Source organism: Janthinobacterium sp. PSPC3-1 (assembly GCF_049896105.1).
Lineage (GTDB): Bacteria > Pseudomonadota > Gammaproteobacteria > Burkholderiales > Burkholderiaceae_D > Janthinobacterium.
Window position 1 is genome coordinate 1 of the sequence record NZ_JAFCTQ010000036.1, and the last position, 53,188, is coordinate 53,188.

A 53,188-nucleotide genomic window follows, 5' to 3' on the forward strand; every position below is an offset into this window, starting at 1 on the left:
GAAACAACTTTGCGCCGATGATAGTGCTGCAACCAGTGTGAAAGTAGGTTATCGTCAGGCTTGTTATACGCAGTAGAAAAAAACCCCGCCAGAAATGGTCGGGGTTTTTTTTCGTCTGGTGGTTTCACGCCACCCAATCAAAAGACGAAAAAAAGCCCTGCGCTGCGCGCAGGGCTTCGTCGTTTCAAGCAGCAGATCAGAAGTGGTAAGCCACTTTGATCACGCCGTAGTTCACGCCGCTGTTCGGTTTCTTGTAGCCGCCATTCGAAAAGTGCTGGATCTTGGCGCTGACTTCCCATTTGTTGTCGAATACATAGCCGATGCCGGCATGGTCGCCAAACTGGAAGTGGGTCGACAGGCGGTCGTCGTCGTTGTCATACAGCTTCGACAGCATGTGCACGCCGATGCCCGCTTCCGCATAGAAGCCCAGTTTATTCGTGTTTTCAAAGCGGAAGACGGGCGTGAAGCCCAGGTCCCACAGCCTTTGATGCTGGCCTGGGACATTGCGATAGCTCTTGCCATCCCAGCCGCCGATGCTCGCATCCCAGTAACCGCTCAGCTGGGTGCCGTTCGATACAAACCAGGCCTTGTCCCAGTTCGAGGTGACGCCGGCGCGCACCATCTGGATTTTCACGCCCTTGGCATATTCGCCATACACGGAGTCGATCAGCTTGTCATCAGCGGCAAAGCTGGAAGTGGCAGCCATCAGCGCGGCAGCGGCCGCGACACAGGTGAGGAGATTCTTCTTGAAGAACATAGAGGCTTTCATCGTAAAATTGGCCGTTAGGCTTGTCTTGTTTGCACAGGCATGCGTCTTGCTGCCGTTTTCGCCACTCGATATTCAGAGGTTCAATTGACATTCTCTACAAAAATCGCATTTCTCGGTACTGGCCTGATGGGGGATCCAATGGTCCGGCGCCTGCTGCAGGCTGGTTATTCTGTCACAGTTTGGAATCGCACGCACAGCAAGGCCCAGCTATTGCGCGCGGCTGGGGCCGATGCACCTGAATCGCTGCTGGATGCCGTCGCTGGCGCGCAGGTCGTGATCTCGATGCTGGAAGCGGGCCCTATCGTCGCGCACGTATTGCGGGACACCTTGCCGGCCTTGGCACCGGCGACGCTATGGGTCGACATGAGTTCCACTAAACAGGCTGAAGCACAGCAATTCCACGCTGCGCTGCAGGCCGCCGGCCACGCATTCATCGATGCGCCGGTCTCGGGTGGCGTGGGTGGCGCGCAGGCCGGCAGCCTGGCCATCATGGCCGGCGGCAGCGCGGAAGATTACGCCAGGGTGGAAGCGATATTAACGGTGATGGGCCGGCCGACCCTGGTGGGCCCTGCCGGCAGCGGCCAGGTCGCCAAGTTGTGCAATCAATTGATCGTCGGCGCCACCCTGAATATCGTGGCGGAAGCGTTGTTGCTGGCCCAGGCCGCTGGCGCCGATGCGGCGGCCGTGCGCATGGCGATACGCGGTGGTTTTGCCGAAAGCCGCATCCTGGAGGTGCATGGGCAGCGCATGCTGGAACGTAATTTCGTTGCCGGCGGCCAGGTGAAAAGCCAGGTCAAGGACATGCACAATATCCTGGCGGCGGCCGAGGCGGCCGATATCACGCTGCCGCTAACCGAGCTGGTGACGCGGCGCTACGAGTCCATCGCCGAGAGCCATGCGACGGCCGACCACGCCGCCGCCCTGCTGGCCCTGGAAGCCATCAATCCTGGCCAGCGGCTGGGGAATGGCCCGGATCAACTCAGCTGACGAAATTCAAGCGAGCGGCAAGCTGGTTTCGGCCAGCTTGACCCAGAAACTGGCGCCGATCGGCAGCAGGTTGTCATTGAAGTCATAACTGCCATTGTGCAGCACGCAAGGGCCCAGGCCGTGGCCGCCATCGCGGTGGTCGCCATCACCATTGCCGATAAAGATGTAGCAGCCGGCTTTTTCCTGCAGGAAGAACGAGAAATCCTCGGCGCCCATGGTGGGCTCGACGTTGTCATTGACCTGGTCGGCGCCCACCACCTGTTTCATCACCTCCACGGCAAACGCGGTTTCCCTGGCGTGGTTGACCAGCGGCGGATAGTTGCGCTTGAAATTGAAGTCGACTTCGGCGCCAAAGGCGGCGGCCGTATGCACGGCGATGTCGCGCATGCGCTCTTCGATCAGGTCGAGCACTGGCGTGGTAAAGGTGCGCACGGTGCCGATCAGGCTGGCGTCGTCGGGGATCACATTGGTGGCGCTGCCGGCATGGATCTGCGTGATCGACAGCACGGCCGTATCGAGCGGGCTCTTGTTGCGGGTAATCACGGTTTGCCAGCTTTGGGCGATCTGCACCGCCACCATCACCGGGTCGATACCCTTGTGGGGCTGGGCCGCGTGCGCGCCCTTGCCTTTCACGGTGACGTGAAATTCATTGCTCGATGCCATCATTGGCCCGGCCACCACGCTCAGCGTGCCCGCCGCCGCGCCTGGCCAGTTGTGCATGCCGTAAATGGCTTCCATCGGGAATTGCGTGAACAGGCCGTCGGCGATCATTTCGCGCGCGCCTGCGCCGCCTTCTTCGGCCGGCTGGAAGATCACATACACGGTGCCGTCGAAATGGCGGTTGTGCGCCAGATGATGGGCGGCGCCCAGCAGCATGGCCGTGTGGCCGTCGTGGCCGCAGGCGTGCATCTTGCCGGGGTGGCGCGATGCATGTTCAAAAGTATTCATTTCCTGCATCGGCAGGGCGTCCATGTCGGCGCGGATGCCGATGGCGCGGTTCGAGGTGCCGTTCCGGATAATGCCGACCACGCCGGTGCGGCCCAGGCCGCGCACGACTGGGATGCCCCATTCAGCCAGCTTGGCGGCGACCACGTCGGAGGTGCGCTGTTCTTCGTAGCATAATTCCGGATGGGCGTGCAGATCGCGGCGGATACGTCGCAGCTCGGATTGAAACGCCAAGATGGGTTCAACTAGTTTCATCGTATTCTCCTGTAGATGCAGGCGCGCATCAGTGTACGGCACGCCGGGACGGGCACGTTTGATCGAAAACATGCGCGGGGTTGGGACCATTGTAGCCCGTGTCCAGCTTGTAAATCCAGCGCACAGCTTGCTACCGGGGCGCCTGCTGGCTTACAGTATCGGCTTTCCCTGACGCTTTCTGGATTGCACCATGACCACCACACAAGTGCGCGCGACCTGCCCGCTCGATTGCCCCGATACCTGCGCCTTGCTGGTGACGGTGACCGACGGGGTAGCCACCGCAGTCAAGGGCGATCCCGACCATCCGACCACGGCCGGCGTGCTGTGCACCAAGGTATCGCGCTTTACGGAACGCACCTATCATGCGGACCGGCTGCTGCATCCGCTGCGCCGGGTGGGCAAAAAGGGTGAAGGCAAGTTCGAACGCATCAGCTGGGACGAGGCGCTGGACAGTATCGCCGCGCGCCTGGCACCGATCGCGGCACGCAATCCACAGGCCATTTTGCCTTACAGCTATTGCGGCACCATGGGCCTGGTGCAGGGCGAATCGATGTCGTCGCGCTTTTTCAACCAGCTGGGCGCCTCCCTGCTGGACCGCACCATCTGCGCCTCGGCCGGCGCCACCGGCTACCGGTATACAGTGGGCGCCAGCATCGGCACCGACATGGAACAGTTTCAGCATGCAAAGCTGATCATTATCTGGGGCGGCAATCCGATTGCGTCGAACCTGCATTTCTGGATGCGGGCCCAGGAAGCCAAGCGCAACGGCGCGACGCTGATCGCGATCGACCCCTATCGTTCGCTGACGGCCGAGAAATGCCACCAGCATATTGCCCTGCTGCCCGGCACCGATGCGGCGCTGGCCCTGGGGCTGATGCATGTGCTGATCGCGGAAGACCTGGTCGACCACGACTATATCGACAACCATACCCTAGGCTACGAGCAACTGAAACAGCGCGCGCTGGAATGGACGCCCGAACGCACGGCCGAGGTATGCGGCATCAGCGTGAGCGAAGTGGTGGACTTGGCGCGCCTGTACGGCCAGACCTGCCGCAGCGGTGACGGCGTGGCGATCCGTGCCAACTACGGCGTGCAGCGGGTGCGCGGTGGCGGCATGGCGGTGCGCAATATCGCCTGCCTGCCGGCGCTGACGGGCGCCTGGCGCCACGCGGCCGGCGGCATGCAGCTGTCGAGTTCGGGTTCTTTCCCGGTCAACCGCAAGGCGCTGCAGCGGCCCGATCTGATGAAGGGCACGCCGCGCACCATCAACATGAGCACCATCGGCGACGATCTGCTGAAAGCAAGCTCGCCCGGGTTCGGCCCGCAGGTGGAAGCCGTGATCGTCTACAACTCGAATCCGCTGGCGGTGGCGCCCGAGTCGTCAAAAGTGGCGCAGGGTTTTGCGCGCGAGGATTTGTTCACGGTGGTGCTGGAACACTTCCAGACCGATACGGTCGACTACGCCGATATCGTGTTGCCGGCCACCACCCAGCTCGAACACGTCGATGCCCATTCGACCTATGGCCACCTGTACATGATGGCGAACAATGCCGCCGTGGCGCCGCTGGGCGAAGCCAAGGCCAATACGGAAATTTTCCGCCTGCTGGCGCAGCGCATGGGTTTTGACGACCCTTGCTTCCAGGACAGCGACGACGCGCTGGCGGCACAGGCGTTTGACGCCACCGATGCGCGCGCCGTGCATTTCGACTGGGAATCGCTGAAGCGGACCGGCTGGCAAAAGCTGGCGGTGCCCGAGGCGCCGTTTGCCCACGGCGGTTTCCCCACGCCGTCAGGAAAATGCGAGTTTTATTCGCAGGCCATGCTGGACGCCGGTCTCGATCCGTTGCCCGCGTATATTGCGCCGTATGAATCGCCGGCCAGCAATCCCGCCCTGGCGGCGCGTTTTCCGCTGGCGATGATCTCGCCGCCGGCGCGCAATTTTCTCAACTCCACGTTTGTGAACGTGAAAAGCCTGCGTGCGGCCGAAGGCGAGCCGCACCTGGACATGCATCCCGAGGACTGTGCCGCGCGCGGTATCGCGGCTGGCGACATGGTGCGCATCTTCAATGACCGCGGCAGTTTCGTGGCGAAGGCGCGCGTGACGGACAAGGCGCGGCGCGGCCTGGTGGTGGGGCTGTCGGTGTGGTGGAAAAAGCTGGCCAGCGACGGCAAGAACGCCAATGAAGTGACCAGCCAGCGCCTGACCGACATGGGCCGCGCGCCGACCTTCTACGATACGCTGGTCGAAGTGGAAAAGGCCGCCTGACATGGCGCGCCTGCCCACCACCGCAGTGCTGGGCATGTGCTTGCTGCTGGGCGGCTGCACGCAGCTGCGCTACTACACGCAAGCGGCGCAGGGGCAATATTCGCTGTGGTCGTCCGCGCGCCCGATCGATGCTTGGCTGAACGACCCGATCACCGAGCCGCGCCTGAAAGCGCGCCTGCAGAAGGCGCGGCAGATACGCCAGTTTGCCGTGACCGAACTGGGCCTGCCCGACAACGGCAGCTATAAAACCTATGCTGCCGTGCAACGCCCCTTCGTGCTGTGGAATGTGGTCGCCACGCCGGAACTGTCCCTGCAACCGCTGCAATGGTGCTTTCCGATCGCCGGCTGCGTCACCTACCGCGGCTATTACGACAAGGACGAGGCGCAAGCCTATGCCGACCAGTTGCGTGCCCAGCACTACGATGTGCAGGTTGGGGGCGTGCCCGCCTATTCCACCCTGGGCTGGTTCGACGATCCGCTGCTGTCGACTTTTATCAACTACAACGACGCCGAACTGGCGCGCATGATCTTTCATGAGCTGGCGCACCAGGTGGTGTATGTGCCCGGTGACTCGGCCTTCAACGAATCGTTTGCCGTCGCCGTGGAAGAGGCCGGCGTGCAGCGCTGGCTGGCGCATGACGGCAATCAGGCGATGCAGGTGGCTTATCTGCAATATACAAACCGGCGCCACGATTTCTTGACCCTGCTGCGCAAATACCGCGCGCAACTCGATCTGCTGTACCGGAGCGGCGCCAGCGATGCGGACAAGCGCGTGCGCAAGGCGCTGGTGTTTGCGGCGCTGCAAGATGAGTACCAGGTATTGAAGCAGCACTGGGGTGGTTATGCCGGTTATGACCGCTGGTTCGAGCAGCCTTTGAGCAATGCCCACCTCGCTTCGGTCGCGACCTACGATCAATTTTTGCCAGCCTTCAAAAAATTGCTGGAAGAAAAAAAGAACTTTCGTGCTTTTTATGCTGCAGTGCACACAATGTCTCTGCTGGACCAGTCCGAGCGTCGCCAGCGTCTGCAGCACAGCCTGCCCCTTGAGCCTTAAAGATTGTCAGGTTTGCCAAGCTGCCAGTTCCTGCAACGCTGTATTTTCTATGCTGCATTGCAGCACAAAATACCCCTGGAGTTCCTGTTCTAATCCTGCTGAAAGCGCTTGCATGGAAGCCGTGCGCCCGATAGCATCGCGTTAGTAGCATGGAGCAATTGCTCTTCAGAATGCTCATCATGACTGCAGGACAACGTATCCGCAGCAGTAATCAGCGCCGGTCCAAGCACCCCGGCTCCCCCGTGATTATTCGAGACAAGAGGCACAGCATGGAAAAAATTTGGCTGAAGTCGTATCCGCCCGGCGTACCCGCCGACATCGATCCCGATAAATATCGTTCGCTGGTGCACTTGCTCGAAGAAGCGTTTACAAAATATGCGGATCGCAATGCCTATGTCTGCATGGACAAATTTTTGACCTATGCCGAACTCGATACCTATTCGCGCCAGCTGGGCGCCTTTCTGCAAAGCCGGGGCCTGAAAAAGGGCGCCAGGGTGGCGCTGATGATGCCCAATGTGCTGCAGTATCCGGTGGCGATCGCAGCCGTGCTGCGTGCCGGCTACACGGTGGTCAATGTCAATCCGCTGTACACGCCGCGCGAGCTGGAACACCAGCTCAACGACTCGGGCAGCGAAGCGATCATCGTGCTGGAAAACTTTGCCCATACGCTGGAGCAAGTGCTGGGCAAGACTGCCGTGAAACATGTCATCGTCGCCAGCATGGGCGAGATGCTCGGTGGCCTGAAGGGCGCCATCGTCAATTTCGTGGTGCGCAATGTCAAGAAGATGGTGCCGGCGTTTTCGCTGCCGAACGCCATGCGCTTCAAGAGCGCGCTGTCGCTCGGCAGCCGCATGAAACTCACGCCGGTCGAACTGCATATCAACGAGCCAGCTTTCCTGCAATATACGGGCGGCACCACCGGCGTGTCGAAAGGCGCCACGCTCAGCCACCGCAATGTGATCGCCAATGTGCTGCAATCGGAAGCGTGGTCGTCGGCCGCGCTGGACCCGGACAACAAGGAGCAGATGACCATCGTGTGCGCCTTGCCGCTGTACCATATCTTTGCGCTGACGGCCTGCGCGTTGTGGGGCACGCGCGTCGGCGGCCTGAATATCCTGGTGCCGAACCCGCGCGATATCCCCGGCCTGATCAAGGAGCTGGGCAAGTACAAATTCAACCTGCTGCCAGCGGTCAACACTTTATACAATGCTCTGGTGAATCACCCGGACTTCGCGCGGCTCGATTTTTCCGGTTTGAAGATCGCCAATGGCGGCGGCATGGCGGTGCAGAAATCGGTCAACGACAAGTGGCAGCAGGTGACGGGCGTGTCGATTATCGAAGGCTATGGCCTGTCGGAAACGTCCCCGGTCGCCACCTGCAACCGCGCCGACAGCACGGTGTTTTCCGGCACCATCGGCCTGCCGATTCCGTCGACCGAGATTGCCATTCTCGACGACGATGGCAAGGAAGTGGCGCTGGGCCAGACCGGCGAAATCGCCATCCGCGGCCCGCAGGTGATGAGCGGCTACTGGAACCGGCCCGACGAGACGGCCAAGGTGATGACGGCCGACGGCTATTTCAAATCGGGCGACGTGGGCATCATGGACGAACGCGGCTTCGTCAGAATCGTCGACCGCAAAAAGGACATGATCCTGGTGTCCGGTTTCAATGTATATCCGAACGAGCTCGAAGGCGTGATCGCGGCCCACCCGGGCGTGCTCGAATGCGCGTGCGTGGGCGTGCCAGACGAGCATTCGGGCGAGGCCGTGAAAGTGTTTGTGGTGCGCAAGGACCCGAACCTGACGGTGGAGACCCTGATGGCGTATTGCAAGGAACAATTCACGGGCTACAAGCGGCCGAAATTCATTGAATTCAGGGATGAACTGCCGAAGACCAACGTCGGCAAGATTTTGCGCCGCGCCCTGCGCGACGAACAAAAAGTATCGGCTTAAAACACCGGGAGGCGCCAGGGCGGCGCGTCCCTTTACAGATAAAGATGAGGCAAGATGGACAAGATTTGGTTGAAGTCGTACCCGGACAGCGTGCCGCACGAGATCGATTGCACGCAATACCGTTCCGTGACGCATTTGCTGGAAGAGTCGTTCCAGAAATATGCGGATCGCAATGCTTTCGTGTGCATGGATAAATTCCTCACCTATCGCGAACTGGACAAATTGTCGCTGCAGATGGGCGCCTGGCTGCAAAGCAAGGGGCTGTCGCCTGGCGCGCGCGTGGCCATCATGCTGCCGAACGTGCTGCAGTATCCGGTGGCAATGGCGGCGATCCTGCGTGCCGGCTATACGGTGGTGAACGTCAACCCGCTGTACACGCCGCGCGAATTGCAGCACCAGCTGGTCGACTCGGGCAGCGAAGCGATCATCGTGCTGGAAAATTTCGCCACCACGGTCGAACAGGTGCTGGCGCATACCCAAGTGAAACACGTGATCGTCGCCACCATGGGCGACTTGCTCGGTGGCCTGAAAGGCACCATCGTCAATTTCGTGGTGCGTAAAATCAAGAAGATGGTGCCGGCCTTTCATCTGCCGGGCGCCATCGGCTTCAACAAGATGCTGGCCGAAGGCGCGCGCCTGAAGCTCAAACCCGTGCAGCAGGGCCATGACGATATCGTTTTCCTGCAATACACGGGCGGCACCACGGGCGTGTCGAAAGGCGCGATGCTGCTGCACCGTAACGTGATCGCCAATGTGCTGCAAAACGAGGCCTGGATTGCGCCGGTGATGACGAAAGAGATGCGCGCCACCTCGATGGGTTTCGTGTGCGCCTTGCCGCTGTACCATATCTATTCGCTGACGGTCAGCGCGCTGATGGGCATGCGCTTGGGCGGGCTGAACGTGCTGGTGCCGAACCCGCGCGACATTCCCGGTTTTGTGAAGGAACTGGCCAAGTACAAGATCGTCGTCTTCCCGGCCGTTAATACCTTGTATAACGCCTTGCTCAACAATGAAGAATTCGCCAAGCTCGATTTCTCCAGCTACAAAGTGTGCAATGGCGGCGGCATGGCCCTACAGCGCAATGTGGCCGAACGCTGGCTGAAAGTGACCGGTTGCCCGCTGATCGAAGGCTATGGCATGTCGGAAACCTCGCCGGTGGTCACCGGCAACCGCGTCGACATCACCGAATTCACGGGCACCATCGGCATGCCGATTCCGTCGACCGATGTCACCATCATCGACGACGATGGCGTGGAAGTGCCGCTGGGCCAGCCTGGCGAGATCGCCGTGAAAGGCCCGCAAGTGATGGCCGGCTACTGGCAGCGCCCCGATGAAACGGCGAAATCGATGACGGCCGACGGCTATTTCAAGACCGGCGACGTCGGCATCATGGATGAGCGCGGCTATGTGCGCATCGTCGACCGCAAGAAGGACATGATCATCGTCTCGGGCTTCAATGTGTATCCGAACGAAGTGGAAGACGTGGTCGCGTCCTGCCCCGGTGTACTGGAGTGTGCCTGCATCGGCGTGCCGGATGGTAACTCGGGCGAAGCCGTGAAAGTGTTTGTGGTGCGCAAGGATCCGAACCTGACGGTGGAGCAGATCCGCGAACACTGCAAGCATGAACTGACGGCGTATAAAAAGCCGAAATACATCGAGTTCCGCGACGAATTGCCGAAGACGAATGTCGGCAAGATCTTGCGCCGTCAGTTGCGTGACGAAAAAAAGGTGGCTTAAGCAGCCGCCGACATGGCCGTGCCCGCCGCCAGATTTGGCCTGGCGGGCAGGCCAAAGCAGGGACGCAGCCAGTGCACCTTGCTGATGACCAGCGAGGTGAGTCCCCAGCAGATCGCCACCGTGCCCGCCAGGATCAAGATGGGTTCGATCACCGGCCCCAGCTTCAAGGGCACCAGCCAGTAGGCCAGCAGCACGATCGCGCTCTGGTGCAGGATATACCAGGGATAGACGGCTTGGCGCGCCCACGGCAACCAGGTAAATGGGCGGTTCAGCAAGGTATGCGACCAGCCCAGGATGGCGCAGATGGCCAGCCACATGTACAGATTGCGCATCGGCCAGGAGCCGCTTGACGCCCAGGTCAGCAGGTCTTCCGAATACACCAGGTCAAAGCCGAGATACACGGCAAACGCGCACGGTGCCATCAGCAGCGCGTGCCAGCGCAGCCGCGCCAGTTCCTGCCACACTCCCTTGTCATTGCCCAGCCACCAGCCATAGACGAACATGGTGAAATAGATGGCGTGCGCGTACCAGTCTTTTACCAATGCATGGGTTTCCGGATAGCGCAATTTCAGGAAGACGGTGGCCGCCAGCGCCGGCAGGGCGGGCAGCACCAGCAGGCGCCAGCCGCGCAAGCCCGTGAACAGCGGCCTCATCTTGATCAGCAGCGGTTGCAACGCCACCAGCACCATGGTGTACAGCAGCAGGTAGACCAGGTACCACAGGTGGTTCCAGGTAAAACTGGTTTTCCAGCCCGTAAAGGCGCCGGCCGGCCAGGCGTGGTGGCCAAAATAATCAAGCAGGAACTGGCCGTAGCCGGGCGTCACCAGGCCATTGCTGACGCCTTCGCAGTAGGGCTGCACGGGAATCACGACCAGCACGCCGAATGCCAATGGCAGCAACAATCGCTGCACCCGGCGCCACAGGAAAGCGCCGCGCGAGGTTTGCGTCATCATGGCGCACGACACGCCGGAAATGATAAACACGATTTCCATGCGCCAGCGGTTGATAAAGACCATCGGAAAGTGCAGGGTCTCCGTCAGGTAGCTGCTCTTCATATGGAAGTCGGCACCCGCCAGGTACAGCATGGCCGTGTGGTAGACAATCAGCAGGCTGAAGACCAGAAAACGCAGGGCGTCGATATCGTGACGGCGGGATGGCAGCGACATGGTTGGTGGCTCATGGTGATGGGATGAGCCAGCATAGGCAGCGTGGCCCGGGCCAACCAGCAAAAAGTGATGAATCGAAGGCTGCTTGTGACCAGTGGCGAACCCGGGACGGCCGGTGGATCGTACAATCAGGCAACTAATTTTATGTCTGCCACCATGAGCGTGTCTTCCACCGAGTTATTGCAACGCTATCAGCGCTGGCGCCGGATCGCCGAGCCGGGTTTCTGGATCGTCCTGTCTCTGCTGCAAACCTCGCTCAACTGCTGGATCAGCTGGCTCGATCGCGTACGCACCGGCGTTGACACGCCGTTCTGGGAAGTGGCTGTATGGGAATGGAGCAGCAACCTGGTCTTGCTGGCGCTGGTGCCCGCCGTTATCTTCGCCAGCCAGATGCGGCCGCTGCAGCTGGTATTCCGGCGTCAGAACCTGCGCTGGCACCTGGCGGCGTCCATCGTCTACAGCCTGGTGCATGTGCTGGCGATGGTGGCCTTGCGCAAACTGGTGTACTGGAGCCAGGGCGGCGACTACGATTTCGGCGCTTGGTGGCAAGAATTCCCGTATGAATATATCAAGGATGTGCGCACTTACTTTTCGATTTTGTTGTTTGTCGCCTTTTACCAGTTGTTGCTGCGGCGCTGGCAGGGCGAGGCCACCTTGCTCGGCGAACCGGACGAAGGGCTGGCGGTGGAGCCGGTGGAGCAACCCGAGCGGTTTTTGGTGCGCAAGCTGGGCAAGGATTTTTTGTTGCCGGCGGCGGAGATCGAATGGATACAGGCCTGGGGCAATTATGTGAACCTGCATGTGCGCGGCCACGACTATCCGCTGCGCTCGACCATGGCCGCCATCGAACGACGGCTGGACGGCAAACGTTTTGTGCGCGTGCACCGCAGTTACATCGTCAATCTGGACTTTGTGCAGAGCATCGTGCCGCTCGAGTCGGGCGATGCGCGCGCCATGCTGACGACGGGCGGCGAGGTGGCCGTCAGCCGGCGCTACCGCGAAGCGCTGAAGCAAGTCTCGATGGCCTGATCAGCTTTCCTGCAAGCCGGCCTTGCCGTCCCTGACGGTAAAACTGGCCAGCGTGGCGATGCGGGACGCGCTGTCGCGCACATTGTCCAGGCTCTGGAAGCAGGTGGTGGTTTTCGTCGGCGTGAGTTCCATCAGCATATAGCCGCGCTTGTCGCTGCGGCCGTAGCGGATATGCGGATTCATCGCCACGTAGTCGTCGGTGCGCGACTGCGGGCGCGAACTGGACGTGATCGAGGTGCCGCAAAACTCGGTGGCCAGCAGCGGATTGGCGCGCGAGACGGGCCGCATGGCGTCACGGCTCAGCTCGGTCGCATAGAAAGTATGCACGTCCCCGGACAGCACCAGCGGATTGCGTGCGCCGCTGGCCTGCAGGGTATCGAGCAACTGCTGGCGCGCCATCGGATAGCCATCCCAGCCGTCGGTCCAGATCCGTTCGTCGCCGGGTCGCGTGATCGGCACCTGGCTCGATTGCGCCATCAGGGTTTGCTGGGCCAGGATATTCCAGCGCGCCGGCGATTTTTCCAGCCCCTCCTGCAGCCACCGTTCCTGCGCGGAACCCAGCATGGTACGGTCCGGCTTCATCAAATCGGGGCAGTTGCGCGTGGTGACGGAATTCGAGCCGCCCCGGTTCGGTTTCGGACAGGCGTGGTTGGCGCGGTACTGGCGATCGTCGAGTACATGAAAGCGCGCCAGGCGGCCCCAGTCGTAACGCTGGTAGATGCGCATGTCGACAAAGCCGCGCCGGCCCAGCGGCAGCAGGCGCAGCGGCATATGTTCATAAAAGGCCTGGTAGGCGGCCGCGCGGCGCTGCAAGAAGGTGGTGGTCAGCAACTCGTCGCGTTCGTTGCCGTAATCGTTGGCCACTTCATGGTCGTCCCAAGTGACGATCCACGGCGCCACCAGGTGGGCGCCCTGCAGGTCCGCATCGCTTTTATATTGTGCATAGCGGGCGCGGTACTGCTCCAGGGTAAAACTTTCGTCGCGCCGCACGGCCCGCTGCGGGTGCTGCAGCTGGTAGGCACCCCACTCATAGATATAGTCGCCCAGAAACGCGATCAGGTCGGGCGCGGCCGCGGCGATATGCCGGTGCGCCGCATAGCTGCCGAATTCCCAGTGCTGGCAGGAGGCCACCGCCAGTTTCAATGAGGCCGGCATGGAAGAGGGCGCAGGTGCGGTGCGGGTGCGTCCGACAGGGCTGATGGCGTCGCCAAAGATAAAGCGGTACCAGTACCAGCGTCCGGGTGCCAGGCCCGTGACATCGACATGCACGCTGTGCGCCAGTTCCGGCGTGGCCACCGCTTGGCCCTTGGCGACGATGCGGCGAAAACCTTCGTCGTCGGCCACTTCCCAGCGCACGCTCAAGGCGATGGCCGGCGTGGCGCCAGCTTGCAGCGGATCGTAGTTGATGCGGGTCCAGAGTACCACCGCGTCGGGCAGCGGCGAGCCGGAGGCGACGCCGAGCGCAAACGGATAGCCGGCGCCATTCAGGCGGGTGGCGGCGCTGGCGCCGGAGCCGGCCAGGGAACCGGCGGTGGCCGTCAGCGCGGCGAGGCGTGCAGCGCTGGCGAGAAAAATGCGGCGCTGGCTATCCATTGAATTGCTTATTGCGACAGCAAGGTTTCAATCGGCGGCACCTGGCGCGGCTTGCGGTCGGAATCGGTGGCCACATAGATCAGGGTCGCTTCCGTGACCTTCACGATGCACGCTTGCAGGCGGTTGCGCTCGGCGTAGACTTCCACGTTGACGGTGATCGAGGTATTGCCGACCTTGACGATCTCGGCATAAAAAGACAGCAGATCGCCGACGAACACGGGATTTTTGAAGACGAAGGAATTGACGGCAATGGTCGCGACACGGCCGTTGGCGCGCCGCGTGGCCGGCAGCGAGCCGGCGATATCGACTTGCGACATGATCCAGCCGCCGAACACGTCGCCGTAGACATTGGCGTCCGAAGGCGCGGGCATCATGCGCAGTTCGGGCATTTTTCCGGCGGGCAGGCCGGAGGCGAGGCAGTTGTCGGGGCGGGCGGGGGAGGTGCTCATCGTTTATTCTCATGAAAGGCTACAATTGTCCCGATTGAACCATAAAAAGCCGACTTTCGCCATGCGCCGCTCCCAGACTACCCCCCCACCTCGCCCGCCAGCCGCCGCCAGCCGCAGCGATTTTGCCACCCTGAAAACGCTGTTGCCCTACCTGTGGGTCTACAAATGGCGCGTGCTGCTGGCGCTGCTGTGCCTGGTGGGCGCCAAGCTGGCCAATGTGGGCGTGCCGCTGATCCTGAAAAAACTGGTCGACGCCATGACCATCACGGCGGCCCATCCGCAGGCGCTGCTGGTGCTGCCGGTCGCCCTGCTGGTGGCCTATGGCTTGCTGCGCGTGTCGACCACCCTGTTTACCGAATTGCGCGAATTTTTATTCGCCCGCGTCACGCAGCGCGCCGTACGCACGATTGCGCTGCAGGTATTTCGCCACCTGCATGCGCTGTCCCTGCGTTTCCATTTGAACCGCCAGACGGGCGGCATGACGCGCGATATCGAACGCGGCACGCGCAGCGTCGGTTCGCTGATTTCCTACACCCTGTTCAATATCCTGCCGACCCTGGTGGAAATTACCCTGGTGCTGGTCTATCTGGTGCTGCATTACGACATCTGGTTTTCCATCATCACGGCGGTGGCGCTGGTGTCGTATATCGCGTTTACGGTGCTGGTGACGAACTGGCGCACGCACTTCCGCCGTACCATGAACGACCTCGATTCGAAGGCCAATACGAAAGCCATCGATTCGCTGATCAACTATGAAACCGTGAAGTATTTCGGCAACGAAGACTACGAGGCGCGCCGCTATGACGAGGGCTTGCAGCGCTATGAATCGGCGGCCGTCAAGTCGCAAACCTCGCTGTCACTGCTGAATACGGGCCAGTCGCTGATCATCGCCACCGCCGTCACCTTGATCCTGTGGCGCGCCACGGTGGGCGTGATCGCCGGCACCATGACCCTGGGCGACCTGGTGCTGGTCAATGCCTTCATGATCCAGCTGTATATTCCGCTTAATTTCCTGGGCGTGATCTACCGCGAAATCAAGCAAAGCCTGGCCGACATGGAGCGGCTGTTTTCGCTGCTCGACGAGAACCGCGAAATCGCCGATACGCCCGACGCAAAACCGCTGGCCACGCAGGGCGCATCCGTGCGCTTTGCCCATGTCGATTTCAGCTACGAGGCCAAGCGCCAGATCCTGTTTGACGTCGACTTCCAGATCGCCGCCGGCACCACCACGGCGGTGGTCGGTCACAGCGGTTCGGGCAAGTCGACCCTCTCGCGTTTGCTGTTCCGTTTCTATGAAGTCAACGGCGGCGCCATCACCATCGATGGCCAGGATTTACGGGCCATCACCCAGGACAGCCTGCGCGCGGCGATCGGCATCGTGCCGCAGGATACGGTGCTGTTCAACGACACCATCGAATACAACATCGCCTACGGCAAGCCGGGCGCCAGCAAGCAGGCCATCGTGGCGGCGGCCAAGGCGGCCTCGATCCACGACTTTATCGAAAGCCTGCCGGACGGCTACGCGTCGATGGTGGGCGAGCGCGGCCTGAAACTGTCGGGCGGCGAAAAGCAGCGCGTGGCGATTGCCCGCACCTTGCTGAAAGACCCGGCGATTCTGATCTTCGACGAGGCCACCTCGGCGCTCGACTCGAAAGCGGAGCAGGCGATCCAGGCGCAGCTGAAAGACATCGCGAAAAACCGTACGACGCTGGTGATCGCGCACCGTTTGTCGACCGTGGCCGATGCGCAGCAGATCCTGGTGCTGGACCATGGCCGCATCGTCGAACGGGGCACGCACCCGCAGCTGCTGGCTGCTGACGGCCTGTATGCGCAGATGTGGCAACGCCAGCAGGCCGGCCAGCTCGAGGAAGAGGACGCCGAGTCGCAAGGCGAGCCCGGTGAATTGAGCCTGGCCAAATAAGTGCGTCGCCGGAAAACAGTAGGATAAATGCTACAGCGACGGCACTTCGCTGGTGCGCGGCATCCCTATTCCGGTGAAACTGACTGTCAATCGAAGAAAAGGGCTGGTATGGCACTGAAAATGAAATAAAATTAATCCATTGGTGGCGTCTGCACCCCAGTTGTTTCGTCCAGGCCTGGCCTGGTTTGTCCGCTCAGGAGAATCCATGAAATTGACCAAAATTATCGCCACACTGCTCAGCGTCGGTGTCATCAGCAGCATGTCGCCAGCCCAGGCCCAGGAATTGACGGGTACCTTGGCCAAAATCAAAAAAGCCGGCTCCGTCACGCTCGGCGTGCGCGACGGCTCGGTGCCCTTTTCCTATCTGGATGACAAGCAGCAATACCAGGGGTATTCCATCGACCTGTGCATGAAGGTCGTCACCGCCCTGCAAAAACACCTGGGCTTGAGCGAACTGAAAGTGGTGATGAGCCCTGTCACTTCGGCCAACCGCATCCCGCTGATGGCCAACGGCACCATCGACCTCGAATGCGGTTCGACCACCAACAACCTGGAACGCCAGCAGCAGGTGGCATTCGCGCCGACCATGTTCGTGATCGCCAACCGCGTGCTGGCCAAGAAATCGTCGAACATCAAGAGCCTGGAAGACTTGCGCGGCAAGACCCTGGTCGCCACCGCCGGCACCTCGACCGTCAAGCAGATGACGATTCTGAACAAGGAAAAAAACTTGGGCATGAATATCGCGATTGCCAAGGACCATCCTGAATCGTTCCTGATGCTGGAAACCGGGCGCGCCGTGGCCGAAGCCAACGACGATATCCTGCTCGCTTCGCAAGTGGCCAATTCGAAGAATCCGAACGACTACGAAATCACCAAGGAAGCGCTGTCGGTCGAACCGTACGGCATCATGATGCGCAAGGGCGACCCGGCCTTCAAGAAAGTGGTCGACGATGCACTGACGCGTTTGTACAAGAGCGACGACATCAACCGCATTTATGCGAAATGGTTTACCTCGAATATTCCGCCTAAAAACATCAACCTGAATTTCCCGATGCCGCCGCAACTGAAGGCGGTCTTCGCGAAGCCGACCGACTCGGGCGACCCGGCGGCCTACGCGGCCGTGCCGGAAGCGCAGAAGACGTCGGACAAAAAGAAAAAATAACAGGACTGCGTGAAAAACCGGGAGGCGCAAGCCTCCCGTTTCATTTGCGTGCGGCGGCCAGCACTGGCCGCCGTTTGATGGCTGCATGGGAAGGATGAACATGAATTACAACTGGAATTGGCGCATCTTCTGGGAGACCTCTCCCGATGGTGTCGGCACGTACATGGACACCTTGTGGTCCGGCCTGACCTGGACCCTGGCGACCGCCGGCGCGGCCTGGATCATGGCCCTGATACTGGGCCTGGTGATCGGCACCATACGCACGCTGCCCAACAAATGGCTGGTCGGCGTGGCCAACGCCTATGTCGAATTGTTCCGCAACGTGCCGCTGCTGGTGCAGATGTTCCTGTGGTATTTCGTGATGCCGGAACTGCTGCCGGCCGACCTGGGCACCTGGGTCAAGTCGCTGCCGAACGCGCCCTTCGTCACGGCCGTGCTGTGCCTGGGATTTTTCACCTCGTCGCGGGTGGCGGTGCAGGTCACGACCGGTATCGAAGCGCTGCCGCGCGGGCAAAAGCTGGCCGGCACGGCGCTGGGATTGACCCTGCCGCAAACCTACCGTTTCATCTTGCTGCCGATGGCCGCGCGCGTGATCATGCCGCCGCTGACCAGTGAATTTTTGAATATCATCAAGAACAGTTCCGTGGCTTTGACCATCGGCCTGGTCGAACTGACGGCCAGCGCGCGCGCCATCCAGGAGTTCTCGTTCCAGGTGTTCGAAGCGTTTTCGGCCGCCACCATCATCTATATCGCCGTCAACCTGCTGGTGGTGATCCTGATGGCGCTGATCGAGAAAAAGATCAGGATACCCGGCTTCATTGTCGCCGGTTCCAAGTCGGGAGGACACTGACATGTTCGGTAATTTCGACTTCGATGTCATCTCGCGTTCTTGGGTCTATCTGTTCCAGGTTGGCATGCTGTTTACCCTGAAACTGACGGCACTGGCGATGGTCGGCGGCATCGTGCTGGGCACCTTGCTGGCGCTGATGCGCTTGTCCAGCAACCGCATTCTGTCGGGCGTGGCGTCGAGCTACGTCAACCTGATCCGCTCGATCCCGCTGGTGCTGGTGATCTTCTGGTTCTACTTCCTGGTGCCGTATATCGCGGCCTGGATCATCGGCGCCGAGGAGCCGGTGAAGGTGGGCGCGTTCTCGTCGGCCCTGATCACCTTCATCATGTTCGAAGCCGCCTATTACTGCGAGATCATGCGCAGCGGCATACAGTCGATTCCGCGCGGCCAGGTCTGGGCCGGCCAGGCGCTGGGCATGAATTATTACCAGACCATGGCCAATATCGTGCTGCCGCAGGCGTTCCGCAACATGATCCCGGTGCTGCTGACGCAAACCATCGTGCTGTTCCAGGACGTGTCGCTGGTGTACGTGCTGTCGATCCCCGATTTCGTCGGCGCCGCCTCGAAGATCGCCCAGCGCGATGGCCGCCTGGTGGAAATGTATGTGTTCGTGGCCGTCGTGTATTTCGTGCTGTGCTATGCCCTGTCGTTCCTGGTCAAGCGCCTGCAAAAGCGCGTCGCCATCATCCGTTAATCCTGGCAGCCCGGCGCTGACGTCTACAGAAAGAAAATGATGATTGAACTGAAAAATGTAAGCAAATGGTATGGCCAGTTCCAGGTCCTGACCGACTGCAGCACCGAAGTGTCGAAGGGCGACGTGATGGTCATCTGCGGCCCGTCCGGTTCCGGCAAATCGACCCTGATCAAGACCGTCAATGGCCTCGAACCGATACAGCAGGGGCAGATCATGGTCGACAATATCGCCGTCAATGATCCGAAAACCAATCTGTCGAAACTGCGCGCGCGCATCGGCATGGTGTTCCAGAACTTCGAGCTGTTTCCGCATCTGAGCATCCGCGAAAACCTGACCATCGGCCAGATCAAGGTGCTGGGACGCAGCGCCGACGAAGCCAATGCCAAGGGCCTGAAATACCTGGACCGCGTGGGCCTGTTGTCGCAGCAGGACAAGTTCCCCGGCCAGCTGTCGGGCGGCCAGCAGCAGCGCGTGGCGATCGCCCGCGCGCTGGCTATGGATCCGATCGCCATGCTGTTCGACGAGCCGACCTCGGCGCTCGACCCGGAAATGATCAACGAAGTGCTCGACGTGATGGTGGGCCTGGCGCAGGAGGGCATGACGATGATGGTCGTCACGCACGAGATGGGCTTTGCCAAGCGCGTGGCCAACCGCATCGTCTTCATGGACCAGGGCAAGATCATCGAAGACTGCAGCAAGGATGAGTTTTTCACCACCACGCGCTCGGACCGCGCGCGCGATTTCCTGGCGAAAATCATTCATTAAGCTCTGTTTTTTTCCAGCAAAAACGGCCGGCATCCACCGGCCGTTTTTGCGTTAACAGCATGCCTGCGCCTGCTTTGCCGCAAGGCGTGACGGGATAGTCGGCCTACGCTCGATCAGTCCCTCATATTTCTCTTCCCTTTTATACTTATAAAGGTATAATTCATGAAGATCACCCATAAACCCTTGTACTGGGTCGGCGCCACGAAGAAGGAATTGATGGCCTTGCCTGTCGAGATCATTTCGTTCTTTGGCCATGCGCTCGATCTGGCCCAGCGCGGCGACAAGCACGACAGCGCCAAGGTATTGCGTGGCTTTGGCTGCGCCGGTGTACTGGAAATCGTCGAGGACGATGCCGATGGCACCTACCGCGCGGTGTACACGGTGAAATTTGACGAGGCGGTGTTCGTGCTGCATTGCTTCCAGAAAAAGAGCAAGAGCGGCATTGCGACACCGAAGCAAGATATCGAGATCGTGCGGGCGCGCCTGCGCAGCGCACAACAACTGATCGAGGAGTTGCGCCATGAAAAAACGCATCGTTGATGGCATCGAATTCGAGCAATCGAGCGGCAACGTATTTGCCGACCTGGGCCTGCCCGACGCCGACAAACTGCAAATCAAATCCGGCCTGGTGGGCGAAATCAGCAATGCCATCCGCAAGCTCGAACTGACCCAGGAGCAAGCCGCACGCCGCATGGGCATCGTGCAACCGAAAGTATCGGGCATGCTGCGCGGCGACTTTTCCGGCCTGTCCGAGCGCAAGCTGATGGATTGCCTGAACCGCCTGGGCTACGATATCGAGATCCATGTCAGGCCGACCGGCCATCCCGTCGGGCACCTGAAACTGGCCATCGCCCAGGCCGGGTGAGGCAGCCTTGCGGCTGGTAAAATGGCGCCATCCGCAATCACCGCCCGAGAGCTGCCGCCATGTCCACACCCGATCACACCCCGACCACCGTTCCCTCGTCGCTGACCATCACGCGTCCTGACGACTGGCACTTGCACCTGCGCGATGGCGCCGTCATGGCCAGCGTCTTGCCGCACAGCGCACGCCAGTTCGGCCGCGCCATCGTGATGCCGAACCTGAAACCGCCCGTCACCACCACCGCCGACGCCACCGCCTACCGCGAGCGCATCCTGGCCGCCGTGCCGGAAGGCGTGCAGTTCGATCCGCTGATGGTGCTGTACCTGACCAACAACACCTCGCCTGACGAAATCCGCCGCGCGCAGGACAGCGGCATCGTTCAGGCCGTGAAACTGTATCCGGCCGGCGCCACCACCAATTCCGATTTGGGCGTGAGCGACCTGAAAAACTGCTACAAGGTGCTCGAAGTGATGCAGGAAGTGGGCATGCCCTTCCTCGTGCACGGCGAAGTGACCGATCCCGAGATCGATATCTTCGACCGCGAAGCCGTCTTTATCGAACGCGTGATGCGCCCGCTGCGGAGCAGCTTCCCGGCCCTGTCGGTGGTGTTCGAGCACATCACCACCAAGGATGCGGCGCAGTACGTGGCCGAGGCCGAAGGTCCGATCGCCGCCACCATCACCGCCCACCATTTGCTGTACAACCGCAACGAGCTTTTCAAGGGCGGCATCCGTCCCCATTACTACTGCCTGCCGATCCTGAAACGCGAGGAACACCGCCTGGCATTGATGACGGCGGCCGCCAGCGGCGACGAGCGTTTCTTCCTCGGCACCGACTCGGCGCCGCATGCGCAGGGCGCCAAGGAAATGGCCTGTGGCTGTGCGGGCTGCTACACGGCCCTGCACGCGATGGAACTGTATGCCGAAGCGTTCGAACGGGCCGGTGCGCTCGACAAACTGGAAGCGTTCGCCAGCTTCCACGGCCCGGCCTTTTACGGTGTGCCGCGCAATACCGATACCATCACCCTGAAACGCGAAAGCTGGACCTTGCCTGCTTCGCTGCCGCTGGGCGACAGCCACGTGATTCCGCTCAATGCCGGCGAGCAGATCAACTGGAAGATGGTGTAAGCACCGATGCTGCCATCGATAGACTGGACCCGCCCCTGGTATGCCACGGTGCTGCCGGCGCGGGGGCGGCTGGATTTGCAGCGCCACACGGTGATCGAGGCGTTGAACCTGCAGGCGCGCGCGCTGGACTTGCGCAATCCGTCCGGCCTGCCGCTGGGTTTCGTGCCGCAAGCCGACCTGCCCGATGGCGTGGCGTATGAGGAATTCATTGGCGCCACCGGCGGCGTGCCCACGCGCGACAACCTGCACGACTTTTTCAATGCGCTGGTGTGGCTGACCTTCCCGCTGATCAAGCGGCAATTGAATGCCTTGCAGGCGGCGCAGATCGCCCTGTCCGGCGTGGGTAAATCGCGCGGCCCGGCGCGCGATGGCGCGACAATTTTCGATGAAAATTCGGCGCTGCTGGTGCTGCGCGACAGCCAGGCCGGCCACGCGCTGGAGGCTGCCTTGCGCGCGCATGACTGGCAGGGCGTGTTTGTCGAACAGCGCGGCCAGTTTGCTGCCAAAGGCGACGCCGACGTATGGCTGTTCGGCCATGCGCTGATGGAAAAACTGGTGGCGCCCTACAAGGCGATCACGGCGCATACCCGCATCGTGTTTGCCGGCGACGCCTACTTTGCGCTGGACGATATGGCGCGGCGCGCCTGGCTCGATGCAAGGGTGGCGCAGGATTTGGCGCAGCAAGGCTTGAGCACGGCCGATTTCACGCCCTTGCCGGTGCTCGGCATTCCCGGCTGGTGGGCAGGGCAGGACGCGCAGTTTTACGGAGACACGACGGTTTTTCGCCCGAAGCGCAAAGCCGCATGATAATCAACGCGCAGCAGCGCGAAAGGACAGGCATGGAGCAGGTGATACGGTGGGGCATACTCGGTACCGGCAAGATCGCCCAGGCGATGGCGGCGGCCTTGCGCGACGTACCCGGCGCGCAACTGGTGGCGGTGGCCTCGCGCACGCCGGAGAGCGCCGAGCGTTTTGGCGCGCTATGCGATGCGCCGCGCCGCCATGCTTCCTACCAGGCGCTGGCCGATGACGCCGGCGTCGACGTGATCTATATCGCCACGCCGCACACCCTGCATGCGGAAAACGCGTTGATGTGCCTGGCCGCCGGCAAGCATGTGGTGTGCGAAAAGCCGTTCACCATGAACGCGCGCGAAGCCCAAAGCGTGATCGAACTGGCGCGCGAGAAAAAACTGTTTCTGATGGAAGCCATGTGGAGCCGCTTCCTGCCGGCGGTGCAGGAAGCGCGGCGCCTGATCGCCAGCGGAGAGATCGGCACCATGCAGCAGCTGCAGGCCGATATCGGTTTTGTCGCCAATTTCCCGCCCGAGCACCGCTTGCTGAACCCTGCGCTGGGCGGCGGCGCGCTGCTCGATATCGGCATCTATCCGCTGTCGATGGCGGCCTTTTTTCTGGGACCCGTGACGCAGGTGCGGACCCTGGCCGAGATGGGGCCGACTGGCGTCGACGAGCAGGCCGTGTTCAGCCTGCTGCATGAAGGCGGTGGCAGTTCCTCCTGCGCCTGCAGCATGCGCGTCTTGAGCCCGACCGAACTGACGATCACCGGCACCCTGGGCCGCATCCGCCTGCCGGGCCGCTTCTACAAACCGGATCACCTGATTGTCGAGCCGATGGACGGCGAGCGCCGCGTGGTCGATGCCCCGTTTATCGGCAACGGCTACACGCACGAGGCGATGGAAGCGATGCGCTGCATCCGCGCCGGCCTGCCGGAAAGCCCCTTGATGCCGCATGCGGAAACCTTGGCGCTGATGGACGTGCTCGACACCATGCGCGCGCAGGTCGGGCTGGTCTACGACGCCGACCACGCCACGGCGGCCGCATGAACACCGCATCGCGCCCCAGCCTGAAAACGATATTGATCGCCAGCGGCGTCGTGCTGACTCTGGCGATGGGTGTGCGCCACGGCCTGGGCTTCTGGATGCAGCCGATTTCGCAAGCCAATGGCTGGACCCGCGAAACCTATTCCCTGGCGATGGCCCTGCAAAACCTGATGTGGGGCGTGTTCGGGCCGTTCGCCGGCATGGCGGCCGACCGCTTCGGCACCATGCGCGTGGTGATCGTCGGCGCCATCAGCTATATGGCAGGCCTGGTCTGGATGGCGCTGGTGACCGAACCGACCCTGTTCATCGTCGGCTCGGGCGTGTTCATCGGCCTGGCGCTGGCGTGCACCGCGTTTGGCGCCATCAGCGGCATCATCGGGCGCAGCGCGCCGCCCGAACAGCGCTCGTGGGCCTTCGGCATCTCGTCGGCGGCCGGCTCCTTCGGCCAGTTCCTGATGATGCCGATCGAGCAGCAACTCATTTCCGCCATCGGCTGGCAGAACGCGTTTTATGTGCTGGCCGCGCTGGTGGTGGCGGCCATGATACCGATGGCGTTCTACCTGCGCGAGCCGCCCGTTGCCCACGCTGGCGGCGCGCAGCAAAGCGTCGGCGCGGCCTTTCACGAGGCAATCGGCAACCGTTCGTTCTGGCTGCTGCTGGCCGGTTATTTCGTCTGTGGCTTCCAGCTGGTCTTCATCGGCGTGCACTTGCCGGCCTACCTGAAAGACCAGGGCCTGATGAACCCGAATATCGCGGTGACGGCGCTGGCGCTGATCGGCCTGTTCAATATTTTCGGCTCCTACTATGCGGGCAAGCTGGGTGGAAAATTCGCCAAGCGCCATCTGCTGTCGGCGATCTATGTATCGCGCGCGGCCGTCATCGGCCTGTTCCTGCTGGCGCCATTGTCGGCGTGGACGGTGTACCTGTTTGCCGCCGGCATGGGCGTGCTGTGGCTGTCGACCGTGCCGCTGACGAACGGCATTATCGCCGGCATCTTCGGCGTCAAGCACCTGTCGATGCTGGCCGGCATGGTCTTCTTCTCGCACCAGGTGGGCAGCTTCCTCGGCGCCTGGCTCGGCGGTTTCCTGTACGAGCGCATGGGCAATTACAGCGCCGTGTGGATGATCACCATCGGCCTGGGCCTGCTGGCCGCCCTGATCAACCTGCCGATCGACGAACGCGCTGCACGGCGTGCGGTGGCGGCGTGATGAATCGCCGGCACCTCTGGCTATGGCGCTTGGCGGGCGCCGTGGTGCTGGCCCTTGTATTCATGGCCTATCTGCGGCCAGACTTCATGCTCGACCTGGCGAACCGCTTCTGGATGTGTTTGTAGAATACATGCATGACAAAGAAATCCCTTGACCACGGCATCATGGCGTTTGGCGCCGACGATATCGCCGGCTGTTTCGATAGCGGCACCCTGGGCCGCGGGCGCGGCTATGCGCAGCGCGGCATGGTGCTGTCTGTCACGGTCGGCGATGGGGTAATCAAGGGCCGGGTCGGCGGTAGCGGCGGGCAAAGCTACCGCCAAACGATACGGCTCAAGCCCGCCGCGCGCGGCGTGCGCGTCGATGGCGATTGCAGCTGTCCCATGGATCACAATTGCAAGCATGTGGTGGCCGTTTTGTTGCGTTACCTGGAACTGGCGCCGGCGCCGTCCACCTCTGCCGGCAAAGACGGCATGTCGCCGCAGCTGGGCGCCTGGCTGCGCAAGATGGCGCAGGCCCTCGCGCCCCAGCCTGCCGCCAGGCGCGTTGGCGCCACCGCACAGCCCATGTACCGGCTGGTGTATGTGCTGATGCCCAAGCCGGGCGGCCAGCTGCATCTGTGCTTGTGCCGTGCCCGGCTGGGCGCGGGCGGCACGATCGCCTCGGCTGCGGTAGTGAGCAATTTGTCCGATATACGCGACTATCCGCCGGCGTATGTCACGCCGGCGGACAGTTATGCGGCCCATCTGTTTTTCCTGCTTTGTGGCAATGCCCAAGACAGTGCCTCAGCTGAAATCAGTGGCGCCATCGGTGCCGAATTGCTGCAGCGTTTGCCTCAAGAACAGCGTCTGTTCCGCGCGGCCACGCACGACGACTTGAAAAACGGCAGGTTGACACCACTGCTGGCGGCCGATGCGCGCCAGGCGCGCCTGGCCTGGATCTGGCAGGAAGACGACAGCGTGATGCTGCGCTGGCAGACGGACGATGGCGCGCCGCTGGAACATGTGCTGGCGACGCAGCCGGCGCTGTTCGTGCACGGCGCGGAAATCGGCCCGTTGACCTTGCCCGACAGCCTGGCCGGCATGGCGGCGCTCGAGCTCCAGGCGCTGGTGGCCAAGGCGCCGCGCGTGGCCGAAAAGCAGCGCGCACTGCTGGTGCGCGAGCTGGCCGCGCAAGGGCTGGAGCAGCTTATCGCGCCGCCGCCGCCGTTGCGAAATATCGTCCGGCGTGACATCGCGGCACGCCCTTTCCTGCTGCTTGGCAGCGTCGACAGCGATACCGCCGGCGCGCCGCCGCACGACTTCGCGCTGCTGGCGTTTGATTATGACGGCGTGCGCGCGTCCACCGACACGGCGCAAAAACTGCAGCGTCATGCTTCCAGCGGCAAGGAGACCATCAAGCGCGATGCCAGGGCGGAGCGGGCCGCCATGGCCACTCTGCGCAACAGCGGATTTGCCGCCGCCGCCGCGTCGCCGCTGCACGCGATGGCCGGCGTGCTGCAACTGCCTGACCAGGTTGCCTGGATCGATTTCGCGGCGCATGGCGTGCCGGCCTTGCGCCAGCAGGGCTGGCTGATCGAATACGGCCCCGGCTACCGTTACGACCTGGCGGCGATCGATGAATGGTATGCCGACGTGGCCGAGGAGGGCGAGGGCGGCAATGCCTGGTTCGAGCTGGAGCTGGGCATCGTGGTGGGCGGCCAGCGCGTGCCCTTGCTGCCGGTGCTGCTGCAACTGATACGGACGGCGCCCGACAGCTTCAATCCGCAGGTGCTGGCCTTGCACGACGATGCCGAACACCTGATGGCCAGCCTGCCCGGCGGCGCCAGGGTGGCGCTGCCGTGGAGCCGCGTCAAGCCGATTCTGCATGCCTTGGGCGAGCTGTATTTCAAGGACCACATCGGCGCCGGCATGCGCCTGCCGGTGCTGGACGCGGCGCGCCTGGCCGAACTGGAAGCGGGCGCGCAACTGCGCTGGACCGGCGGTGAACGGCTGCGCCAGCTGGGCGCCAGGCTGCGCGCCTTCGACGGCATCGCCCCGGTTGCCGCGCCGGCCGGCCTGCAGGCGGCGCTGCGTCCTTACCAGGCCGAAGGCGTGGCGTGGATGCAGTTCCTGCGCGAGTACGACTTCGCCGGCATCCTGGCCGACGACATGGGGCTGGGCAAAACCATCCAGACCTTGTGCCACATCCTGCTGGAAAAGGAAGCGGGACGATTGATCGCGCCGGCGCTGGTGGTGGCGCCGACCAGCTTGATGGGCAACTGGCAGGCCGAAGCCAGGCGCTTTGCGCCCGGCTTGCGGGTGCTGCTGCTGCACGGCGCACAGCGCGTCCAGCACTTCGAGACGATGGGGCAATACGATCTGGTGCTGACCACTTATGCGCTGCTGCCGCGCGACGAGGAAACGCTGCGCGGCCAGCGCTTCCACTTGCTGATCCTCGACGAATCGCAATACATCAAGAACAGCCGCTCCAAGGCGGCGCAAACGGCCGGCCTGCTGCAGGCCTCGCACCGCCTGTGCCTGACCGGCACGCCGCTGCAGAATCACCTGGGCGAACTGTGGTCGCAGTTTCACTTCCTGATGCCGGGGTTGCTGGGCGACGAAAAAAGCTTCAATGGTGAATTTCGCAAACCAATAGAAAAGCTGGGCGACAGTGCGCGCAACGCCTTTTTGATCCGCCGCATCAAGCCTTTCCTGCTACGCCGTACCAAGGACAAGGTGGCGGCCGAATTGCCGCCCAAGACAGAGATGGTGCGCGAAGTCGAACTGGCCGGCGCCCAGCGCGACCTGTACGAAACGGTGCGCCTGGCGATGGATGCGAAGGTGCGCGCGGCGATCGCCGCCAAGGGCCTGGCGCGCAGCCAGATCGTGATCCTGGAAGCCTTGCTCAAGCTGCGTCAGGTATGCTGCGATCCGCGCCTGGTGGCCGGCGCGGGCAAGAAAGGCGCGGCGCCGTCGGCCAAGCTGGCCGAATTGATGGAGATGCTCGAAGCGTTGCTGGCCGAAGGGCGCAAGGTGCTGGTGTTTTCGCAATTTACCAGCATGCTGGCGCTGATCGAAGCGCCGTTACGCGAGCGCGGCATCGCCTATGCTTTGCTGACCGGCGAGACGCGTGACCGCGGCGCGCAGGTCGACGCATTCCAGCAGGGCGCCGTGCCGGTCTTCCTGATCAGCCTGAAAGCGGGCGGCGTGGGGCTGAACCTGACGGCCGCCGATACCGTCATCCATTACGACCCCTGGTGGAATCCGGCGGCCGAAAACCAGGCCAGCGACCGCGCCTGGCGCATCGGCCAGGACAAGCCGGTGTTCGTCTACAAGCTGATCGCCAGAGGGACGCTGGAAGAAAAAATCCAGGACATGCAGCGCCGCAAGGCCGAGCTGGCCGATGCGGTGCTGGCCGACGGCCAGTCGCAAACGCTGGCCGTCACGCACGACGATCTGCAGGCGATTTTCGCACCCTTGTCCGCTGCTGCCTAGACTTTCAAAAACTCTTCCTTGTTGCCCAGCCAGCGCGCCAGGTGGGCTTCCACCGTGGCGGCGCTGGCGGGCGAAGTGGCGTGCAGCAGGTCGTGCGCCACGTCGCGCGCCTGGTCGACCAGCCATTGATCGGTTTCCAGGTCGGCGAAGCGCAGCATGGCCTGGCCGGACTGGCGCGCGCCGAGAAATTCGCCGGGGCCGCGGATTTCCAGGTCGCGGCGGGCGATTTCAAAGCCGTCGGTGGTTTCGCGCATGGTCATCAAACGCTGGCGCGCCACGCCGCCCAGCGGGCCCTGGTACAGCAGCAGGCAGACGCTGGCCGCCGAGCCGCGCCCGACGCGCCCGCGCAGCTGGTGCAGTTGCGACAAACCAAAACGCTCGGCGTGCTCGATCACCATCAGCGAGGCGTTGGGCACGTCGACGCCCACCTCGATCACGGTGGTGGCCACCAGCACCTGCAGCTGGCCGGCGATAAAGGCGTCCATCACCTCCTGTTTTTCGGCCGGCTTCAGGCGGCCGTGCACCAGGCCCACCTGCAGCGCGGGCAGCGCTTCGGCCAGCATCATGTAGGTGTCGGTGGCCGTTTGCAGCTGCAGCGCTTCCGACTCCTCGATCAGCGGGCAAACCCAGTACACCTGCCGGCCTTCCAGCGCGGCCGCATACACGCGCGCGATCACCTCGTCGCGCCGGTTCTGGTCGATGGCGCGCGTGACGATCGGGCTGCGCCCGGGCGGCAGCTCGTCGATCACCGACACTTCCAGGTCGGCGTAATAGGTCATGGCCAGCGTGCGCGGAATCGGCGTGGCCGACATCATCAGCTGGTGCGGCACGGCCGCGCTATCGCCCTTGTTGCGCAGGGTCAGTCGCTGGCCCACGCCGAAGCGGTGCTGCTCGTCGACGATCACCAGGCCCAGTTTCGAGAACTGGACGTTGTCCTGGATCAGCGCGTGCGTGCCGATCACCAGCTGCGCCTCGCCCGATTCGATCAGCGCCAGCGCCGCCGTCTTTTCCTTCTTTTTCAGGCTGCCGGTCAGCCAGGCCACCTTCACGCCCAGCGGCTCCATCCAGGCGGCGATCTTGCGGAAGTGCTGTTCGGCCAGGATCTCGGTCGGCGCCATCAAGGCCGCCTGGTAGCCGCTGTCGATCGCCTGCGTGGCGGACAAGGCCGCCACCACCGTCTTGCCGCTGCCGACGTCGCCCTGCAGCAAACGCTGCATCGGATACGGCTGGCGCAGGTCGGCGCGGATTTCATCGAGCACGCGCGCCTGCGCGCCCGTCAGACTGAACGGCAGCGCAGCCTGGAAGGCATGCGACAGGCTGCCGATAAAGGGCAGGGCGGCGGCGCCCTTCGAGCGGCGCGCGCGCTGGGCGCGTTTCAGCGACAGCTGCTGGGCCAGCAGTTCATCGAACTTCATGCGCACCCAGGCCGGGTGCGAGCGGTCCATCAGCGCGCTCTCGTCGATCTGCTGCGGCGGGTAGTGCAGCAGGCGCACCGCCGCCTGGAACGGCGACAGCTGCATCTGGCGCAGCAGGGATTCCGGCAAGGTATCGGTCCAGTCGATGCGTTTCATCGCTTCGGCAATCTCGCGCCGCAGCACATGCTGCGACAGGCCTTCGCCGGACGGATACACGGGCGTCAGGGCGGTCGGCAGCGGCGCGCCCTCGTTCACCACTTTATACACGGGGTGGACCATCTCGGCGCCGAAGAAGCCGTGCTTGAGTTCGGCGCGCGCGCGCACCCGCGTGCCTTCGGCCAGCTGTTTCACCTGGCTGCCGTAAAAGTTCATGAAGCGCAGCAGCAAATCACCCGTTTCATCGGCGATGGTGACCAGCAACTGCTTGCGCGGCTTGAAACTGACTTCGCACTTGGTGACCACGCCTTCCACCTGCCACGACTCGCCGCCGCGCAGGCAGGCGTCGCGTATCGTATACACCTTGGTTTCATCTTCGTAGCGCATCGGCAGGTGCAGCACCAGATCCATATCGGTACGCAAGCCCAGCCGGGCCAGTTTCGTTTCCGTGCTGACCACTTTTTTGACGGCTTTTGGCTTCGGTGCTGGCTTGGCTGCGGGCGGCAGATCTGGCGTTGCGGACTTGAAATCAGGCATATAAGAGATTTTGTTGCCGCTAGCGTAAAATAGAGGGTTGTCCGGCACACCCTGTGCGTACCGCGCAGAGAATCTTGCGGCGGATTATTGTAATGCCTGTATAGGCGCACAGTATAGTGCCACACGCCGCATTGCGCACTCCTAATCATTGTTGACGTATTTTTCAAGCAAAACGCATGTATTCGCTTTCCGATTTCGATTTCAATTTGCCGCAAGAAAATATTGCGCAAACTCCTTTGGCCGAGCGCAGCGCCTCGCGCCTGTTGCACCTGGACGGCGACGCCGTGGTGGACCGCAGCTTTGCCGATATCCTCAATCTGCTGCAAGCCGGCGACCTGCTGGTGATGAACGACACGCGCGTGCTGAAAGCGCGTTTCTTCGGCGTCAAGGAAAGCGGCGGCAAGATCGAGGCCCTGGTCGAGCGCGTGCTCGATGAGCGCACCGTGCTGGCCCAGGTGCGCGCCTCGAAGTCGCCGCCACCGGGCTGCCGCATCCGTCTGGCCGACGCCTTTGACGTGACGGTCGGCCAGCGCGCCGGCGAATTCTTCACCTTGCACTTCGAAGCCGACGTGTTCGAGCTGATCGAGGCGCATGGCCGCCTGCCGCTGCCGCCGTATATCGAGCACGACGCCGACGAGTTCGACGAAACGCGCTACCAGACCGTGTTCAACAAGGTGCCGGGCGCCGTCGCCGCGCCGACGGCCGGCCTGCATTTCGACCAGGCCCTGCTCGACCAGCTGAAAGCCAAGGGCGTCAATTTCGCCTATGTGACGCTGCATGTGGGCGCCGGCACCTTCCAGCCGGTGCGCACCGAAGTGTTATCTGAACACAAGATGCATACCGAGTGGTACACCATGCCGCAGGACACCGTGGACGCCGTGCGCGCCACGCAGCAAGCTGGCCGCGACGTGGTCGCCGTTGGCACCACCAGCCTGCGCGCGCTGGAGTCGGCCTCGCAAAGCGGCCAGTTGCAAGCGGGCAGCGCCGACACGGCCCTGTTCATCACGCCCGGCTATGCCTTCAAGACCGTCACGCGCCTGATCACCAATTTCCATTTGCCGAAATCGACCCTGCTGATGCTGGTGTCGGCGTTTGCCGGCTATGCGCCGATCCGCCATGCCTATGCGCATGCGATCGCCCAACACTACCGTTTCTTCAGCTATGGCGACGCGATGCTGCTGACCACGCAATCGCGCGCGCCCCTGAACATCACCCCTTCCGTGAAAGACTGACATGCTGGAATTTACCGTCCTCAAGACCGATACAAGCGGCTTGACCAAGGCCCGCCGCGGTACCTTGAAACTGAACCATGGCGTCGTGCAGACGCCGATCTTCATGCCAGTGGGCACTTACGGTTCCGTGAAAGCCATGTCGCCGCTGGAACTGAACGAGATCGACGCGCAGATTATCCTGGGCAACACGTTCCACTTGTGGCTGCGTCCGGGCAATACCGTCATGGAAAAATTTGGCGGCCTGCACGGCTTCATGGGCTGGAACAAGCCGATCTTGACGGACTCGGGCGGTTTCCAGGTGTTTTCGCTGGGCGCCATGCGCAAGATCACGGAAGAGGGCGTGCATTTCAATTCGCCCATCAACGGCGATAAACTGTTCCTGTCGCCGGAAGTGTCGATGCAGGTGCAGCGCGTGTTGAATTCCGACATCGTGATGCAGTTCGACGAATGCACGCCGTACGAAATCCAGGGCCGTCCGGCCACCTTGGAAGAAGCGGCCAAGTCGATGCGCATGTCGCTGCGCTGGGCCCAGCGCTCGAAAGATGAATTCCACCGCGGCGAAAACCCGAACGCGCTGTTCGGCATCGTCCAGGGCGGCATGTTCGAGATGCTGCGCGACGAGTCGCTGGCCAAGCTGGAAGAGATCGATTTTCCCGGCATCGCCATCGGCGGCCTGTCGGTCGGCGAGCCCAAGGAAGACATGATGCGCATGCTGGCCCACGTCGGCCCGCGCCTGCCGGCCAACAAGCCCCATTACCTGATGGGTGTCGGCACGCCGGAAGACTTGGTGGCCGGTGTCTCGAACGGCATCGACATGTTCGATTGCGTGATGCCGACCCGTAACGCAAGGAATGGCTGGCTGTTTACGCGTTTTGGCGACATCAAGATCAAGAACGCCAAGTACAAGGAAGACCAGGCGCCGCTGGACGAAACCTGCGGCTGCTACGCCTGCCGCAATTTTTCGCGCGCCTATCTGCACCATCTGCACCGCTCGAAGGAAATCCTCGGCGCGCGCCTGAACACCATCCACAACCTGCATTACTACCTGGATCTGATGCGCCAGATGCGCGAGGCGCTCGATGAAGACCGTTTCCATGCATTTACCTTGCAGTTCCATGCGGAACGGGCACGCGGAACTTAAGAAATCCTTAGAGCAAGTACAACATCGGCCAGGCCGTATGTTTTCTGTCTTGCCGCTTGGTGGGGGCGGGAAAGCATTGCATAATGCCTTTTTAGCCCCATTTGAAGCTGCCATGCCGCCATTCAGGCAAGGTGGACGACAGCCGATGCTAGAATACAGCGCTATTTTTCCAAACTGATTAGAACTGGAGTCACCGTGTTTTTCATTTCCAACGCTTACGCCGCCCCTGCCGATGCCCTGGGCCTCGGCAGCAACCTGACCAGCTTTTTGCCACTGGTATTGATGTTCGTGGTCATGTATTTCCTGATGATCCGTCCACAGCAAAAACGCGCCAAAGAACAGCGGGCGATGATGGACGCGCTGGCCAAGGGTGATGAAGTCGTCACCGCCGGTGGCATGCTGGGCCGTGTTGTCAAGGTAGTGGACGCCTACGTCACCATCGAAGTGGCGACCGGCACCGAAATCATGGTGCAAAAGAGCTCCATCACCACCTTGCTGCCTAAAGGCACCCTGAAGGCGCTGTAATTACCGCTGTAGTTATGTGACATGGGCGGCTACCCGCCGCCCGATGTGCTGCCTGCGACGCCTCCGACGCTCAACACTGAACGCTGAATCAATATGAATCGCTACCCTGTCTGGAAATACATTCTCATCGCCGTCGCCTTATTGCTGGGCATACTGTATACGGTGCCCAATTATTTCGGTGAATCGCCGGCGTTGCAAGTAACCAGCGGCAAGTCCACCGTCAAGGTGAGCAGCGAGCTGATGACGCAAGTCGAGCAGGTATTGACGAAAGAAAACGTCAAGTCGGAGGCCATCACCTATGACGGCGTCGGCAACCTCGCCTCCGTGCGCGTGCGTTTCGCCGATCCCGATACCCAGTTCAAGGCCAAGCTGGTGCTGGAAAAGGACCTCAATACCGATCCGACCGACCCGACCTATGTGGTGACGGTCAACCTGCAGGCCAATACGCCGCACTGGCTGCAAAAAATCCACGCTCTGCCGATGTTCCTGGGCCTGGACTTGCGCGGTGGCGTGCACTTCCTGATGCAGGTCGACGCGAAAGCCGTGCTGACCAAGAAAGTACAGGGCATCCAGTCCGCCGCGCGCAGCGTCTTGCGTGACAAGAATATCCGCCATGCCGGCATCGACCGCGTGGGCGACAGCATTGAAATCAATTTCCGCGACGCCGATACGCGCCAGAAAGCGAAAACCACGCTGTCCGACCAGATGAGCGAACTGGCGTTTGCCGACACCGGCAGCGGCAGCGACCTGAAACTGATCGTGACCCTGAAACCGGCCGCGCTGAAAGCCACCGTCGATGAAGGCGTGAAACAGAATATCTCGACCCTGTCCAAGCGCGTCAACGAGCTGGGCGTGGCCGAGCCGCTGATCCAGCAGCAAGGCCCTGACCGCATCGTGGTGCAACTGCCAGGCGTGCAGGACGTGGCCCGCGCGAAAGCCATTATCGGCCGCACCGCCACCCTGGAAGTGCGCCTGGTCGACGAGACCATCGTGCCGGGCACCGAAATGTCGAGCGCGATTCCGTTCAACTCCGAACTGTTTACCGTCGGCAAAGGCGTGCCGGTAGTGCTGTCGAAAGACGTGATCCTGACGGGCGACTATATCTCCAGCGCCACCGCCAGCTTCGACCAGAACCAGCAGGCAGCCGTATCGATCGACCTGAACGGCGATGGCGGCCGCAAGATGCGCGAAGCGACCCGCGAGCGCGTGGGCAAGCGCATGGCCATCGTGCTGTTTGAAAAAGGCAAGCCGGAAGTATTGTCGGTCGCCACCATCCAGCAGGAACTCGGTTCGCGCTTCCAGATCACCGGCATGGGCGGCGCCGAAAACGCCAACGAACTGTCGCTGCTGCTGCGTTCGGGCGCCCTGTCGGCACCGATGACCGTCATCGAAGAACGCACCATCGGCCCGCAACTGGGTGCGGAAAATATCGCCAAGGGTTTCCATTCGACCATGTACGGTTTCCTGGCGATCGCCATCTTCATGATCATCTACTACATGATGTTCGGCGCTTTCAGCGTGCTGGCCCTGGCCTGCAACCTGTTGCTGCTGATCGCCCTGCTGTCGATGATCCAGATTACCCTGACCTTGCCTGGTATTGCCGCGATTGCGCTGGCGCTGGGCATGGCGATTGACGCCAACGTGCTGATCAATGAACGTATCCGGGAAGAACTGCGCGCCGGCAGCACGCCGCAGGCGGCGATCTCCGCCGGTTTCGACCGCGCCTGGGCCACCATCCTGGACTCGAACGTCACCACCCTGATCGTCGGCGTGGCCCTGATGGCCTTCGGCAGCGGTCCGGTGCGCGGCTTTGCCATCGTGCACTGCCTGGGCATCCTGACCTCGATGTTCTCGGCCGTGTTCGTCTCGCGCGGCGTGGTCAATCTCTGGTATGGCCGCAAGAAAAAGCTGACCTCGCTGTCGATCGGCACGGTCTGGGTCCCTGGCATCAGCAAATAAGCGGCCCGGACTTGCAATAGCGTCATAGCGAAAGCGTCCGGTGGCCCAGCCGCCGGACGCACAGAATAGAACTCAGAGGATTTCATGGAATTTTTCCGGATCAAAAAAGATATTCCCTTCATGCGCCACGCGTTGATTTTCAACGTGGTTTCGGCACTGACATTTGTCGCCGCCGTCTTCTTCCTGTTCCACAAGGGCTTGCACCTGTCGGTCGAGTTCAAGGGCGGCACGGTGATGGAGGTCAAGTACCCGAAAGCGGCCAACCTGGAAGGCATCCGCGGCACGCTGATCAAGATGGGCTATGAAGAGCCTGGCGTGACCAGCTTCGACACGGCGCGCGACGTCATGATCCGCCTGCCGGTGGAAAAAGGCGTGTCCGCCGCGAATACCTCGCTTCGCGTGTTTGAAACGCTGTGCAAGGTCGAGCAGGGCAGCACCAAGGCGATCGATACCGTCACCGAAAAAGGCGAGCACGTGTTGAAGAGCGCTTGCGTGGATGCGGCCGGCAATGAAGCGCTGGTGATGCAAAAGGTGGAATTCGTCGGCCCGCAAGTGGGCGAGGAACTGGCGCAGAACGGCCTGAACGCCCTGGTGATGGTGATCATCGGCGTGATGATCTACCTGGCCATCCGTTTCGAATGGAAATACGCGGTCTCGGCGATTTTCGCCAACCTGCACGACGTGGTGATCATTTTGGGCTTCTTCGCCTACTTCCAGTGGGAATTCTCGCTGACGGTGCTGGCGGCGATCCTGGCCGTGCTCGGCTACTCCGTCAACGAATCGGTGGTGATCTTTGACCGTATCCGCGAAAACTTCCGCAAGCAGCGCAAGGCATCCGTGCATGAAGTGATCGACAATGCGATCACCAGCACCATTTCGCGTACCATCATCACCCACGGCTGTACCCAGATGATGGTGCTGTCGATGCTGTTCTTCGGCGGCCAGACCCTGCATTACTTCGCCATCGCGCTGACCATCGGTATCTGCTTCGGTATTTACTCGTCGGTGTTCGTGGCGGCGGCGATCGCCATGTGGCTGGGCGTCAAGCGCGAAGACCTGATCAAGCCGGTCAAGGAAAAAGACGAAACCGACGGCGCCGTGGTGTAAGCCAGCGTCAGTATTTGAATTATCGGAACGGTCACCGCAGGTGGCCGTTTTTTTTTATAGGTGAGGGCATCATGAGCCGCAGCGGCCGCTTGTTTTTGTTGATGGACGCCATGCGCGCCAAGCGGGTGCCGGTGACGGCGGCGCAGCTGGCGCAGCAGCTGGGTGTCTCCGAACGCACCATCTACCGCGACATCCAGACCCTGGCCGAGCTGGGCGCGCCCCTGCAGGGCGAGGCCGGCGTCGGCTATCTGCTGCGCCGCGGCGCCTTTTTGCCGCCCCTGATGTTCGATGCCGATGAGCTCGAAGCGCTGGTGCTGGGCGCGCGCTGGGTGCGCCGCCAGGGCGATGCGGCGCTGGCCCAGGCGGCCAGCAAGGCGCTGGCAAAAATCGCCGCCGCCTCGCCGCGCGATTTGCGCGACAGCATGGCCGATACCAGCTTGTGGGTGCCGCTGGGCAAGACCGCCGACGATGGCGCGCCGGCCGACCGTTTCGTGCAGCCGGTGCGCGAGGCGATCCGCCATGAATGCAAGCTGACCCTGGGCTACCAGGACGAGCACGGCAATGCCACCGCGCGCACCGTCTGGCCGTTTGCGCTGGCGTATTTCGAAGGCAAGCGCTTGCTGGCCGCCTGGTGCGAACTGCGCGGCGATTACCGCCATTTCCGCATCGACCGCATCGCCAGCGTCGACAGTGGCGAACGCTATGCCAAACGCCGGCATGAGCTGCTGACAGTATGGCGGAAGATGTACGATATCGAGCCGGAAACGTAAGCGCTTCTCCTGACAAAAACTGTCAGTGCCGGCTCGTACCATGGTGGCTTCTTCACTGACCGGAGCCATCATCATGCGCCTGTATCACAACCCCATGTCGTCCAACGCCCGCCGCACCCTGATGACGGCGATCCACCTCGAGCTGCCGGTGGAACTGGCCGAAGTCGACCTGATGAACATGGACGACCGCCGCCGCCTGGCCGAGCTCAACCCCAACGTCAAGGTGCCGGTGCTGGCCGATGGCACGTTCTTGCTGTGGGAATCGTGCGCCATCATGCAATACCTGGCCGGCAAGGCACCGGGCCAGACCGTGTATCCCGAAGAAGCCCAGGCGCGCGCCGACGTCGACCGCTGGATGTTCTGGTGTTCGCAGCATTTCGCGCCGGCCATAGGCGTGCTGACCTGGGAACGGGCATGGAAGGGCATGACGGGCTGCGGCGATGCCGACCCGCTGGAGGTGGCGCGCGGCGAGCGCGAACTGGCAGAATGCGCGTTCGTGCTCGACAACCACTTGGCCGGCCGCAGCTGGGTCTGCGGCGACAGCCTGAGCCTGGCCGATTTCGCCCTGGCCGCACCGATGATGTACAGCGAAAAGGTCGCGTTGCCGCTGGCGCAGTATGAACATCTGCAAGCCTGGTTTGCCCGCGTGCAACAGCTGCGGGCCTGGCAGGAGACCAATCCCCTGTGGTAACACGATAGTGTGGCCTTACGTTAGCCAGCGCACGGAGCGCGCCTGCAGGCGGACATAAGATGGAACTGTCTCTTTCAGGACATCCCTAGCTTTGGACTTTACCCGCTTTCGAGCGGGTTTTTTTTGGTCACTTGAAAAGTTGCTAATTGCCTGCATCTGGGCAACATACGCTGATCGACAAGGACCGCCATGTTCATGCCACGCCACCCCAAGCCACTGCTCAGTACCCGCGCGATTGCCACCATGGTGGTGCAGCAGCGGCAGCGCACGCCGGCGGTGGACAAGCATGTACTGATTATCGAGACCGCCCGGCCGGTACCGGCGCCCGTGGCGCCGGTCAAGAAAGATCAGTGAACCAGCACGTGCAGCAGCGACTGCACTTCCTCGTCGGCGTCGGCCAGGATGCTCGACAAGGTCGCGTCGTCGCCGATCAGGCAGTCGATGCTGCGCGCGGCGCGGGCGTTGCGCACGGCAATCGCCGCCGGGCTTTCGTTCAACGGTGACGAGACGGGGGACAGGTCGTTGGCCAGCAGCAGGGTGTCGCCCAGCGATTCAGGGGGAATCGCGCGCATGCCTTCCCACAGCGAAGCGATGGCGTTCATCACCGCCTCCGGTACCTTCAGCTTGGACAGCACGCCGTGGCCGATCGCCTGCTCGCCATGTTCGACCCATTCCTGCGGTTCGCCATCGAGCAGGCCGGGGAACTCGGCCGCGCGCGACAGCAGATAAAAGCCGCCCACTTCATGCATGATGCCGGAAAACAGCGCCGTATCGGCATCGACCTTGGTCACGCGGCGCGCGATCACCTGCGACAGCGCCGCCACATGGGCCGTGTGCTCCCATAGCTGCGCGGCCTTGGCCTGCAGCGCCGGGTCGGTAATCGTGCTGCCCAGCTGGCGCACGATCAGCGCGGCCACCACCGATTGCAAGGTGCGCACGCCCAGGCGCTGCACCGCATTGCGCACGCTGGTGATTTCGATGCCGGAACGGTTGAAGGCGGCCGAATTGGCGATCGCCACCGTGCGCGCGGCCAGCAGCGGGTCGGCCTGCACCAGCTTGGCGGCCGCTTCGATATGGCAATCGGGATCGGCCAGCGCCTGCTGCAGCTTGAGCGAAGCGTCCACATTGGCGGGGAAAGTCAGCTCGCCACGGCCAGCAAGTGCGGCGATACTTTTAAAGGCGTCGAGTCTGTTCATCGAAAAAATTATACTCGCAATATTTCTTTGCGGAACTTTTTCAACTTGATTTTTTCGCAAATAAAGCAAGTTGGCGCAAGCAACTGCCTGGTAAACGAAAAATGGGCATGCCGCAATCCATGCGCCATGCCCATCGGTGCAAATTTTACGGTTTACAACACTTCACTGAAGATCGCGTCGCAGCCCTCTACCAGCTCATCGCTGTCTTCCAGTTCATCCGTCAGCCCCAGGTCGAACAATTCCTCGACCGCGTTCATGAAGCTGTTGTGCTTGGTGGCGCCGATCAGGCGGTAGATTTCGCCGTCTTCGTTGCGCACGCCGATGATCAGTTTTTCCTGGCGCACCAGTTCCGGCGTGCTGGCGTTGAGCAGCAGGTTACCGATGATGTGTTTGTCGAAATGGGCAGGTTTTTTGCCGTCGAGCAGGGAGGTTTTCAACTTGGTTTCCTTTGATATTGTTAGATGCTTGCTTGATGAGTTTTCAGCTGTGGCCGTTTGCAATGGCCTGTTTCAGTCCCGCCAGGGTCGTTTCCAGGCGGCTGAAATCGTCTTCGGTATAGCCTTCAAACAAGTGTTGCCCTTGCCGGGTGAGCTTGGGAAACACCTCATGAAACACTTGCTCGCCTTCTGTGCTCAGGCGCACGAAATAGGAGCGCTTGTCGCGCGTGCAGCGTTCGCGCTTGACCAGTCCTTTTTGCTCCAGCCGTTCGATCACGCCCGTCAGCGTACCCTTGGTGATCAGGGTTTTCTGGCCCAGTTCCTTGTAGGACATGCCGCAGGTATTGCCCAGCGTGGCGATAATGTCGAACTGCGCATGCGTCAGGCCGTACTGGCGCACGAAGTCGCTCGAAAAGCGTTCGAAGCCTTGCATGCATTCGGCCAGCAACCGGATACTTTTTAAATATCGTTCACCCATAGGGCGTGATTATATCCTTCTGTCCGGCTTTTTTCCGGCACCCCCGAACTCCGGTATCATGTGCGCACTCCAGCCCTCGACCTGACTCCGCCTGCCGATGTCCTTTGCCAATCTCTCCCGTATCGGCCTCGATAAACCGCTGCGCTTGCTGTTGATCCATGCGGGCGACGCCGAATCGATCACCTGGGCAGGACTGGTGCAGCCGCTGCGCCTGTGCGCACGCGCACTGGGGCCGCAAGCGTTGCAACTGGAGATCCGCACCCCCGAACAGGTGGCGGCCCAGGGGGGCAACTGGCATGTGGCCCTGCTGGTGGCCGACGAGACCGAAGCGCCGCTGGCCCCTGAATTGTGCCGCGCCGTGATCGAGCGCTGCCGCTCGGCGCCGTTCTGGGGCGGCGTGGGCGCGGCCGTGCTGTGGCTGGCCGACGCCGGCGTGATGGACGGCGTGCGCATCGCCCTGCCATGGGCGCTGTATGCCGATGCGGAGGCCAAGGCCGAGCGCGCCATCCTGACGCCGCATCTGTTCGATATCGACGGCCCCCACATCACCTGCTGCGGCGGCGCGGCCAGCATCGATTTTTCGCTGACCCTGATCGAGACGATTTTCGGCGCCGACGCCCAGGCATTGATAAAAGAAGCGCTGTGCGTGGACAAGGTGCGCGGCAAGGAAGAGCGCCAGCGGGTGGCCCTGCAGGCGCGCTTCGGCGTGCTGCAGCCGAAATTATCGGAAGCGGTGACCTTGATGGAAACCAATATCGAGGAGCCGCTGTCGACCGACGACATCGCCAGCCTGGTGGGCCTGTCGCGGCGCCAGCTGGAACGGCTGTTCAAGCAATACCTGGGCAGCCTGCCGTCGCGCTACTACCTGGAACTGCGGCTGCAAAGATCACGGCAACTATTGCTTGATACACACTATTCCATTGTGCAAGTAGGGCTGATGTGTGGCTTTTCGTCCGGCTCGCACTTTTCCACCGCGTTTGGCACGCTGTTCGGGAACACTCCCCGCGAAGAGCGCCAAAGGAAACTGATGCCGCCAGGCTAGACTCCATCAGGGTTGCCACGGGATTTACATGTGATGAATTGTGAAAATCCTTGTCGCAGATTCAAAAGAGTTTTAGCATCCCGCTTTTTATAATGCAGTACACGCGCAGCTGTCGTAGCTGCGGGAGTACCTAACATATAGATGGGGAATGCTATGAATGCCAAGCTTGATTCGACCGTAACGGCTCGTCCAGTCACCCGCGAAACCTATGATCAGGTTCTCGTTCCCACTTACGCTCCCGCCGCCATGGTGCCCGTGCGCGGCGCCGGCCTCGATCTGTGGGACCAGTCCGGCAAGCATTACCTCGATTTCACCTCCGGCATCGCCGTCAACAGCCTGGGCCACTGCCATCCGGCGCTGGTCGAAGTGTTGACCAAGCAGATCAACACCCTGTGGCACCTGGGCAATGGCTACACCAACGAGCCGGTGCTGCGCCTGGCGCAAGCGCTGACCGAAGCGACTTTTGCCGACCGCGCCTTCTTCTGCAACTCGGGTGCGGAAGCCAATGAAGCGGCCCTCAAACTGGCGCGCAAATACGCGCATACGAAATTCGGCGCGCACAAGTCGCGCATCATCTCGTGCTTCAGCTCCTTCCATGGCCGCACCCTGTTCACCGTCTCGGTCGGTGGCCAGTCCAAGTACACGGAAGGCTTCGAGCCGCTGCCGCCATCGATCGACCATATCGCCTACAACGATATCGAAGCGGCGCGCGCCGCCATCGGTGACGATGTGTGCGCGGTGATCGTCGAGCCGGTGCAAGGCGAAGGCGGCGTGGTGCCGGGCAATCCTGAATTCCTCAAGGAACTGCGCGCCCTGTGCGACAAGACCGGCGCCCTGCTGATTTTCGACGAAGTGCAGTGTGGCATGGGCCGTACCGGCGCCCTGTTCGCCTACATGGGCTATGGCGTCACGCCGGACATCCTGACGGCCGCCAAGGCGCTGGGCAATGGCTATCCGATCGGCGCCATGCTGACCACCGAAGAGCTGGCGCAAACCCTGGCTGTGGGCACCCACGGCACCACCTACGGCGGCAACCCGCTGGCCACCACCGTCGCGTTGAAAGTGCTGGAAACCATCAACACGCCGGCCTTCCTGGCGCGCGTGAAGGAAGCCAGCGTCAACACCATCGCCATGCTCGAAGGCCTGATCAACGACTACCCGCAAGTGTTCTCGGTGGTGCGCGGCAGCGGCTTGTTGCTGGGCCTGGTCGTCAGCGATGCCTGGAAAGGCCGCGCGAAAGACATCCAGAAGGCGGCCGAAGCGCAAGGCCTGATGGTGCTGATCGCCGGCATGGACGTGGTGCGCCTGGCGCCGGCGCTGATCGTGTCGGATGAGCAGATTGCCGAGGCGGGCCGCCTGCTGCGCGCCGGCATCGACGGCCTGCTCAAGGCATAAGCCGGCAAGACACCGCAGCATCACTTCACCGGCCCGCCGCCTTCGCCGCGGGCCGGCCTGGTTTTACCCTGTGTTCAAGGAGTCTCCATGTATGTTGTCCGTCCGGTAGCCATCGCGGATATCGCGGCCCTCGAAGCACTGGCCGCGGTCACCATGCCGGGTGTCCATACCCTGCCGAAGACGCGCGAGAAAATCGCCGCTTCCGTCGAGCGCTCCATCGCCTCATTTGCCGCCCACGTCGACATCCCCAGCGAAGAATCGTATCTGTTCGTGCTCGAATCGCTGCTTGATAACAGCATCCTGGGCACGGCCGCCATCTTCGCTTCGGCCGGCTCGAACGGCACCTATTTTTCCTTTCGCAACGACGTCATCCAGCAAGTCTCGCGTGACCTGAACATCAGCCACAGCGTGCATGCGCTGACCTTGTGTTCGGAGCTGACGGCGTACTCGCAACTGTCCGGCTTCTATGTGCGCAACATGGAGCAGGCGGGCCTGGAAGCGGCGCTGCTGTCGCGCGCGCGGCTGCTGTTTGCCGTCCTGGCGCCGCACCGTTTCGGCGACCGTTTCTTCGTGCCGCTGGCCGGCATCACCGATGGCAACGGCCAGTCGCCGTTCTGGGATGCGCTGGGCCGCAAGTTCTTCCAGATGGATTTTCTCGATGCCGAAAAGGTCATCGGCGGCGCGCGCAACCGCACCCTGATCGTCGAACTGATGCCGCATTACCCGGTCTATGTGCCGCTGCTGCCCGGCGACGCGCAGGCGGCCATGGGCCAGATCCATCCGAGCGGCGAACTGGCTTTCAATTTGCTGACGGAAGAGGGTTTTGAAGCCGACGACTATATCGATATTTTCGATGGCGGTCCGATCCTGCAGGCGCACAAGAATTCGCTGCGCTCGTTTACCGGTTCGCTGACCCGCCGCGTGACGGCCGGCATCACGCCCAGCCGCACCGGCCTGAAAGTCAATTATGCGATCGCCTCCGGCGCCGAGCGCAATTTCCGCGCCGTCACGTTCGCCTGCGATGCGCTGGAAGCGCAGGACACGGTGGGCCTGCCTGCCGACCTGCTCGACGCGCTGGCGGTGTCCGCCGGCGACAGCGTCATCTGCGTGCGCATCTAACCGAGGAATCCTATGCTAGTAGTTCGCGCCATCAACGCTTCCGACCTGGACGCCCTGTACGGCCTGGCCAGCCAGGTCGGCACCGGCATGACCACCCTGAAACCCGACATGACCATGCTGGGCGACCGGCTGGCGATTGCCTGCGCCTCGTTTGCCGAAACCATTCCGCCCGAGAAGCGCGACTACATGTTCGTCATGGAGGATACCGACTCGGGCCGCCTGGCCGGCGTGTGCGCCATCAAGGGCGCGGTCGGCCTGGAAGAGCCGTTTTACAATTACCGCATCGGCACCCTGGTCCATTCCAGCCGCGAACTCGACGTGTTTACGCGCATGGAAACGCTGTACCTGTCGAACGACCTGACGGGCAGCACCGAACTGTGTTCGCTGTTCCTGCACCCCGATTACCGCAGCGGCAACAACGGCAAGCTGCTGTCGAAAAGCCGTTTTCTCTTCATCGCCCAGTTCCCCCATTTGTTCACGGAAAAGCTGATCGCCGAGATGCGCGGCTACCAGGCCCAGGACGGCAGCTCGCCGTTCTACGAAGGCCTGGGCCGCCACTTCTTCAAGATGGATTTCCACCATGTCGACGACCTGACCAGCCTCGGCAAGAAATCATTCATCGCCGAGCTGATGCCGCGCCAGCCGATGTACGTGGCCTACCTGCCCGACGAAGCGCAGGAGGTGATCGGCAAGGTCCATCTGAGCACGGCGCCGGCGCGCCGGCTGCTGGAACAGGAAGGCCTGCACTTCGAAGGCTATGTCGATATTTTCGACGCCGGCCCGGTGCTGCAGGCGCGCGTGTCGGAACTGCGCGCCATGCGCGACAGCCTGCCGGCCGTGCTCGACGCGCAGGCCAGTGCGGACAACTGCGCATTGCCGGCCGATGCCGAGCCTTACCTGGTGTCGAACACCGACCTGAAGGATTTCCGCATGATCGTCACCGACGCCATGCCGCAAGGCGGCAAGCTGGCATTGCACGACGATGAATTGCATCTGCTGCGCTGCCGGCACGGCGACACCGTGCGCACGCTGTCACTCAACCCGAGGAAGCATACCCATGTCTGAACAATTCAATCCAGCATCCGCCCCATCGAACTTCATCAACGGCGCCTGGCTGCCGGGCAGCGGCGCTGAACTGGTGACCATCGACCCGTCCAACGGCCGCCAGACCTGGGCCAGTTTGGCCGCGACCGAACGTGACGTGGAACAGGCCTGCCTGGCCGCCCGCGCCGCCTTTGATGCCTGGGCCGATACGCCCGTCGACGAGCGCATCGCCGCCTGCGTGCGCTTTCGCGACCTGCTGAAAACCAATGCCGAAGAACTGGCCTTGCTGATCTCGGCGGAAGTGGGCAAACCCTTGTGGGAGTCGCGCACGGAAGTGGCCACCATGGCCAACAAGATCGATATCTCGGTGCAGTCGTACAAGGCGCGCACCGGCATCACGCAAAGCACCATCGCCGACGGCGACGCCGTGCTGCGCCACCGTCCGCACGGCGTGTTCGGCGTGTTCGGTCCGTACAATTTTCCGGGCCACCTGCCGAACGGCCATATCGTGCCGGCCCTGATCGCCGGGAACACGATCGTCTTCAAGCCCAGCGAATATGCGCCGCGCACGGCCGTGAAAACCGTGCAGCTGTGGCAGCAGGCCGGCTTGCCCGATGGCGTGCTCAATCTGGTCAACGGCGCGCGCGATACCGGCGTGGCGCTGGGCGCCAACGCCCTGCTCGACGGCGTGCTGTTTACGGGGTCCTGCCAGACCGGCGTCTCGCTGCACCGCCAGTTCGGCGGCCAGCCCGGCAAGATGCTGGCGCTGGAAATGGGCGGCAACAACGCGCTGGTGGTATGGGATGTGCAGGACGTGGACGCCGCCGTGCACCACGCGATCTTTTCCGCGTTTGTCTCGGCCGGCCAGCGCTGCACCTGCGCGCGCCGCCTGGTGGTGCAGGACAACGCTGCCGGTGCCGCTTTCGTGGCGCGCCTGGTGGAAGTGGCGGGCAAGCTGGGCCTGGGCGCTTCGAACGCCCAGCCCGAGCCGTTCATGGGCCCTGTCGTCTCCGCCGCCGTGGCAAAACGCCTGGTGCAGGCGCAGGCCGACATGGTCGCCAAGGGCGGCGTGACCTTGCTGCAGATGCGCCAGCTGAACCCGGAAGCAGGTTTTGTCACGGCCGGCATCGTCGACGTCACCGACGCAAAAGGCATCCCTGACGAAGAGTGGTTTGGCCCGCTGCTGCAGGTGATCCGCGTCAGCGATTTCGACGCGGCCCTGAAGGTGGCCAACGCCACCGAGTTTGGTCTCGCGGCGGCCTTGCTGTCCGACGATGCGGCGCTGTGGCAGCGCTTCCAGACGCGCGCGCGCGCCGGCATCATCAACTGGAACCGCCCGACCACGGGCGCGGCCAGCACGGCGCCGTTCGGCGGCATCGGCAAGTCGGGCAACCATCGGCCTAGCGCCTATTACGCGGCCGATTATTGCGCCTACCCGGTCGCTTCGATCGAAAACGCGACCTTGTCCCTGCCGGCCAAGCTGTCGCCCGGTCTGCATTTCTAAGGAGTGACCATGCACGGCACGCGCGAATACAATTTTGACGGCCTGGTCGGCCCCTCGCACAACTATGCGGGACTCTCGTTCGGCAATGTCGCCTCGTTCAGCAACGTCAAAAGCGCCTCGAACCCGAAGCAGGCCGCCTTGCAGGGCCTGGCCAAGATGCGCGCGCTGGCCGCGCGCGGTTTTGCGCAAGCGCTGTTGCCGCCACAGGACCGGCCCAACTTCCGCTTGCTGCGCTCGATAGGGTTCACCGGCACCGACGCCGAGGTGCTGGCGCGCGCCTACAAGGAATCGCCGGTGATCCTGGCCTGCGCCTATTCCGCCTCGCCCATGTGGACGGCGAATGCGGCCACCGTCAGCCCGTCGGCCGACACCCAGGATCGCCGCGTGCACTTTACGGCCGCCAACCTGAACAACAAGCTGCACCGCGCCTTCGAGCATGGTCAGTCGGCGCGCAGCCTGCGCGCCATCTTCGGCGATGAAAAACACTTTGCCGTGCATGACGCGTTGCCATCGACGCCGGCGTTTGGCGACGAGGGCGCGGCCAACCACACGCGCCTGGGCGCCTCGCACGGCGCGCCGTCGGTGGAGCTGTTCGTGTATGGCCGGGTGGAGTTCGATCCGTCCGCCCCCTCGCCAAAGCGCTATCCCGCGCGCCAGACGCTGGAAGCGTCGCAGGCCGTGGCGCGACTGCATGGCCTGGACGCGAAACGCACGGTCTATGTGCAGCAGAATCCGGACGTGATCGACCAGGGCGTGTTCCACAACGACGTGATCGCGGTCGGCAACGGCAATGTGCTGTTCTACCACGAGCAGGCGTTTGCCGATGAAGAAGGCAGCCTGTCGCAGCTGCGCCGCGCAGTGGCGGACGCCGGCGCGCAGCTGGCGGCGGTGCGGGTCGACACGGGGCAGGTACCGATCCAGGACGCTGTGACCAGCTACCTGTTCAACAGCCAGCTCTTGAGCAAAGAAGACGGCAGGATGGCGCTGGTGATCCCGCAGGAATGCCAGGAAAACAAGGCCGTCTCGCGCTACCTGGAAGGCCTGGTGGCCAGTGAGGCGCCGATCGACGAGCTGATTCATTTCGACCTGCGCCAGAGCATGCGCAATGGCGGCGGGCCTGCCTGCCTGCGCTTGCGCGTGGCCTTGACGGCATCGGAGGCGCGCGCCATGCACCAGGGTGTGATCATGACGGAAGCGCTGTACCATAGGCTGGTGGCCTGGGTGGAAAAGCACTACCGCGACCATCTTGAACCGTCCGACCTGGCCGACCCGCAGCTGGCGCTGGAAGTGCATGCGGCGCTTGAAGAACTGACGGTCATCCTCAACTTACCGGGATTGTACGATTTGTAGGAACTGCACTATCGGCAATACCCAATGACAGAATTGGACGGGCCAACCCCGCCCTTTGACAGCACGGCCGGCCAGCCACAAGCCCGCATGGCCGCGCTGCACACACACTACCGACATGGAGATGCAAGATGAACCACACGCCACAAGATTTGCGCACGCAAACGCTGCAACTGGTGCAGGCCAGCGCGGCCAGCAAGCCCGTCACCGAACTGGTACAAGCCTGGCTCGATTCGCTCGACGCGGAAGACCTGGCCGATATCGCGCCCGCCAGCCTGGCGCCGGTCCTCGTCGACGGCTTCACGCAGGCGGCCACCCGCAGCGGCGACGGCTGCCAGATCGCCACCCTGCGCTACGCCGATGGCCGTGGCGGCATGGCGAGCGCCTTGCTGATCCTGAACCAGGACATGCCTTACCTGGTCGACTCCATCGTGATGGCCATGCGGCGCCAGCACCTGGCCGTGCGCGGCGTGATGAATACCGTGCTGCCGGTGCGCCGCGCCGGTGACGGCAGCGTGGAAGCGGTGCGCCAGCCGGGCGACCCGCTCGAGTCCTATGTGCTGGTGCTGCTGGACGAAGAGCTGGCGCCGGACGCGCAAGCCGCGCTGGTGGCCGCCATCGACATGGTGGCGCGCGACGCTGCCGTGGTGCGCCGCGACAGCGCCGCCATGGACGAGCGCCTGGCGGCGGTGGCCGCCGGCACCCAGGGCGAAGAAGGCCCGGAAGTGGCCGCCTTCCTGGAGTGGGCGCGCAGCGGTGGTTTTGAAGTCTTCGGTTATGGCTATTATCGCGTCAAGCCCGGCGTGCGCGAACTGGAGCGCGACCTGCCGAGCCGCATCGGCGTGCTGCAGGACACCACGCATCCCATTTACGACACCAGCCTGGCGAATATTCCCGGCGACTTCGACACCCTGGCCAAGCGTGACTCGGCCCTGTCCATCGTCAAGGCCGACGTGGCCGGCACCTTGCACCGCGACCAGCAGCTCGATTTCATCGGCGTGCGCGACACCGACGCGCAAGGCGCCATCCTCGGCGAACACTGTTTTGTCGGCCTGTTTACGCGCGCCGGCAATTCCACCCCGCTGGCGGCGCTGCCGTTTGCGCGCGGCCGCGTGGCCAAGGTGTTGAGCCTGGCCGGCGTGCGCCAGCAAGGCTTCCGCGCCGAGAAATTCCGTGAAATCCTCGAGTCCTTGCCGCGCACCGAAGCGCTGGAAGCGGACCTGGACTGGCTGGTGCAAGTGTGCGGCGCCGTCGTCTCGCTGTACAAGCAGCCGCGCACCAAGGTCTTCGCGCGCCGCGACGTGTATGCGCGCCACCTGAACGTGCTGGTCTACCTGCCGCGCGAGCGCTACAGCGCCAGCGTGGCCAGCGCCCTGGCCAAAGCCCTGAAGACCAGTTCCGGCGCCACCCATGTCAGCATGCAGACGCTGGTGGCCGACGGCCCGCTGGCGCGCGTCTACCTGATCGCCCATGCGGCGCGTTATCCGCTCGACCTGGAAACCGATATCGAACAGCCTTTGTTGGGCGTGCTCGATGGCTGGCACAACGGCTTTGCGGCCGTCGCCGACGCCGTGCCCGATGTCGCCTTGCGGGCCAGCCTGCGCAAGCTGTGCGCCACCCTGCCGCTCGACTACGTGGCCGCCACCGCGCCGGCCGTCGCCTACCGCGACCTCGACACCATTCTGCGCAATACCGATGCGGCCAATGTGGCCGTGCGCATCGAGTCCGGCCCTGTCACCACCATCCGCCTGTATTCGGCCAACCGCGTGCCGTCGCTGTCGACCATCCTGCCGGCGCTGCATAACGCCGGCGTGGCGATCGACCGCGAGCAGGCCTATTCGATCTTCTCGCCCGAAGGCACGCGCTATTTCGTCACCAGCCTGACGGTCGACGCCGACAGCGCCGCCAAACTGGCGCAGCCGGACGTGGCGCAGGTGGCCGAAGAACTGTTCGCGGCCCTGTTCAACGACACGGCCGAAGACGGCCGCCTGAACGGCCTGGTGATCGAAGGCGGGCTGTCGACGCGCGAAGTGCAACTGGTGCGCGCCTACACCAGCTACTGGCGCCAGACGGGCAGCCGCTTCTCGGTGCGCTATATCGCCGAAAGCCTGCGCCGCCAGCCGGCCCTGGTCAAAGCCCTGGTCGACGCCTTTTTGCAGCGCTTCGACCCATCGCTGTCCGATGAACAGCACGCCGCCGCACTGGAAACCATCGTCGGCATCAAGGCCGGCCTGGCGTCGGTCAACCATGCCGATACCGAGGAAATCCTGGCCGCGCTGGCCGACCTGATGGCGGCCACCCTGCGCACCAGCTACTTCCAGAACAATCAACAGGGCGACAAGATCATCTTCAAGTTCGACACCAGCAGCCTGGCGCTGGTGCCGGAACCGCGTCCGTACCGCGAAATCTTTGTCTTCTCGCGCCGTTTCGAAGGTGTGCACCTGCGCGGCGGCCCGGTCGCCCGTGGCGGCCTGCGCTGGTCCGACCGCATGGAAGATTACCGCACCGAAGTGCTGGGCCTGGTCAAGGCCCAGATGGTGAAGAATGCCGTCATCGTGCCGGCCGGCGCCAAGGGCGGTTTTGTCTGCAAGCAGATGCCGAAAGACGCCGTGCGCGAAACCATCGCCGCCGAAGGCGAAGCCGTCTACCGCCTGTTCATCGCCAGCCTGCTGGAAGTGACGGACAACCGCTCGCTGGGCAATATCGTGCCGCCGGTCGATACCGTCTGCTTCGACGAAGCCGATCCTTACCTGGTGGTGGCCGCCGACAAGGGCACGGCCACCTTCTCGGACATCGCCAACGGCATCGCCGTGCAGCGCGGTTTCTGGCTCGGCGACGCGTTTGCCTCGGGCGGTTCGAACGGCTACGACCACAAGAAACTGGGCATCACCGCCAAGGGCGCGTTCGAAGCCGTGAAGCGCCATTTCTATGAAATGGACCACGACCTGAACACCACCCCGATCACCATGGTCGGCGTGGGCGACATGTCGGGCGACGTGTTCGGCAACGGCGTGCTGCTGTCGCGCCAGCTGAAACTGGTGGCGGCCTTCGATCACCGCCATATCTTCCTCGATCCGACGCCGGACGTCGCCGTGTCGTTTGAAGAGCGCGCCCGCATGTTCGCGCTGCCGCGCTCGTCGTGGGAAGACTACAACAAGGAGCTGATCTCCGAGGGTGGTGGCGTGTACCCGCGCAGCGCGCGCGGCATCGAACTGTCGCCGCAGATCCGCGCCGCGCTCGATATCGCGGAGACGTCCCTGCCGCCGGAAGAACTGATGCACCGCATATTGAAAGCGCCGGTGGACCTGTTCTACAACGGCGGCATCGGCACCTATATCAAGGCCTCGACCGAAACCCATGCGCAAGTCAAAGACCGCGCCAATGACAATATCCGCGTCAACGGCAATGAGCTGCGCGTGAAAGTGGTGGCCGAGGGCGGTAACCTTGGCGCCACGCAAACGGGCCGCATCGAATTCGCGCTGGCCGGTGGCCGCATCTTTACCGATGCGATCGACAATTCCGCCGGCGTCGACTGCTCGGACCATGAAGTGAATGTGAAGATCTGGCTGGACGTCGAAGTCAACGCCGGCAAGCTGACGGAAGCGGAGCGCAACCGCGAGCTGTATGCGATGACGGACGATGTCGAACGCCTGGTCCTGCGCGACAACACGCAGCAGACGCATTTGCTGGTGCGCGAATTGCAGGCGCAAAGCGAAGGCGCGGTGCAGGATGGTTACGCCGCCCTGATCGCCAGCCTGGAAGAAGAGGGCGCCCTGTCGCGCGACCTGGAGCAGCTGCCGACGGTGGCCGAACTGGCGCGCCGCAAGCAGGACGGCCGTGGCCTCACCACGCCGGAGCTGGCGGTGGTGATCGCGAATGTAAAAAACCGCTACAAGCGCATCCTGGCCACCCTGCCATTGACGGACGAGAGCTGGGCCGAGCCGGTCCTGAAACCGTATTTCCCGTCGCTGCTGGTGGCAACGCGCTCCGCGCTCGACCATCCGCTGGCCAACGCCATCCTGGCCACCGTGCTGGCCAATGAAGTGGTCAACCGCTGCGGCCCGCTGATGCTGCGCGAACTGGCAAGCGAACATGGCGTGGAAGAAGCGGCCGTGATCCTGGCCTGGGGCCAGGCCCTGGTGGCCCTGAACCTGGCGCCGGTGTTCGACGCGCTCGATGCGGACGCCTTGACGATTCCGCGCGAAGTGTCGATCAAGGTCGATGCGCAAACGCGTGCGCTGCAAAAAACCATGATCGCCGGCGTGCTGTCGGTGCCGGGCGACCAATTGCGCGGCGCCGGCCTGGCCGAGCTGACCGGTTTGTTTGGCGCGCAATCGAAGCGCGAACTGCTGCAAGCCGTCGGCATCAAGTCGGAAGCGGCGCTGGTGCCCGGCTTGACGCCGGCCTTTGTGCAGGCCTGGGATGCGGTCGACGCGCTGGACGTGGTGGCGGGCTTCCTGTTCCCTGCCTTGTCGGTGCCGCGCCCTGCGGCGATGGACCTGGCGGCGTTCCTGCAAGTGGGCCTGGCCCTGCGCAGCCAGGCCGGCATCGATACGCTCGAGCGCGGCCTGAAGCTGGCGGCGCAAGGCAAGTCGCAGGAACAGTTGCGCAGCTATGCGCAGCAAGCCCTGCGCCGCACGCAACAGCGCTTGCTGACGCAGGTGCTGGCGCGCGCCGAGCAAGGTGAAGGCAATGCCGTCGATGCGGTGACGAGCGCGCTGGGCCTGTCGGCCTATGTGGCGGCGACGGAACTGGAACAAGCCATGCTGGACGTCTGGACTTTGTCCGAGACGGTCAACAAGGGCGTGCCGGCGGAAGCGGCGGCCTGATGACGGCGGACGCGACACAATCTGGCGGCTTGCCGCCGGCCGTGCAGGCGCTGGCGCAGGCGGACTTCGGCGCTGTTGCGCAGCTGTTCGCCGATGCCGGCTTTGCCGTGGCGCTACCGGCGCCCGGCATGCTGCAGGTGAAGTCCCATTCTGCGGATCTCAATCGTCCCAGCGTGGTGCTGTCGGTCGGCGTGCATGGCGACGAGACGGGGCCGATCGAAGTGCTGGCGCACCTGCTCGACGCGCTGTCGCGCGACGTGTCGACGCAACCCCATGCCCTGGCGGTCGACCTGCTGGTGTGCGTCGGCAATGTCGACGCCATCCGCGCCGGCAAGCGCTTTATCGATGCGGACCTGAACCGCATGTTCCGTCCCGTGCGCGGCAGTCTGGCGCAAGCGGCGGAAAGCGCGCGCGCCGATGACATGATCGCGGCAACCAGCGCGTTCTTCGGCGATGCGGGGCCAGTGCGCTGGCATCTGGACCTGCATACCGCGATCCGCCCGTCCTTCTACCCGACCTTTGCCATCGTGCCGGACCTGGTGGAAGAGGGCGCCAAGGCGGCGCTGATAGCGTGGCTGGGCCAGGCGGCGATCGGCGCCATCATCATGAATCCGCAATCGGCCGGCACCTACAGCTATTACTCGGCCGAGCATTGCGGCGCCGCCGCCAGCACGGTGGAACTGGGCCGCGTGGGCACCCTGGGCCAGAATGATTTATCGCTGTTCGACGACGTGGCGCAGGCGCTCGATGGCCTGTTGCGCGGCTTGCCGCAGCAAGCCGTCAAGGCGGCGCCGCATGTGTTCAAGGTGGCGCAGGAAATCATCAAGCACAGCGACGAGTTCCGCATGGCGTTCGACCGCGGCACGCACAATTTCACGTCCCTGCCGCAGCATGCCGTGATCGCCAGCGATGGCGACACGGTCTACACGGTACAACATGCGGAAGAGCTGGTGGTGTTTCCGAATCCCGATGTGCGCGTGGGACTGCGGGCCGGGCTGATGGTGGTGCGCGTGGCCTGATTGTTTACTGATGCACAAGCCAATGGCGCCAGCACGGGGTTACCTGCCTGGCGCCATTTTTTAGGTTCTTCGCGGGGAATGGGGGAAGACGGGGTTGACGATCTGAGCGGGAGGTGGCGGCGGTGGCCTGATGTTGGTAG

Annotated in this window: 44 protein-coding genes; 35 read left to right on the forward strand and 9 right to left on the reverse strand. The window is 62.8% G+C overall.

Going from position 1 to position 53,188, the window contains the following annotated elements:
• Positions 1 to 196: 196 nt before the first annotated feature.
• A complete protein-coding gene (locus ACP7B7_RS25815) occupies positions 197 to 757 on the reverse strand; it encodes an acyloxyacyl hydrolase (protein WP_374694291.1) in 561 nt (186 codons plus the stop codon).
• A 51-nt stretch (positions 758 to 808) separates the two neighbouring features.
• Between ACP7B7_RS25815 and ACP7B7_RS25820 the strand changes: the two genes are divergently transcribed.
• Positions 809 to 1,756 (forward strand): NAD(P)-dependent oxidoreductase, encoded by a 948-nt coding sequence (locus ACP7B7_RS25820; RefSeq protein ID WP_426078581.1) that lies wholly within the window; start codon positions 809 to 811, stop codon positions 1,754 to 1,756.
• A gap of 6 nt (positions 1,757 to 1,762) precedes the next feature.
• On the opposite strand, the gene ACP7B7_RS25825 is transcribed toward ACP7B7_RS25820, so the two are convergent.
• The gene (locus ACP7B7_RS25825) at positions 1,763 to 2,956 is read right to left on the reverse strand and encodes a M20 aminoacylase family protein (protein WP_426078582.1); all 1,194 of its coding nucleotides are present in this window, start codon (positions 2,954 to 2,956) and stop codon (positions 1,763 to 1,765) included.
• Positions 2,957 to 3,146: 190 nt separating this feature from the next.
• On the opposite strand from ACP7B7_RS25825, the gene ACP7B7_RS25830 reads away from it, so the two are divergent.
• From ACP7B7_RS25830 to ACP7B7_RS25845, 4 genes are all read left to right on the forward strand, one after another.
• Positions 3,147 to 5,222 (forward strand): molybdopterin-containing oxidoreductase family protein, encoded by a 2,076-nt coding sequence (locus ACP7B7_RS25830; RefSeq protein ID WP_426078583.1) that lies wholly within the window; start codon positions 3,147 to 3,149, stop codon positions 5,220 to 5,222.
• A gap of 1 nt (position 5,223) precedes the next feature.
• Positions 5,224 to 6,276 (forward strand): aminopeptidase, encoded by a 1,053-nt coding sequence (locus ACP7B7_RS25835; protein WP_426078584.1) that lies wholly within the window; start codon positions 5,224 to 5,226, stop codon positions 6,274 to 6,276.
• 269 nt (positions 6,277 to 6,545) lie between these two features.
• Positions 6,546 to 8,228 carry a long-chain-fatty-acid--CoA ligase gene (locus ACP7B7_RS25840; RefSeq protein ID WP_426078585.1) on the forward strand — a complete coding sequence of 561 codons (1,683 nt, stop codon included), beginning with the start codon at positions 6,546 to 6,548 and terminating at the stop codon, positions 8,226 to 8,228.
• A 54-nt stretch (positions 8,229 to 8,282) separates the two neighbouring features.
• A complete protein-coding gene (locus ACP7B7_RS25845; protein ID WP_426078586.1) occupies positions 8,283 to 9,965 on the forward strand; it encodes a long-chain-fatty-acid--CoA ligase in 1,683 nt (560 codons plus the stop codon).
• On the opposite strand, the gene ACP7B7_RS25850 is transcribed toward ACP7B7_RS25845, so the two are convergent.
• Positions 9,962 to 11,131, reverse strand: a complete 1,170-nt coding sequence (locus ACP7B7_RS25850) for an acyltransferase family protein (RefSeq protein ID WP_426078587.1) — start codon at positions 11,129 to 11,131, stop codon at positions 9,962 to 9,964. The two genes, ACP7B7_RS25845 and ACP7B7_RS25850, sit on opposite strands and share 4 nt — an antisense overlap.
• Before the next feature lie 144 nt (positions 11,132 to 11,275).
• On the opposite strand from ACP7B7_RS25850, the gene ACP7B7_RS25855 reads away from it, so the two are divergent.
• Positions 11,276 to 12,160: a LytTR family DNA-binding domain-containing protein gene (locus tag ACP7B7_RS25855; RefSeq protein ID WP_426078588.1), complete on the forward strand. Its 885-nt coding sequence runs from the start codon at positions 11,276 to 11,278 to the stop codon at positions 12,158 to 12,160.
• Here ACP7B7_RS25855 and ACP7B7_RS25860 read toward each other — a convergent pair whose 3' ends face one another.
• Together ACP7B7_RS25860 and ACP7B7_RS25865 are read right to left on the reverse strand one after the other, a co-directional pair.
• Positions 12,161 to 13,753: an alkaline phosphatase D family protein gene (locus ACP7B7_RS25860; protein ID WP_426078589.1), complete on the reverse strand. Its 1,593-nt coding sequence runs from the start codon at positions 13,751 to 13,753 to the stop codon at positions 12,161 to 12,163.
• Positions 13,754 to 13,761: 8 nt separating this feature from the next.
• Entirely contained in the window at positions 13,762 to 14,202 is a 441-nt protein-coding gene (locus tag ACP7B7_RS25865; RefSeq protein WP_308924013.1) for an acyl-CoA thioesterase, read from the reverse strand.
• Positions 14,203 to 14,263: 61 nt separating this feature from the next.
• On the opposite strand from ACP7B7_RS25865, the gene ACP7B7_RS25870 reads away from it, so the two are divergent.
• The 13 genes from ACP7B7_RS25870 to ACP7B7_RS25930 all read left to right on the forward strand — a co-directional run bounded on the left by ACP7B7_RS25870 (position 14,264) and on the right by ACP7B7_RS25930 (position 28,105).
• Positions 14,264 to 16,123 carry an ABCB family ABC transporter ATP-binding protein/permease gene (locus tag ACP7B7_RS25870; protein WP_426078590.1) on the forward strand — a complete coding sequence of 620 codons (1,860 nt, stop codon included), beginning with the start codon at positions 14,264 to 14,266 and terminating at the stop codon, positions 16,121 to 16,123.
• Positions 16,124 to 16,328: 205 nt separating this feature from the next.
• Complete coding sequence (locus ACP7B7_RS25875) at positions 16,329 to 17,285, forward strand: amino acid ABC transporter substrate-binding protein (protein WP_426078591.1); 957 nt, start codon at positions 16,329 to 16,331, stop codon at positions 17,283 to 17,285.
• Between the two features lie 100 nt (positions 17,286 to 17,385).
• Complete coding sequence (locus ACP7B7_RS25880; RefSeq protein WP_426078592.1) at positions 17,386 to 18,135, forward strand: amino acid ABC transporter permease; 750 nt, start codon at positions 17,386 to 17,388, stop codon at positions 18,133 to 18,135.
• A gap of 1 nt (position 18,136) precedes the next feature.
• Complete coding sequence (locus tag ACP7B7_RS25885) at positions 18,137 to 18,829, forward strand: amino acid ABC transporter permease (RefSeq protein WP_308924017.1); 693 nt, start codon at positions 18,137 to 18,139, stop codon at positions 18,827 to 18,829.
• A 39-nt stretch (positions 18,830 to 18,868) separates the two neighbouring features.
• A complete protein-coding gene (locus ACP7B7_RS25890; protein WP_308925662.1) occupies positions 18,869 to 19,594 on the forward strand; it encodes an amino acid ABC transporter ATP-binding protein in 726 nt (241 codons plus the stop codon).
• Between the two features lie 162 nt (positions 19,595 to 19,756).
• Positions 19,757 to 20,134 carry a type II toxin-antitoxin system RelE/ParE family toxin gene (locus ACP7B7_RS25895; RefSeq protein WP_426078593.1) on the forward strand — a complete coding sequence of 126 codons (378 nt, stop codon included), beginning with the start codon at positions 19,757 to 19,759 and terminating at the stop codon, positions 20,132 to 20,134.
• Complete coding sequence (locus ACP7B7_RS25900; RefSeq protein ID WP_426078594.1) at positions 20,115 to 20,459, forward strand: helix-turn-helix domain-containing protein; 345 nt, start codon at positions 20,115 to 20,117, stop codon at positions 20,457 to 20,459. Before ACP7B7_RS25895 ends, ACP7B7_RS25900 begins: the two co-directional genes overlap by 20 nt.
• Positions 20,460 to 20,518: 59 nt before the next feature.
• On the forward strand, positions 20,519 to 21,583 hold the full coding sequence (gene pyrC, locus ACP7B7_RS25905; protein ID WP_308924020.1) for a dihydroorotase: 1,065 nt from the start codon (positions 20,519 to 20,521) through the stop codon (positions 21,581 to 21,583).
• A 6-nt stretch (positions 21,584 to 21,589) separates the two neighbouring features.
• Positions 21,590 to 22,390, forward strand: coding sequence for a DUF3025 domain-containing protein (locus ACP7B7_RS25910; protein WP_426078595.1), 801 nt, complete (start codon positions 21,590 to 21,592; stop codon positions 22,388 to 22,390).
• Positions 22,391 to 22,422: 32 nt separating this feature from the next.
• Positions 22,423 to 23,424, forward strand: a complete 1,002-nt coding sequence (locus ACP7B7_RS25915; RefSeq protein WP_426078612.1) for a Gfo/Idh/MocA family protein — start codon at positions 22,423 to 22,425, stop codon at positions 23,422 to 23,424.
• On the forward strand, positions 23,421 to 24,629 hold the full coding sequence (locus ACP7B7_RS25920) for an MFS transporter (RefSeq protein ID WP_426078596.1): 1,209 nt from the start codon (positions 23,421 to 23,423) through the stop codon (positions 24,627 to 24,629). Before ACP7B7_RS25915 ends, ACP7B7_RS25920 begins: the two co-directional genes overlap by 4 nt.
• Positions 24,629 to 24,754 carry a hypothetical protein gene (locus tag ACP7B7_RS25925; RefSeq protein WP_426078597.1) on the forward strand — a complete coding sequence of 42 codons (126 nt, stop codon included), beginning with the start codon at positions 24,629 to 24,631 and terminating at the stop codon, positions 24,752 to 24,754. Before ACP7B7_RS25920 ends, ACP7B7_RS25925 begins: the two co-directional genes overlap by 1 nt.
• A 9-nt stretch (positions 24,755 to 24,763) precedes the next feature.
• Positions 24,764 to 28,105 carry an SNF2-related protein gene (locus ACP7B7_RS25930; RefSeq protein ID WP_426078598.1) on the forward strand — a complete coding sequence of 1,114 codons (3,342 nt, stop codon included), beginning with the start codon at positions 24,764 to 24,766 and terminating at the stop codon, positions 28,103 to 28,105.
• Here ACP7B7_RS25930 and recG read toward each other — a convergent pair.
• The gene (recG, locus tag ACP7B7_RS25935; RefSeq protein WP_308924025.1) at positions 28,102 to 30,213 is read right to left on the reverse strand and encodes an ATP-dependent DNA helicase RecG; all 2,112 of its coding nucleotides are present in this window, start codon (positions 30,211 to 30,213) and stop codon (positions 28,102 to 28,104) included. The two genes, ACP7B7_RS25930 and recG, sit on opposite strands and share 4 nt — an antisense overlap.
• Before the next feature lie 176 nt (positions 30,214 to 30,389).
• Here recG and queA point away from each other — a divergent pair, with 176 nt between their 5' ends.
• From queA to ACP7B7_RS25975, 8 genes are all read left to right on the forward strand, one after another.
• A complete protein-coding gene (queA, locus tag ACP7B7_RS25940; RefSeq protein ID WP_426078599.1) occupies positions 30,390 to 31,445 on the forward strand; it encodes a tRNA preQ1(34) S-adenosylmethionine ribosyltransferase-isomerase QueA in 1,056 nt (351 codons plus the stop codon).
• Between the two features lies 1 nt (position 31,446).
• Positions 31,447 to 32,586 (forward strand): tRNA guanosine(34) transglycosylase Tgt, encoded by a 1,140-nt coding sequence (tgt, locus tag ACP7B7_RS25945; protein ID WP_426078600.1) that lies wholly within the window; start codon positions 31,447 to 31,449, stop codon positions 32,584 to 32,586.
• A 195-nt stretch (positions 32,587 to 32,781) separates the two neighbouring features.
• Positions 32,782 to 33,111, forward strand: coding sequence for a preprotein translocase subunit YajC (gene yajC, locus ACP7B7_RS25950; protein ID WP_426078601.1), 330 nt, complete (start codon positions 32,782 to 32,784; stop codon positions 33,109 to 33,111).
• A 93-nt stretch (positions 33,112 to 33,204) separates the two neighbouring features.
• Positions 33,205 to 35,070 carry a protein translocase subunit SecD gene (secD, locus tag ACP7B7_RS25955; protein ID WP_426078602.1) on the forward strand — a complete coding sequence of 622 codons (1,866 nt, stop codon included), beginning with the start codon at positions 33,205 to 33,207 and terminating at the stop codon, positions 35,068 to 35,070.
• An 84-nt stretch (positions 35,071 to 35,154) separates the two neighbouring features.
• Positions 35,155 to 36,177, forward strand: coding sequence for a protein translocase subunit SecF (gene secF, locus ACP7B7_RS25960; RefSeq protein WP_308924029.1), 1,023 nt, complete (start codon positions 35,155 to 35,157; stop codon positions 36,175 to 36,177).
• Between the two features lie 71 nt (positions 36,178 to 36,248).
• Complete coding sequence (locus tag ACP7B7_RS25965; RefSeq protein ID WP_426078603.1) at positions 36,249 to 36,947, forward strand: helix-turn-helix transcriptional regulator; 699 nt, start codon at positions 36,249 to 36,251, stop codon at positions 36,945 to 36,947.
• 40 nt (positions 36,948 to 36,987) lie between these two features.
• Positions 36,988 to 37,638: a glutathione S-transferase family protein gene (locus ACP7B7_RS25970; RefSeq protein WP_308924031.1), complete on the forward strand. Its 651-nt coding sequence runs from the start codon at positions 36,988 to 36,990 to the stop codon at positions 37,636 to 37,638.
• 189 nt (positions 37,639 to 37,827) lie between these two features.
• Positions 37,828 to 37,992, forward strand: coding sequence for a hypothetical protein (locus tag ACP7B7_RS25975; RefSeq protein ID WP_426078604.1), 165 nt, complete (start codon positions 37,828 to 37,830; stop codon positions 37,990 to 37,992).
• Here ACP7B7_RS25975 and ACP7B7_RS25980 read toward each other — a convergent pair.
• The 3 genes from ACP7B7_RS25980 to ACP7B7_RS25990 all read right to left on the reverse strand — a co-directional run bounded on the left by ACP7B7_RS25980 (position 37,986) and on the right by ACP7B7_RS25990 (position 39,704).
• Positions 37,986 to 38,834, reverse strand: a complete 849-nt coding sequence (locus tag ACP7B7_RS25980) for an HDOD domain-containing protein (protein ID WP_426078605.1) — start codon at positions 38,832 to 38,834, stop codon at positions 37,986 to 37,988. The two genes, ACP7B7_RS25975 and ACP7B7_RS25980, sit on opposite strands and share 7 nt — an antisense overlap.
• A 152-nt stretch (positions 38,835 to 38,986) precedes the next feature.
• Positions 38,987 to 39,271 carry a hypothetical protein gene (locus tag ACP7B7_RS25985; protein WP_308924034.1) on the reverse strand — a complete coding sequence of 95 codons (285 nt, stop codon included), beginning with the start codon at positions 39,269 to 39,271 and terminating at the stop codon, positions 38,987 to 38,989.
• Between the two features lie 43 nt (positions 39,272 to 39,314).
• The gene (locus ACP7B7_RS25990) at positions 39,315 to 39,704 is read right to left on the reverse strand and encodes a MarR family winged helix-turn-helix transcriptional regulator (RefSeq protein WP_308924035.1); all 390 of its coding nucleotides are present in this window, start codon (positions 39,702 to 39,704) and stop codon (positions 39,315 to 39,317) included.
• A gap of 142 nt (positions 39,705 to 39,846) precedes the next feature.
• Between ACP7B7_RS25990 and ACP7B7_RS25995 the strand changes: the two genes are divergently transcribed.
• The 8 genes from ACP7B7_RS25995 (at position 39,847) to ACP7B7_RS26030 (ending at position 53,048) form a co-directional block, all read left to right on the forward strand.
• Positions 39,847 to 40,791, forward strand: coding sequence for a GlxA family transcriptional regulator (locus tag ACP7B7_RS25995; RefSeq protein ID WP_426078606.1), 945 nt, complete (start codon positions 39,847 to 39,849; stop codon positions 40,789 to 40,791).
• A 153-nt stretch (positions 40,792 to 40,944) separates the two neighbouring features.
• The gene (astC, locus tag ACP7B7_RS26000; RefSeq protein ID WP_308924037.1) at positions 40,945 to 42,186 is read left to right on the forward strand and encodes an acetylornithine/succinylornithine family transaminase; all 1,242 of its coding nucleotides are present in this window, start codon (positions 40,945 to 40,947) and stop codon (positions 42,184 to 42,186) included.
• A gap of 87 nt (positions 42,187 to 42,273) precedes the next feature.
• A complete protein-coding gene (locus ACP7B7_RS26005) occupies positions 42,274 to 43,305 on the forward strand; it encodes an arginine N-succinyltransferase (RefSeq protein WP_426078607.1) in 1,032 nt (343 codons plus the stop codon).
• Between the two features lie 12 nt (positions 43,306 to 43,317).
• Positions 43,318 to 44,370 carry an arginine N-succinyltransferase gene (gene astA / locus ACP7B7_RS26010; RefSeq protein WP_308924039.1) on the forward strand — a complete coding sequence of 351 codons (1,053 nt, stop codon included), beginning with the start codon at positions 43,318 to 43,320 and terminating at the stop codon, positions 44,368 to 44,370.
• A complete protein-coding gene (gene astD / locus ACP7B7_RS26015; protein WP_426078608.1) occupies positions 44,363 to 45,853 on the forward strand; it encodes a succinylglutamate-semialdehyde dehydrogenase in 1,491 nt (496 codons plus the stop codon). The genes astA and astD overlap by 8 nt, the downstream gene beginning before the upstream one ends.
• 9 nt (positions 45,854 to 45,862) lie before the next feature.
• Entirely contained in the window at positions 45,863 to 47,203 is a 1,341-nt protein-coding gene (gene astB / locus ACP7B7_RS26020; RefSeq protein ID WP_426078609.1) for an N-succinylarginine dihydrolase, read from the forward strand.
• A gap of 128 nt (positions 47,204 to 47,331) precedes the next feature.
• A complete protein-coding gene (locus ACP7B7_RS26025) occupies positions 47,332 to 52,029 on the forward strand; it encodes an NAD-glutamate dehydrogenase domain-containing protein (RefSeq protein WP_426078610.1) in 4,698 nt (1,565 codons plus the stop codon).
• On the forward strand, positions 52,029 to 53,048 hold the full coding sequence (locus ACP7B7_RS26030; RefSeq protein WP_426078611.1) for a succinylglutamate desuccinylase: 1,020 nt from the start codon (positions 52,029 to 52,031) through the stop codon (positions 53,046 to 53,048). The genes ACP7B7_RS26025 and ACP7B7_RS26030 overlap by 1 nt, the downstream gene beginning before the upstream one ends.
• Positions 53,049 to 53,188: the final 140 nt, after the last annotated feature.

Coding starts and splice junctions, on each gene's coding strand:
- ACP7B7_RS25815 (WP_374694291.1), bottom strand. CDS start 757: ATGTTCTTCAAGAAGAATCTCCTCACCTGTGTCGCGGCCGCTGCCGCG.
- ACP7B7_RS25820 (WP_426078581.1), top strand. CDS start 809: ATGCGTCTTGCTGCCGTTTTCGCCACTCGATATTCAGAGGTTCAATTG.
- ACP7B7_RS25825 (WP_426078582.1), bottom strand. CDS start 2,956: ATGAAACTAGTTGAACCCATCTTGGCGTTTCAATCCGAGCTGCGACGT.
- ACP7B7_RS25830 (WP_426078583.1), top strand. CDS start 3,147: ATGACCACCACACAAGTGCGCGCGACCTGCCCGCTCGATTGCCCCGAT.
- ACP7B7_RS25835 (WP_426078584.1), top strand. CDS start 5,224: ATGGCGCGCCTGCCCACCACCGCAGTGCTGGGCATGTGCTTGCTGCTG.
- ACP7B7_RS25840 (WP_426078585.1), top strand. CDS start 6,546: ATGGAAAAAATTTGGCTGAAGTCGTATCCGCCCGGCGTACCCGCCGAC.
- ACP7B7_RS25845 (WP_426078586.1), top strand. CDS start 8,283: ATGGACAAGATTTGGTTGAAGTCGTACCCGGACAGCGTGCCGCACGAG.
- ACP7B7_RS25850 (WP_426078587.1), bottom strand. CDS start 11,131: ATGTCGCTGCCATCCCGCCGTCACGATATCGACGCCCTGCGTTTTCTG.
- ACP7B7_RS25855 (WP_426078588.1), top strand. CDS start 11,276: ATGTCTGCCACCATGAGCGTGTCTTCCACCGAGTTATTGCAACGCTAT.
- ACP7B7_RS25860 (WP_426078589.1), bottom strand. CDS start 13,753: ATGGATAGCCAGCGCCGCATTTTTCTCGCCAGCGCTGCACGCCTCGCC.
- ACP7B7_RS25865 (WP_308924013.1), bottom strand. CDS start 14,202: ATGAGCACCTCCCCCGCCCGCCCCGACAACTGCCTCGCCTCCGGCCTG.
- ACP7B7_RS25870 (WP_426078590.1), top strand. CDS start 14,264: ATGCGCCGCTCCCAGACTACCCCCCCACCTCGCCCGCCAGCCGCCGCC.
- ACP7B7_RS25875 (WP_426078591.1), top strand. CDS start 16,329: ATGAAATTGACCAAAATTATCGCCACACTGCTCAGCGTCGGTGTCATC.
- ACP7B7_RS25880 (WP_426078592.1), top strand. CDS start 17,386: ATGAATTACAACTGGAATTGGCGCATCTTCTGGGAGACCTCTCCCGAT.
- ACP7B7_RS25885 (WP_308924017.1), top strand. CDS start 18,137: ATGTTCGGTAATTTCGACTTCGATGTCATCTCGCGTTCTTGGGTCTAT.
- ACP7B7_RS25890 (WP_308925662.1), top strand. CDS start 18,869: ATGATTGAACTGAAAAATGTAAGCAAATGGTATGGCCAGTTCCAGGTC.
- ACP7B7_RS25895 (WP_426078593.1), top strand. CDS start 19,757: ATGAAGATCACCCATAAACCCTTGTACTGGGTCGGCGCCACGAAGAAG.
- ACP7B7_RS25900 (WP_426078594.1), top strand. CDS start 20,115: ATGAAAAAACGCATCGTTGATGGCATCGAATTCGAGCAATCGAGCGGC.
- pyrC (WP_308924020.1), top strand. CDS start 20,519: ATGTCCACACCCGATCACACCCCGACCACCGTTCCCTCGTCGCTGACC.
- ACP7B7_RS25910 (WP_426078595.1), top strand. CDS start 21,590: ATGCTGCCATCGATAGACTGGACCCGCCCCTGGTATGCCACGGTGCTG.
- ACP7B7_RS25915 (WP_426078612.1), top strand. CDS start 22,423: ATGGAGCAGGTGATACGGTGGGGCATACTCGGTACCGGCAAGATCGCC.
- ACP7B7_RS25920 (WP_426078596.1), top strand. CDS start 23,421: ATGAACACCGCATCGCGCCCCAGCCTGAAAACGATATTGATCGCCAGC.
- ACP7B7_RS25925 (WP_426078597.1), top strand. CDS start 24,629: ATGAATCGCCGGCACCTCTGGCTATGGCGCTTGGCGGGCGCCGTGGTG.
- ACP7B7_RS25930 (WP_426078598.1), top strand. CDS start 24,764: ATGACAAAGAAATCCCTTGACCACGGCATCATGGCGTTTGGCGCCGAC.
- recG (WP_308924025.1), bottom strand. CDS start 30,213: ATGCCTGATTTCAAGTCCGCAACGCCAGATCTGCCGCCCGCAGCCAAG.
- queA (WP_426078599.1), top strand. CDS start 30,390: ATGTATTCGCTTTCCGATTTCGATTTCAATTTGCCGCAAGAAAATATT.
- tgt (WP_426078600.1), top strand. CDS start 31,447: ATGCTGGAATTTACCGTCCTCAAGACCGATACAAGCGGCTTGACCAAG.
- secD (WP_426078602.1), top strand. CDS start 33,205: ATGAATCGCTACCCTGTCTGGAAATACATTCTCATCGCCGTCGCCTTA.
- secF (WP_308924029.1), top strand. CDS start 35,155: ATGGAATTTTTCCGGATCAAAAAAGATATTCCCTTCATGCGCCACGCG.
- ACP7B7_RS25965 (WP_426078603.1), top strand. CDS start 36,249: ATGAGCCGCAGCGGCCGCTTGTTTTTGTTGATGGACGCCATGCGCGCC.
- ACP7B7_RS25970 (WP_308924031.1), top strand. CDS start 36,988: ATGGTGGCTTCTTCACTGACCGGAGCCATCATCATGCGCCTGTATCAC.
- ACP7B7_RS25975 (WP_426078604.1), top strand. CDS start 37,828: ATGTTCATGCCACGCCACCCCAAGCCACTGCTCAGTACCCGCGCGATT.
- ACP7B7_RS25980 (WP_426078605.1), bottom strand. CDS start 38,834: ATGAACAGACTCGACGCCTTTAAAAGTATCGCCGCACTTGCTGGCCGT.
- ACP7B7_RS25990 (WP_308924035.1), bottom strand. CDS start 39,704: ATGCAAGGCTTCGAACGCTTTTCGAGCGACTTCGTGCGCCAGTACGGC.
- ACP7B7_RS25995 (WP_426078606.1), top strand. CDS start 39,847: ATGTCCTTTGCCAATCTCTCCCGTATCGGCCTCGATAAACCGCTGCGC.
- astC (WP_308924037.1), top strand. CDS start 40,945: ATGAATGCCAAGCTTGATTCGACCGTAACGGCTCGTCCAGTCACCCGC.
- ACP7B7_RS26005 (WP_426078607.1), top strand. CDS start 42,274: ATGTATGTTGTCCGTCCGGTAGCCATCGCGGATATCGCGGCCCTCGAA.
- astA (WP_308924039.1), top strand. CDS start 43,318: ATGCTAGTAGTTCGCGCCATCAACGCTTCCGACCTGGACGCCCTGTAC.
- astD (WP_426078608.1), top strand. CDS start 44,363: ATGTCTGAACAATTCAATCCAGCATCCGCCCCATCGAACTTCATCAAC.
- astB (WP_426078609.1), top strand. CDS start 45,863: ATGCACGGCACGCGCGAATACAATTTTGACGGCCTGGTCGGCCCCTCG.
- ACP7B7_RS26025 (WP_426078610.1), top strand. CDS start 47,332: ATGAACCACACGCCACAAGATTTGCGCACGCAAACGCTGCAACTGGTG.
- ACP7B7_RS26030 (WP_426078611.1), top strand. CDS start 52,029: ATGACGGCGGACGCGACACAATCTGGCGGCTTGCCGCCGGCCGTGCAG.